Annotated in this window: 55 protein-coding genes (2 of these 55 only partly in view); 22 read left to right on the top strand and 33 right to left on the bottom strand. The window is 63.0% G+C overall.

The annotated features are described in order from the left end of the window. The 5 genes from ACN2XU_RS17110 to ACN2XU_RS17090 form a co-directional block, all read right to left on the bottom strand. Window positions 1–926 carry the 5' portion of an acyl-CoA synthetase gene (locus ACN2XU_RS17110; protein WP_419411670.1) on the bottom strand. Its footprint begins 709 nt before the window's first position, so only the first 926 of its 1,635 coding nucleotides appear in the window; the start codon lies at window positions 924–926; its stop codon lies beyond the left edge, outside the window. Continuing rightward, window positions 926–1,720: an enoyl-CoA hydratase gene (locus ACN2XU_RS17105; protein ID WP_419411669.1), complete on the bottom strand. Its 795-nt coding sequence runs from the start codon at window positions 1,718–1,720 to the stop codon at window positions 926–928. The genes ACN2XU_RS17110 and ACN2XU_RS17105 overlap by 1 nt, the downstream gene beginning before the upstream one ends. Window positions 1,721–1,727: 7 nt before the next feature. Continuing rightward, window positions 1,728–2,177, bottom strand: a complete 450-nt coding sequence (locus ACN2XU_RS17100) for an OsmC family protein (protein ID WP_419411709.1) — start codon at window positions 2,175–2,177, stop codon at window positions 1,728–1,730. After that, a complete protein-coding gene (locus ACN2XU_RS17095; RefSeq protein ID WP_419411668.1) occupies window positions 2,174–3,313 on the bottom strand; it encodes a glycine cleavage T C-terminal barrel domain-containing protein in 1,140 nt (379 codons plus the stop codon). The genes ACN2XU_RS17100 and ACN2XU_RS17095 overlap by 4 nt, the downstream gene beginning before the upstream one ends. Window positions 3,314–3,453: 140 nt before the next feature. Further along, a complete protein-coding gene (locus tag ACN2XU_RS17090) occupies window positions 3,454–4,011 on the bottom strand; it encodes an Lrp/AsnC family transcriptional regulator (RefSeq protein ID WP_419411667.1) in 558 nt (185 codons plus the stop codon). 375 nt (window positions 4,012–4,386) lie between these two features. Here ACN2XU_RS17090 and ACN2XU_RS17085 point away from each other — a divergent pair, with 375 nt between their 5' ends. Both ACN2XU_RS17085 and ACN2XU_RS17080 read left to right on the top strand, forming a co-directional pair. Then, the gene (locus ACN2XU_RS17085) at window positions 4,387–4,620 is read left to right on the top strand and encodes a hypothetical protein (protein WP_419411666.1); all 234 of its coding nucleotides are present in this window, start codon (window positions 4,387–4,389) and stop codon (window positions 4,618–4,620) included. A gap of 11 nt (window positions 4,621–4,631) precedes the next feature. After that, on the top strand, window positions 4,632–5,138 hold the full coding sequence (locus ACN2XU_RS17080) for a DUF3859 domain-containing protein (RefSeq protein WP_419411665.1): 507 nt from the start codon (window positions 4,632–4,634) through the stop codon (window positions 5,136–5,138). Window positions 5,139–5,164: 26 nt separating this feature from the next. On the opposite strand, the gene ACN2XU_RS17075 is transcribed toward ACN2XU_RS17080, so the two are convergent. The 5 genes from ACN2XU_RS17075 to pobA all read right to left on the bottom strand — a co-directional run bounded on the left by ACN2XU_RS17075 (window position 5,165) and on the right by pobA (window position 9,132). Continuing rightward, window positions 5,165–5,998, bottom strand: a complete 834-nt coding sequence (locus ACN2XU_RS17075) for a 3-oxoadipate:acetyl-CoA acetyltransferase (protein ID WP_419411664.1) — start codon at window positions 5,996–5,998, stop codon at window positions 5,165–5,167. Window positions 5,999–6,157: 159 nt separating this feature from the next. Further along, window positions 6,158–6,778, bottom strand: coding sequence for a protocatechuate 3,4-dioxygenase subunit alpha (pcaG, locus tag ACN2XU_RS17070; protein ID WP_419411663.1), 621 nt, complete (start codon window positions 6,776–6,778; stop codon window positions 6,158–6,160). A 3-nt stretch (window positions 6,779–6,781) separates the two neighbouring features. After that, complete coding sequence (gene pcaH / locus ACN2XU_RS17065) at window positions 6,782–7,510, bottom strand: protocatechuate 3,4-dioxygenase subunit beta (RefSeq protein ID WP_419411662.1); 729 nt, start codon at window positions 7,508–7,510, stop codon at window positions 6,782–6,784. A gap of 56 nt (window positions 7,511–7,566) precedes the next feature. After that, complete coding sequence (pcaC, locus tag ACN2XU_RS17060) at window positions 7,567–7,941, bottom strand: 4-carboxymuconolactone decarboxylase (RefSeq protein ID WP_419411661.1); 375 nt, start codon at window positions 7,939–7,941, stop codon at window positions 7,567–7,569. A 21-nt stretch (window positions 7,942–7,962) separates the two neighbouring features. Beyond that, window positions 7,963–9,132: a 4-hydroxybenzoate 3-monooxygenase gene (gene pobA / locus ACN2XU_RS17055; RefSeq protein WP_419411660.1), complete on the bottom strand. Its 1,170-nt coding sequence runs from the start codon at window positions 9,130–9,132 to the stop codon at window positions 7,963–7,965. A 97-nt stretch (window positions 9,133–9,229) separates the two neighbouring features. On the opposite strand from pobA, the gene pcaQ reads away from it, so the two are divergent. The 4 genes from pcaQ (at window position 9,230) to ACN2XU_RS17035 (ending at window position 12,128) form a co-directional block, all read left to right on the top strand. Next, on the top strand, window positions 9,230–10,153 hold the full coding sequence (pcaQ, locus tag ACN2XU_RS17050) for a pca operon transcription factor PcaQ (protein WP_419411659.1): 924 nt from the start codon (window positions 9,230–9,232) through the stop codon (window positions 10,151–10,153). Window positions 10,154–10,331: 178 nt separating this feature from the next. Beyond that, complete coding sequence (locus ACN2XU_RS17045; protein WP_419411658.1) at window positions 10,332–10,832, top strand: type III secretion system chaperone family protein; 501 nt, start codon at window positions 10,332–10,334, stop codon at window positions 10,830–10,832. Window positions 10,833–10,981: 149 nt separating this feature from the next. Continuing rightward, on the top strand, window positions 10,982–11,797 hold the full coding sequence (gene proC, locus ACN2XU_RS17040; RefSeq protein ID WP_419411657.1) for a pyrroline-5-carboxylate reductase: 816 nt from the start codon (window positions 10,982–10,984) through the stop codon (window positions 11,795–11,797). Further along, the gene (locus ACN2XU_RS17035) at window positions 11,790–12,128 is read left to right on the top strand and encodes a tRNA-binding protein (RefSeq protein WP_419411656.1); all 339 of its coding nucleotides are present in this window, start codon (window positions 11,790–11,792) and stop codon (window positions 12,126–12,128) included. Before proC ends, ACN2XU_RS17035 begins: the two co-directional genes overlap by 8 nt. Here the strand turns inward: ACN2XU_RS17035 and ACN2XU_RS17030 are convergent. Then, entirely contained in the window at window positions 12,125–12,379 is a 255-nt protein-coding gene (locus ACN2XU_RS17030; RefSeq protein ID WP_419411655.1) for a hypothetical protein, read from the bottom strand. The two genes, ACN2XU_RS17035 and ACN2XU_RS17030, sit on opposite strands and share 4 nt — an antisense overlap. Window positions 12,380–12,489: 110 nt before the next feature. Between ACN2XU_RS17030 and ACN2XU_RS17025 the strand changes: the two genes are divergently transcribed. Then, window positions 12,490–13,632 (top strand): beta-ketoacyl-ACP synthase III, encoded by a 1,143-nt coding sequence (locus tag ACN2XU_RS17025; RefSeq protein ID WP_419411654.1) that lies wholly within the window; start codon window positions 12,490–12,492, stop codon window positions 13,630–13,632. A gap of 37 nt (window positions 13,633–13,669) precedes the next feature. Here the strand turns inward: ACN2XU_RS17025 and ACN2XU_RS17020 are convergent, their stop codons facing one another. Then, entirely contained in the window at window positions 13,670–15,460 is a 1,791-nt protein-coding gene (locus tag ACN2XU_RS17020) for a DUF1963 domain-containing protein (protein WP_419411653.1), read from the bottom strand. 142 nt (window positions 15,461–15,602) lie between these two features. Then, a complete protein-coding gene (locus ACN2XU_RS17015) occupies window positions 15,603–16,181 on the bottom strand; it encodes a thymidine kinase (RefSeq protein WP_419411652.1) in 579 nt (192 codons plus the stop codon). 292 nt (window positions 16,182–16,473) lie between these two features. On the opposite strand from ACN2XU_RS17015, the gene ACN2XU_RS17010 reads away from it, so the two are divergent. Then, window positions 16,474–16,932 carry a hypothetical protein gene (locus ACN2XU_RS17010; RefSeq protein ID WP_419411651.1) on the top strand — a complete coding sequence of 153 codons (459 nt, stop codon included), beginning with the start codon at window positions 16,474–16,476 and terminating at the stop codon, window positions 16,930–16,932. Between the two features lie 13 nt (window positions 16,933–16,945). Here the strand turns inward: ACN2XU_RS17010 and ACN2XU_RS17005 are convergent, their stop codons facing one another. Next, window positions 16,946–17,809, bottom strand: coding sequence for a glycosyltransferase family 32 protein (locus ACN2XU_RS17005; RefSeq protein WP_419411650.1), 864 nt, complete (start codon window positions 17,807–17,809; stop codon window positions 16,946–16,948). Between the two features lie 95 nt (window positions 17,810–17,904). Between ACN2XU_RS17005 and ACN2XU_RS17000 the strand changes: the two genes are divergently transcribed. Next, window positions 17,905–18,807 carry a hypothetical protein gene (locus ACN2XU_RS17000; RefSeq protein WP_419411649.1) on the top strand — a complete coding sequence of 301 codons (903 nt, stop codon included), beginning with the start codon at window positions 17,905–17,907 and terminating at the stop codon, window positions 18,805–18,807. A gap of 166 nt (window positions 18,808–18,973) precedes the next feature. On the opposite strand, the gene rimO is transcribed toward ACN2XU_RS17000, so the two are convergent. Both rimO and ACN2XU_RS16990 read right to left on the bottom strand, forming a co-directional pair. Continuing rightward, window positions 18,974–20,332, bottom strand: a complete 1,359-nt coding sequence (gene rimO, locus ACN2XU_RS16995) for a 30S ribosomal protein S12 methylthiotransferase RimO (RefSeq protein WP_419411648.1) — start codon at window positions 20,330–20,332, stop codon at window positions 18,974–18,976. A 44-nt stretch (window positions 20,333–20,376) separates the two neighbouring features. Continuing rightward, the gene (locus ACN2XU_RS16990) at window positions 20,377–21,240 is read right to left on the bottom strand and encodes an alpha/beta fold hydrolase (protein WP_419411647.1); all 864 of its coding nucleotides are present in this window, start codon (window positions 21,238–21,240) and stop codon (window positions 20,377–20,379) included. Window positions 21,241–21,357: 117 nt separating this feature from the next. Between ACN2XU_RS16990 and ACN2XU_RS16985 the strand changes: the two genes are divergently transcribed. Beyond that, window positions 21,358–23,286, top strand: a complete 1,929-nt coding sequence (locus ACN2XU_RS16985; protein ID WP_419411646.1) for a hypothetical protein — start codon at window positions 21,358–21,360, stop codon at window positions 23,284–23,286. A 256-nt stretch (window positions 23,287–23,542) separates the two neighbouring features. Here the strand turns inward: ACN2XU_RS16985 and ACN2XU_RS16980 are convergent, their stop codons facing one another. Further along, entirely contained in the window at window positions 23,543–24,145 is a 603-nt protein-coding gene (locus ACN2XU_RS16980; RefSeq protein WP_419411645.1) for a GcrA family cell cycle regulator, read from the bottom strand. A gap of 122 nt (window positions 24,146–24,267) precedes the next feature. Between ACN2XU_RS16980 and ACN2XU_RS16975 the strand changes: the two genes are divergently transcribed. After that, a complete protein-coding gene (locus ACN2XU_RS16975; protein WP_419411644.1) occupies window positions 24,268–25,077 on the top strand; it encodes an ABC transporter permease in 810 nt (269 codons plus the stop codon). Between the two features lie 40 nt (window positions 25,078–25,117). Here ACN2XU_RS16975 and urtE read toward each other — a convergent pair whose 3' ends face one another. The 6 genes from urtE to urtA all read right to left on the bottom strand — a co-directional run bounded on the left by urtE (window position 25,118) and on the right by urtA (window position 31,631). Beyond that, window positions 25,118–25,816, bottom strand: coding sequence for an urea ABC transporter ATP-binding subunit UrtE (gene urtE, locus ACN2XU_RS16970; RefSeq protein WP_419411643.1), 699 nt, complete (start codon window positions 25,814–25,816; stop codon window positions 25,118–25,120). A 1-nt stretch (window position 25,817) separates the two neighbouring features. After that, complete coding sequence (urtD, locus tag ACN2XU_RS16965; protein WP_419411642.1) at window positions 25,818–26,558, bottom strand: urea ABC transporter ATP-binding protein UrtD; 741 nt, start codon at window positions 26,556–26,558, stop codon at window positions 25,818–25,820. Continuing rightward, window positions 26,555–27,823 carry an ABC transporter permease subunit gene (locus ACN2XU_RS16960; RefSeq protein WP_419411708.1) on the bottom strand — a complete coding sequence of 423 codons (1,269 nt, stop codon included), beginning with the start codon at window positions 27,821–27,823 and terminating at the stop codon, window positions 26,555–26,557. The genes urtD and ACN2XU_RS16960 overlap by 4 nt, the downstream gene beginning before the upstream one ends. A gap of 73 nt (window positions 27,824–27,896) precedes the next feature. Beyond that, a complete protein-coding gene (locus ACN2XU_RS16955; protein ID WP_419411641.1) occupies window positions 27,897–28,304 on the bottom strand; it encodes a DUF6636 domain-containing protein in 408 nt (135 codons plus the stop codon). A gap of 53 nt (window positions 28,305–28,357) precedes the next feature. Continuing rightward, on the bottom strand, window positions 28,358–30,283 hold the full coding sequence (gene urtB / locus ACN2XU_RS16950; protein ID WP_419411640.1) for an urea ABC transporter permease subunit UrtB: 1,926 nt from the start codon (window positions 30,281–30,283) through the stop codon (window positions 28,358–28,360). 67 nt (window positions 30,284–30,350) lie between these two features. Beyond that, on the bottom strand, window positions 30,351–31,631 hold the full coding sequence (gene urtA, locus ACN2XU_RS16945; protein WP_419411639.1) for an urea ABC transporter substrate-binding protein: 1,281 nt from the start codon (window positions 31,629–31,631) through the stop codon (window positions 30,351–30,353). Window positions 31,632–32,095: 464 nt separating this feature from the next. On the opposite strand from urtA, the gene dapD reads away from it, so the two are divergent. The 4 genes from dapD (at window position 32,096) to ACN2XU_RS16925 (ending at window position 33,954) form a co-directional block, all read left to right on the top strand. Then, window positions 32,096–32,923: a 2,3,4,5-tetrahydropyridine-2,6-dicarboxylate N-succinyltransferase gene (dapD, locus tag ACN2XU_RS16940; protein ID WP_419411638.1), complete on the top strand. Its 828-nt coding sequence runs from the start codon at window positions 32,096–32,098 to the stop codon at window positions 32,921–32,923. Further along, window positions 32,923–33,261 carry a hypothetical protein gene (locus tag ACN2XU_RS16935; protein ID WP_419411637.1) on the top strand — a complete coding sequence of 113 codons (339 nt, stop codon included), beginning with the start codon at window positions 32,923–32,925 and terminating at the stop codon, window positions 33,259–33,261. The genes dapD and ACN2XU_RS16935 overlap by 1 nt, the downstream gene beginning before the upstream one ends. 3 nt (window positions 33,262–33,264) lie before the next feature. Continuing rightward, entirely contained in the window at window positions 33,265–33,633 is a 369-nt protein-coding gene (locus ACN2XU_RS16930) for a DUF8846 family protein (protein ID WP_419411636.1), read from the top strand. Between the two features lie 75 nt (window positions 33,634–33,708). Further along, window positions 33,709–33,954, top strand: a complete 246-nt coding sequence (locus tag ACN2XU_RS16925) for a GlsB/YeaQ/YmgE family stress response membrane protein (protein WP_419411635.1) — start codon at window positions 33,709–33,711, stop codon at window positions 33,952–33,954. Window positions 33,955–33,966: 12 nt separating this feature from the next. Here ACN2XU_RS16925 and ACN2XU_RS16920 read toward each other — a convergent pair whose 3' ends face one another. Continuing rightward, the gene (locus ACN2XU_RS16920; protein WP_419411634.1) at window positions 33,967–35,040 is read right to left on the bottom strand and encodes a Hint domain-containing protein; all 1,074 of its coding nucleotides are present in this window, start codon (window positions 35,038–35,040) and stop codon (window positions 33,967–33,969) included. A gap of 196 nt (window positions 35,041–35,236) precedes the next feature. Between ACN2XU_RS16920 and dapE the strand changes: the two genes are divergently transcribed. Genes dapE through ACN2XU_RS16905 form a run of 3 tightly spaced genes read left to right on the top strand, consistent with a single transcriptional unit; the run spans window position 35,237 to window position 37,400 of the window. Beyond that, the gene (gene dapE / locus ACN2XU_RS16915; RefSeq protein WP_419411633.1) at window positions 35,237–36,382 is read left to right on the top strand and encodes a succinyl-diaminopimelate desuccinylase; all 1,146 of its coding nucleotides are present in this window, start codon (window positions 35,237–35,239) and stop codon (window positions 36,380–36,382) included. After that, the gene (locus ACN2XU_RS16910; protein ID WP_419411632.1) at window positions 36,379–36,801 is read left to right on the top strand and encodes a GNAT family N-acetyltransferase; all 423 of its coding nucleotides are present in this window, start codon (window positions 36,379–36,381) and stop codon (window positions 36,799–36,801) included. Before dapE ends, ACN2XU_RS16910 begins: the two co-directional genes overlap by 4 nt. A gap of 20 nt (window positions 36,802–36,821) precedes the next feature. Then, the gene (locus ACN2XU_RS16905; RefSeq protein WP_419411707.1) at window positions 36,822–37,400 is read left to right on the top strand and encodes a TIGR04282 family arsenosugar biosynthesis glycosyltransferase; all 579 of its coding nucleotides are present in this window, start codon (window positions 36,822–36,824) and stop codon (window positions 37,398–37,400) included. Between the two features lie 62 nt (window positions 37,401–37,462). On the opposite strand, the gene ACN2XU_RS16900 is transcribed toward ACN2XU_RS16905, so the two are convergent. Next, on the bottom strand, window positions 37,463–38,653 hold the full coding sequence (locus ACN2XU_RS16900; protein ID WP_419411631.1) for a hypothetical protein: 1,191 nt from the start codon (window positions 38,651–38,653) through the stop codon (window positions 37,463–37,465). A 227-nt stretch (window positions 38,654–38,880) separates the two neighbouring features. Between ACN2XU_RS16900 and rnr the strand changes: the two genes are divergently transcribed. After that, window positions 38,881–41,190 (top strand): ribonuclease R, encoded by a 2,310-nt coding sequence (gene rnr, locus ACN2XU_RS16895; protein ID WP_419411630.1) that lies wholly within the window; start codon window positions 38,881–38,883, stop codon window positions 41,188–41,190. Here the strand turns inward: rnr and ACN2XU_RS16890 are convergent. Continuing rightward, the gene (locus tag ACN2XU_RS16890; protein ID WP_419411629.1) at window positions 41,165–41,890 is read right to left on the bottom strand and encodes a glutathione S-transferase family protein; all 726 of its coding nucleotides are present in this window, start codon (window positions 41,888–41,890) and stop codon (window positions 41,165–41,167) included. The genes rnr and ACN2XU_RS16890 overlap by 26 nt on opposite strands. 81 nt (window positions 41,891–41,971) lie before the next feature. Between ACN2XU_RS16890 and ACN2XU_RS16885 the strand changes: the two genes are divergently transcribed. Next, the gene (locus ACN2XU_RS16885) at window positions 41,972–42,676 is read left to right on the top strand and encodes a helix-turn-helix transcriptional regulator (protein WP_419411628.1); all 705 of its coding nucleotides are present in this window, start codon (window positions 41,972–41,974) and stop codon (window positions 42,674–42,676) included. On the opposite strand, the gene ACN2XU_RS16880 is transcribed toward ACN2XU_RS16885, so the two are convergent. The 4 genes from ACN2XU_RS16880 to gpmI form a co-directional block, all read right to left on the bottom strand. After that, entirely contained in the window at window positions 42,671–43,156 is a 486-nt protein-coding gene (locus tag ACN2XU_RS16880) for an RNA pyrophosphohydrolase (protein ID WP_419411627.1), read from the bottom strand. The two genes, ACN2XU_RS16885 and ACN2XU_RS16880, sit on opposite strands and share 6 nt — an antisense overlap. A 64-nt stretch (window positions 43,157–43,220) precedes the next feature. Next, on the bottom strand, window positions 43,221–44,567 hold the full coding sequence (locus tag ACN2XU_RS16875) for a S41 family peptidase (protein WP_419411626.1): 1,347 nt from the start codon (window positions 44,565–44,567) through the stop codon (window positions 43,221–43,223). Between the two features lie 8 nt (window positions 44,568–44,575). Continuing rightward, window positions 44,576–45,697: a murein hydrolase activator EnvC family protein gene (locus ACN2XU_RS16870; RefSeq protein WP_419411625.1), complete on the bottom strand. Its 1,122-nt coding sequence runs from the start codon at window positions 45,695–45,697 to the stop codon at window positions 44,576–44,578. Next, on the bottom strand, window positions 45,694–47,202 hold the full coding sequence (gpmI, locus tag ACN2XU_RS16865; protein WP_419411624.1) for a 2,3-bisphosphoglycerate-independent phosphoglycerate mutase: 1,509 nt from the start codon (window positions 47,200–47,202) through the stop codon (window positions 45,694–45,696). The genes ACN2XU_RS16870 and gpmI overlap by 4 nt, the downstream gene beginning before the upstream one ends. 212 nt (window positions 47,203–47,414) lie before the next feature. Here gpmI and ACN2XU_RS16860 point away from each other — a divergent pair, with 212 nt between their 5' ends. Continuing rightward, complete coding sequence (locus tag ACN2XU_RS16860; RefSeq protein WP_419411623.1) at window positions 47,415–48,140, top strand: MipA/OmpV family protein; 726 nt, start codon at window positions 47,415–47,417, stop codon at window positions 48,138–48,140. A gap of 575 nt (window positions 48,141–48,715) precedes the next feature. On the opposite strand, the gene ACN2XU_RS16855 is transcribed toward ACN2XU_RS16860, so the two are convergent. The 3 genes from ACN2XU_RS16855 to ACN2XU_RS16845 form a co-directional block, all read right to left on the bottom strand. Continuing rightward, window positions 48,716–49,594, bottom strand: a complete 879-nt coding sequence (locus ACN2XU_RS16855; protein WP_419411622.1) for a hypothetical protein — start codon at window positions 49,592–49,594, stop codon at window positions 48,716–48,718. Between the two features lie 331 nt (window positions 49,595–49,925). Continuing rightward, complete coding sequence (gene carB / locus ACN2XU_RS16850; RefSeq protein ID WP_419411621.1) at window positions 49,926–53,258, bottom strand: carbamoyl-phosphate synthase large subunit; 3,333 nt, start codon at window positions 53,256–53,258, stop codon at window positions 49,926–49,928. A 224-nt stretch (window positions 53,259–53,482) separates the two neighbouring features. Then, the gene (locus ACN2XU_RS16845) at window positions 53,483–54,079 is read right to left on the bottom strand and encodes an SDR family oxidoreductase (protein WP_419411620.1); all 597 of its coding nucleotides are present in this window, start codon (window positions 54,077–54,079) and stop codon (window positions 53,483–53,485) included. 261 nt (window positions 54,080–54,340) lie between these two features. On the opposite strand from ACN2XU_RS16845, the gene aspS reads away from it, so the two are divergent. Beyond that, window positions 54,341–54,590 carry the start of an aspartate--tRNA ligase gene (gene aspS, locus ACN2XU_RS16840; RefSeq protein ID WP_419411619.1) on the top strand. It continues 1,532 nt past the right edge of the window, so 250 of the gene's 1,782 nt are visible here — the first part of the coding sequence; it begins with the start codon at window positions 54,341–54,343; its stop codon lies off the right edge, out of view.

Below are 54,590 nucleotides of genomic sequence, written 5' to 3'. Positions count from 1 at the left end.
GGCGGGGCGGCGGCGGTGAAGAACTGGACCGGCTGGTCCAGCGGGCGTTTCACCGCGTCTGGGGCCGAGATCATCAGCGACATGACGATGGGCGCGCCACACAGATGCGTGACGCCCTCATCGGCCAGCGCCGCCCAGATCGGTTCGGCCCGGACTTGGCGCAGGCAGACATGGGTGCCGATGATCGCCGACAGGGTCCACGGGAAACACCAGCCGTTGCAGTGGAACATCGGCAGGGTCCACAGGTAGACCGCGTGTTTCGCCATGCTGGCCGTCAGCGCGTTGCCCTGCGCCAGCAGATAGGCGCCCCGGTGATGGGTCACGACGCCCTTGGGATCGCCCGTGGTGCCGGAGGTATAACTGATCGCGATGGCGTCCCATTCGTCCTGCGGCCTCAGCCACGCGAAATCCGGGTCGCCGGAGGCAAGGAAGTCCTCGTAGTCCGGGGCCTCGTGCGCCATGCGCGGCCCGTCGAATTCCGGGTCGTCATAGACGATGACCTTGGGCCTGGCCGCGCACAGCCTCAGCGCCTCGTGCAAAAGCGGCAGGAACTCGATATCAACGAAGACCAGTTTCGACAGGGCATGGTCCAGTTGGAACGCGATGATCGCCGCATCCAGCCGCGTGTTGATCGCGTGCAGCACCGCGCCGCACATCGGCACTCCGTAATGACATTCCAGCATCGCGGGCGTGTTGGCGAGCAGCGCAGAAACGGTCTCTCCCCTTCCAATCCCTTGCGCCACCAAGGCCGAGGCCAGTTGTCGGGAGCGGCTGTAGAACGCGGCATAGCTGCGCCGCACTGCGCCATGGACGATGGCAGTGTGATCGGGAAAGACCAACGCGGCCCGTTCCAGAAAGCCGATCGGGGTCAGCGGCTGGTAATTCGCCGGGTTGCGGTCAAGGCCGGTGTTATACGGATTGTCCATCAGGCGTCCTGCCATTCGGGCGCGCGCTTTTCGATGAAGGCACCGATGCCTTCTTGGGCGTCGCGGGCCAGCATGTTGTCGACCATCACGCGTGTGGCATGGTCATAGGCCTCGGCCAGCGGCATCTGCGTCTGCGCGTAAAACGCCCGCTTGCCGGTGGCCAAGGTCATCGCGGATTTCGCGGCGATCTTGCGCGCGACCGCCATGACCTCATCGCTCAAGGCCTCGGGCGTGACGCAGCGATTGACCAGCCCGATCTCTGCGGCGCGCGCGGCGGGGGTCATGTCGCCGGTCAGCAGCATTTCCATCGCGTGCTTGTGGGCAACGTTGCGCGACAGAGCCACCATTGGCGTCGAGCAGAACAGACCGATATGAACGCCCGGTGTGCTGAACTGAGCGCTGTCCGCCGCAATCGCCAGATAGCAGCTGGCGACCAATTGGCACCCGGCGGCGGTGGCGATGCCGGTGACTTCGGCGATCACCGGCTTGGGGCAATTGACAATGCCTTGCATGACACCGGAACACTGGGTCAGGACACGGGTGAAATAGGCCCGGCCACGGTCATCCCCCGCACGCCCGGCGGTCATTTCCTTGAGGTCGTGCCCGGCACAAAAGGCCGGGCCATTGGCGGCCAGCACGATCACCCGCACCAGCGGATCGCGTCCAGCCTCGACAAACGCCGTGCCCAGCGCGGTCAGCATCGCCTCGGACAGGGCGTTGCGCCTGCCAGGATCGTTCAGGGTCAGGCGCAGGATGCCGTCGGTGTCCAGTTCGCGCAGGAGGATATCGGTCATGCCAACCTCAGAAGATGTTGATTTCGACGCTGTCCGCCAAAGTGTTGGCGATGAAGCAATAGCGATGCGCGCGGTCCTGCATCTGGGCCAGTGCCACGTCCGTGACGGCAAAGCCGGGGTCGAAGCGCACCACCGGATGCAGGTCGATGCGCGTGACCGACATTTGCCCACGCGGGTTCTTGCCCAAGTGCGCGACGGCGTGGTCGGAATAGCCCGCCACAGGCCAGCCCGCCTTCGCCGCAAGCGCAAGGAAGGTCATCATGTGGCAGCTCGACAGGGCAGAGGCCAATGCCTGCTCGGGGTTGGTATGGCCCGGATCACCGCCCCAGTCGGGGGCGGCGTCCACGTCGATGTCAAAGCGGTTGCCGTAAGACACCCGATGCGCGGCGGAATATTGTCCCGGCATCAGGTCAGAACCGCCCCGATGCCAGTGCAGGTCGATGGCCAGCGACATCAGGCAGCCGCCAGCGATTTCTTCGGATCGAAGAAGGGACGGTCCACCACGGTCGCCGTGGTCGGGCCGGTCGGCAGAACGACTTCAAGCTGCATGCCGATATGTGCGTGCTCGACCGAGACCATCGCCAGCGCGATGTTTCGCTCCAGCCGGGGCGAGTAGACAGCAGACGTCACCTGACCGATCTGCGTGCCATCGCGGTTGATCGGCCAGAAAGTCGTATTCGGCCCACGCAGCGGATCGGAGTCGATGATCAGACCAACCTGCTTGCGCGTGATGCCCTCGTCGCGGATGCGCTTCAGCGCCGCCTTGCCGATGAACTCAACCTCCATGTCGAGGTTGCACAGACGGTCGAGACCCAGCTCGAACGGGTTGGTGTTGATGTCCGCATCGGCGTGATAGGACAGCATGCCGCCCTCGATCCGGCGGATCGACGAGGTGTGGCCGGGCTTCAGGCCGAATTCCATGCCCGCCGCCATGATGCGTTCCCACAGCGCGTCGCCCTGCGACCCGTCGCGCAGATACAGCTCGTAGCCCAGTTCCGACGACCAGCCGGTGCGCGAGACGATCAGCGGGATACCGTCCAGATCGAGTTCGCGCAGCCAGTAGTATTTCAGATCCATGATCTCTTCGCCGAAAAGCGCGGTCATGATCTCGCCCGATTTCGGACCCTGCAATTGCAGCGGCGACACGTCGGGTTCGCAGATATGGACGTCGAGACCCGAATGCACCGCCACCCCTTGCGCCCAAAGCAAGATGTCGCTGTCGGCCAGAGAGATCCAGAAGTGGTTTTCCGCCAGCCGCAGCAGGATCGGATCGTTCAGGATGCCGCCTTGGGCGTTGGTGATCAGGATGTATTTGCACTGACCCACGGCCATCTTGGACAGATCGCGCGGCGTCAGCATCTGAACGAAGTGCGCCGCATCCGGCCCGGTGATCTCCACCTGCCGTTCCACGGCCACGTCACACAGGATCGCGTCGTTCACGAGGTTCCAGAAGTTCTGTTCGGGATCGCCGAAGTCGCGCGGAATATACATGTGATTGTAAACGGAAAAACCTTTTGCTCCCCACCGAACGGTGGCGTCGAAATAGGGGGATTTCCGGATCTGCGTGCCAAAACCAAACTCGTCTGCGTGCATGTCGCTGTGCCCTTGCTGGAACCCGGACTGGCGGCCCGGGACACGGTGAATGATGCGCTTATTTAGTCGGCAAATCTCGAAGAGTGTGGTCTGAAAAACGGGCAGATCGTGGACTGTTCAGGCTGAATTTCTGGCAGGTTTCAGAACGTTCGGTCTTGCGGCACTTTGCCTACGAGGTTGGCGACGTTCGGGCGGGTGGCCTTGATCACCCGTGTCGCGAAATAGGTCATGTATCTTTCGACCGGCAGGTCGGCCTCCAACATGTCCTGCATCAGGTCCTGGAAGGCCGCCACGGTCCGAGAGACCACTTTCATGACGTAGTCCATTCCCCCCCCGGTCGCCACGCACTCCGTAATGGCGTCATGTTGCATCACCCAAGCCTCGAACCGTTCGAAGTCCCTCTTGCGGTGGCTGTTCAGTGATACTGTGACAATGACCTGGGTAAAGTCACACAACCGGTCCAGCGCAATATCCGCATGGTAGCCGCGAATGTATCCCTCGGCCTTGAGCCGATCCAGTCGGGACCAGCACGGCGTGGCAGAGATATTCACTATCTCGGAAAGCCGGGTCTTGCTCAGCTGGCCGTGGCTTTGCACCGCAGCGAGAATACGGATGTCGGTAGCATCGAGACCGAGTTTCTTCACCTGCCTGAACTTTCGTTGTTCAAAATCAATGGGAACGCCGAGCTGCGAAGGCATCGACCCTTTTCCTGTGTAGCGTGTCTCGTCGGCAATGCCATTCGGTTTACGACAAACACAGATCGCAGAGCGGCATGCCGAACACCCGCGGCCCATCGCAAATCTACATGTATTCCCGACTTCCTGCTTTCAGCACACAGGCGACACGGGACGTTTCATGTCACGCTCGCAGCGAACGGCAGGAAAGTCCCGATTGTGTTGAATAAGTCGATGTCCAGACGCGGAGAGGTAGTTCGGCAGACCATCGCCCCGCCACGGAGGCTCTGTCCAAACGCGCTTTTTCAGAGTTCGCTCTTCGAGATTTATGTTCCAAAATTTTGAGGTGAATTTCGGCCCGCAGAGTTTTTCAGTTAAACCTCCCGACAGCAGGCATCCATGGCAATCAGCCTCGAGGAAGTCTTCGGAAACCGGCTGGGTTTCATCGCTCTGTCCAGAACGGCCCTGCGCTCCGCATTGTACTGCGTGCTGTCAAGGGCAGGCTGGCATCGAGGCCCCGGTTTCTATCCGGCACTGGAAATTTGCGAAATTTCCGGACCGAAGTCTTTGAAAGACTTCGGCGCGCCCTTGCCGAAAGTCCGAATGTCACTCCTCTCTATCCGCCCGGCATGATACCCAAAGCCATGATCCGTCTTGCCACCGCCCTGCTCCTCCTCGCCTCCCCCGCCGCCGCCATTGAGCTGGTCGAATTCGGCGTGATCTGCGAGATCACAACCGATGGCCAGCGCCAGGCCCCGCTCACCGAAAGCGGCGTGATCAACAGCATCGACCAATCCCGCGCCTTCGATGTCACCACCACCGGCGTCCCCGCACATCTCGGCCTGAGCTTCGGCCTGCGCATCCTGCTGCCCGAGGGCGAGACGAGCCACGGTACGCGCATGAGCGTCACGCACCCGCCGCTCGGCAAACGCGGCGTGACCACCCAAAGCTGGAGCGCCCCGCTGACGCCGGGCGCGCCCGCGCTCAATCTCTTCACCTTCGAAAAGCCGTACGAGATGGTGCAGGGCACATGGACCTTCGCGGTGATCGACGATCGGGGCAAGCGTCTGGAGCTGAGCTTTGAAGTGCTGCCGCCCGGCTCGGTGCCACAGGTGCAAACCGCCTGTTTCGATCCCGCCCCGATGTCCTGAGGCGCGACAGGCCGTAGGGCGGGGTTTTACCCCGCAGCCCGCAGCCCAAGGATCTCGCGGGCCTGCTGCCAGCTCGCCACCGGACGTTCGTACTTCTCGCAAAGCTCCACCGCCCGCGCGACCAGCGCCGCATTCGACGGGGCCAGCGTGGTCTTGTCCCAGCGCACATTATCCTCCAGCCCGGTGCGGGTGTGCCCGCCGGCGGCGATGGACCACTCGTTAACCTCGACCTGATGCCGCCCGATGCCCGCCGCGCACCACTCCGCCTCCGGAGCAAGCCGCTGCACCGTCTTGATGTAGTAGTCAAACACCTCACGGTCACAGGGCATGGCGTTCTTCACACCCATGACAAACTGCACATACAGCTTGCCGGGGATGCGCCCGTCCCTGTTCATCTCGGCGGCCTTGAAGATATGGCTCAGGTCAAACGCCTCGATCTCCGGCTTCACCTCATAGGTGCGCATTTCGCTGGCCAGCCAATCGACCAGATCCGGCGGGTTCTCGTAAACCCGCGTCGGAAAGTTGTTCGACCCCACCGACAACGACGCCATGTCGGGCGCCAGGGACAGCATCCCGCCCCGCGCCTGCCCCGCGCCGGACCGCCCGCCAGTGGAGAGCTGGATAATCATGCCGGGGCAGTGTTTCTTCAGCCCTTCGACCAAGCGCGCGAACCGCTCCGGATCCGACGTCGGGTTCTCGTTTTCGTCGCGGACATGGGCGTGGCAGATGCTCGCCCCGGCCTCGAAGGCCGCCTGTGTGCTCTCTACCTGCTCCTCGATGGTGACGGGCACCGCCGGATTATCCGCCTTGCGCGGGACGGACCCTGTGATGGCGACGCAGATGATGCAGGGTTTTGACATGGGGGAGGCTCCTTCGGTGTTCGCGCGGACTTTGGCGCTACGGGAGGTCAGGTTCAAGAGGGCAGACCCCGCGCCGGAGACCCCACCCGCGCAATTTTGAGTATTTGAAAAGAGAAGAAACAGGGACGGCGCGCGGCCGCCCCCGCGTGGGCCCGGGGATCAGAGGTCGAAGAACACCGTCTCGTCCTCGCCTTGCAGGCGGATGTCGAAACGGTAGACCGGCTGACCGTCCCGCTCCCTGCGCGTCGCGATCAAGGTGGCGCGGCGCTTTTCCCATTCGATGGACGTGATGACCGGGTCCTTCGCGTTCGCCTCGGCCTCATCCTCGAAGTAGAGCCGGGTGTTCAGGCCGACATTGATGCCGCGCGCCACGATCCACAGGTTGATGTGCGGGGCCTGCATGGTGCCGTTGCGGCCCGGCACGCAACCCGGCTTGATGGTGTCGAACGCCCATTCGCCGGTCTCGAAGTCGGTGATCACCCGGCCGAAACCGCGAAAGCCGTCTTCGACCTCGCCGCTGCTTTCCGGGTGCGCATAGACGCCCGCCGCATTGGCCTGCCACGCCTCCAGCAGCACGTCCTTCACCGGGCTCCCGGTGCCGTCGATGACGAGACCCTCCACGCGGATGCGATCGCCCCCGGCATTCGGTCCGGCGATGTCCTTGCCCAGTTCCTGCTCATAGATATCAAAACCTGCCGCCCCTGGCGCCAGGCCGATGTGGACATAGGGTCCGGCGGTCTGGGACGGTGTTTCCTTGAGGTAGTTCAGAGATTGCACCATGGATCAATTCCCCTCCAGACGGTTTTCGAACAGCGTCGAGCGGCGTCCTCGCAGCACGATATCGAACTTGTAGGCGATGGTATCGAGCGGGATCGTGGCATTCAGATCGAGCGCCGCGACAAGGCTGTCGACCGCCTCCTGCGAGGGGATCGTCTTCACGATGGGGCATTTGGCGATCAGCGGGTCGCCCTCGAAATAGCACTGGGTGATCAGCCGCTGCGCGAAGGCATGGCCAAAGATCGACAAATGGATATGGGCCGGGCGCCAGTTGTTCACCCAGTTCTTCCAAGGATAGGCCCCGGGCTTGACCGTGCGGAAGAAGTAGTAGCCGTTCTCGTCGGTGATCGTCCGCCCGCAGCCGCCGAAATTCGGATCGACCGGCGCCAGGTAGGTGTCCTTCTTGTGGCGGTAGCGCCCGCCCGCGTTGGCCTGCCACGCCTCGACCAGCGTGTGCGGCACCGGACGAGCGTTCTCGTCCAGAACCCGGCCGTGCAGGATGATCCGCTCGCCGATCGCGCTCTCGCCCGGCTTGGCATAGTTGGTGAGCATATCCTTGTCGCGCGGGTCGATATCGCCATGGCCAAAACGCGGACCGGTGATCTCGGAGACGGTATTTTCAAGGCTGATCAGCGAGTAACGCGGCGAGCGCGCCACGGAGGTCTTGTAATCATGCGTGTACGCGGGCGGATGCCACTCGCGGTCTCGTTGGTAATATTCTGCGGGTGTCGACATGTCGTCTCTCCTCCTCGGGTCCGGACCTGTGCGCGTTTCCGGTGTCTGTCTCTGGCTCACGCGTCGAGCTCGGCCCAGGTTTGCTTGGCCAGCTTGATCGCATGATTGGCTTTCGGCACGCCGGCGTAAACCGCAACGTGCTGAAAGGCCTCCATGATGTCCTCCCGGCTCGTCCCCGTGCGGGTGGCGGCACGAACATGCATCGGGATCTCCTCGAAATTGCCGCAGGCCGCCAGCAGCGCCAGCGTCAGCATGGATCGCTCGCGCCGCGAAATGCGGTCGTTGGCCCAAAGGTTGCCCCAGGCGGTCTCGGTGATCATCTCCTGGAACGGGCCATCCAGCGGCGTCTTGGCCGCCTCGGCCCGATCCACATGCGCATCGCCCAGAACCTCGCGGCGGACGGTCATGCCAGTGTCATAACGGGTGGTCATGGTCTTTCCTCCTTCGCGCGCTCAGTACGGCAGCCCGACGTAATTCTCCGCCATCGCGACCTGCGCGGCGTGGTTGCTGCGCAGAAAGTCGATCTCCGCCCTCTGCATCTTCAGATCGAATTCCGACTGATCCGGGAACCGGTGCAGCAGCGAGGTCATCCACCAGCTGAACCGCTCCGCCTTCCACACCCGCGCCAGCGCCTTCTCCGAATAGCGGTCCAGCCCCTCGCTGTCGCCATCAAGATAATGCTGCACCATACCGTGATAGAGGTAATGAATGTCGCTCGCCGCCGTGTTCAGCCCCTTGGCCCCGGTCGGCGGCACGATATGCGCCGCGTCGCCGCACAGGAACAGCCGCCCCCAGCGCATCGGCTCCGTCACGAAGGAGCGCAGCGGCGCAATACTCTTCTCGATGGAGGGACCGGTGATCAGGTTTTCCGCCGCCTCCGTCGGTATCCGCCGTCTCAGCTCTTCCCAGAACGCCGCATCGGTCCAGTCGGACGGGCTTTCCGAGAGTGAACACTGGATATAGTACCGGCTGAGGTTCTCATTCCGCATCGAACACAGCGCAAAGCCGCGCCGCGAACTGGCATAGATCAGCTCCTCATGCACCGGCGGCGTCTCCGACAGGATGCCGAGCCAACCGAACGGATAGATCTTTTCGTACTCGCGGCGCACCGTCAGTGGCATTGCCTGGCGGCTGACCCCATGAAAGCCGTCACAGCCCGCCACGAAATCACAGTCAATCCGCTGCTCCGTACCATCCGCCGAATAGGTCACGAAGGGCGCGTCACTGTCCGCGCCATGGATCTGCACACCCTCGACGTTGAACACGATCTTGCCGTCCATCGCCTCGCGCGCTTCGTACAGATCACGGGTCACCTCGGTCTGGCCGTAAACCGCCACGGTCTTGCCGATCAACGCCTTGAAATTGATGCCGAACTGTTCGTCCTCAAAGGAAATCACCGTCCCGTCGTGGACATAGCTTTCCTTGTCCAACCGATCGCTGACGCCCGCTTCGCGCATCAACGCCATCATGCCCGTCTCAAGAATGCCCGCACGAATGCGGCCCAGGACATAGGCCTTGGTCTTGCGTTCGAGCACAACGGTGTCGATGCCCCTGCGATGCAAAAGCTGGCTGAGCAACAGCCCCGACGGCCCGCCGCCAATGATGCAAACCTGCGTTCTCATCTGATCCCCTCCCAAGTCTTTCCCGGAGTAGACACTGAACCATTGGCCCATGTAAAATGACATTATCACCGATTTGATTAACCATACGGATAACTGAATGCTCGACCGCCGGATCAAGCTGCGCCATATCGAGGCCTTCGCGGCCATTGCCCACCATGGCCAGCTGAAGGCCGCCTGCGATGCGCTGAACCTGTCGCAACCGGCGCTGTCCAAGACCCTGAAGGAACTCGAAGACGTCCTCGGCGCGCGGCTGATGGAGCGCGGGCGGGCGGGCACCGCGCTGACCCCGGAAGGCGAGGTCTTTCTGGAATTCGCCACGCAGGGCCTCGCCGCCCTGCGCCGCGGGGTCGACGGGGTGAGCGCGATCCGCGCCGGCGCGGGCGACCGGCTCAAGGTCGGCACGCTGCCCTCTGTCGCCGCCCGGCTCATGCCCCGCGCCGTGGCGCTGTTTCTGCGCATGGCCCCCGACACGCGGCTGGTGCTGCGCGACGGCGCGCATGGCGCGCTCACCGCCGATCTGCGCAGCGGCGCGCTCGACATGGTTATCGGCCGCATGGGCACGCCGGAAATGATGCAGGGGCTGTCCTTCACCCAACTCTACCAGGAGCGCGTGGTCTGCTGCTGCGATCCGACCCACCCGCTGCTGCAAGGCGCGCCCCCCGCGCCCGAGGCCCTCGCGGGCTGGCCGATCCTCTACCCGCCCGAAGGCGCGGCGATCCGCCCCCTGCTGGACCGCTGGCGGCTGGCCCTCGGCGTGCCGGACTTTCCCCGCAGCATCGCCTGCGTCTCCGGCGCGTTCGGGCGCAACTTCGTTCCCGGATCCGATGCGCTGTGGTTCATCTCCGAAGGGGTGGTGGCGCGGGACGTGACCGAGGGGCGCCTCGCCCTCCTGCCGCTTGATCTGAGCTTGACGAGCGGACCGGTTGGCCTGATGACACGCCCGGAAACCGCCCCCTCGCGCGCGCAGACCCTCTTTGCCCGGTCGCTGGCGCAGGCAATTGACACAATGCCCACATCCTGATGCCGCCGCCGCTCCATCCACAAGTAATTGGGGTTATCCCCAAAATATGACTTTACACATGACTCATTGCCCTTCACCATATTTGGTAAGGGTGCTGGACATGGCCCCAGCCCCTTGATCAGGCAGCTAGTGCTAGGGGCGAATTCGCCGCACGCACGCAATCAAAGAGGTGGCGGTTATGGCCCTGTCCGAGCATTACCTGAACGATGACATTCACCCGATCGACATCGTCGAGCACATCGCATCTCACAATGACTGGGATTTCGACCGCATCGCGGACGATCAGATCGCCATGGCGGTCGAGGGCCAGTGGCGCACCTATTCGATCACCCTTGCCTGGTCGCATTACGATGAAACGCTGCGCCTGATCTGCACCTTCGAATTCGAGCCGCCCGAGGATCGCCTTGCGACACTTTACGAAGGGCTGAACGCGGTGAATGATCAATGCTGGGCCGGGGCGTTCAGCTTCTGGGCCGAACAGCAGCTGATGGTCTACAAATACGGGCTTGTCCTGTCCGGCGGCCAGATCGCCAGCCCCGAGCAGATCGACACGCTGATCTCTGCCGCGGTGCTCTCGGCCGAACGCTATTACCCGGCGTTCCAGTTGATGAGCTGGACCGACCGCAGCGCGGCGGATTCCCTGCAGGTTGCCATCGCGGAAGCCTACGGGCGCGCCTGATCCGAACCGGTCAGGGGGCGCTGCCCCCTCGGCTCTGCGAGCCTCACCCCCGGAGTATTTGGAAAGAGAAGAAGCACAAAGAGCGCCTGCGGCTTGCGGCGCTCTTTGTGTCTGCGTAGCCTGCGCGCAAACTGGAAAGGGTGTTCGATATGCAAACAGGTGCTGTCGCAGACAAAGGTCTGGTGCTGCTGGGATGTGGCAAGATGGGGTCGGCGATGCTTGCCGGATGGCTTGCGCGGGGATTGCCTGCAACCTCGGTCTGGGTGCTCGACCCGCATCCCAGCGATTGGGTGATAACGCAGGGCGTGCATGTGAACGCGGGCGTGCCGGACGCGCCGGCGGTTGTGCTGCTGGCCGTGAAACCGCAGATGATGGGCGACGCGCTGCCTACACTGGCAGCCCTTGGCAATGGCGAGACGCTGTTTGTCTCTGTCGCCGCCGGAACCACGCTGGCCACGCTCGAAGCGGCGCTTGGCGCGCAAACGCCGATTGTCCGCGCCATGCCCAATACCCCCGCCGCCGTGGGCCAGGGGATCACCGCGATTGTCGGCAACCCGCACACCTCGGCGGCGCAGCTCGACCTGACCGAGCATCTGCTGACCGCCATCGGCGCGGTCGTCCGCCTTGAAGGCGAGCAGCAGATGGACGCGGTGACCGGCCTCAGCGGCTCCGGTCCGGCCTATGTCTTTCACATGATCGAATGTATGGCCAAGGCCGGCGAGGCGCAGGGTCTCGCGCCCGCGCTTGCCATGCAACTGGCCAAGGCCACCGTCGCCGGCGCCGGTGCGCTGGCCATGCAGGCGGAGGAAACGCCAAGCCAGCTTCGCGTCAATGTGACCTCGCCGAATGGCACCACGCAGGCCGGGCTGGAGGTGCTGATGCATGAGGACAGCGGCCTGCCGCCCCTGCTCCGCAAGACCGTCGCTGCCGCGGCGCACCGGTCGCGGGAGCTGGCCAATGGCTGAGATCAGCTTTGATGATTTCCTGAAGGTCGACATCCGCGTCGGCACCGTGACCCGCGCCGAGCCGTTTCCGGAGGCCCGCAAACCCGCGATCAGGCTCTGGATCGATTTCGGCCCGGAGCTTGGCGAGAAGAAATCCTCCGCCCAGATCACCGCGCATTACATGCCCGAGGCGCTGATCGGGAAGCAGGTCATGGCCGTGGTCAACTTCCCGCCGCGCCAGATCGGGCCAGTCATGTCCGAAGTGCTCGTCCTCGGGGCCATGGACAGCGATAACGCCGTGGTGCTGATTTCGCCGGATCAGACCGTCCCCAGCGGCGCCAGAATGCACTAGACTTCCGGTGCGTTCGGGCTCGGGATCAGGCTATGGTCTTTCGCGCCTTTTGGCGGATTGTGCAGCGGATCATTGTCCTTGATGTAGCGCGACACCAGCTTCGCTGCCGGCCACCCGGTCAAGGCGCCGATGACCACAGACATCGCGATGGCCTGCCACGTGTACCAACCGAAGGTGAAAAACCCGATCACAAACGCCCCGGCGATGCCGGTGGCACTCATCATCGTGAGGTAGAGAGATAAGCGGTCCATAACGTCCTCCTTTATCCAAAAACGCACAGAAGGCCGCCGAAGTTCCGCAACGCCGCCGGTTGACCTTCCTGCCAAGGTCCGTAAGCGTCCTCAGAACAGGAGGATCCGCCATGTATCAGCCCGCCATCACCGGACACGGGGTCTTCACCCCCACGCAGGTCATCACCAACGATGAACTTGTCGTGGCGTTCAATGCCTATGCCGAGCGCTGGAACGCCGAACACGCCGAAGCCATCGCCGCGGGCGAGGCCGAACCCATGGGCCCCTCAAGCAGCGACTTCATCCTGAATGCCTCCGGCATCGAACAACGCTTTGTCATGGACAAGGATGGCGTGCTCGACCCGGCCCGCATGTATCCGCGTCTGCCCGCGCGTCCCGATGAAGCCCCGGGCATCATGGCCGAAATGGCCCTCGATGCGGCGCAAAAGGCCCTCGCCATGGCCGGGCGCAGCGGCACGGACATTGACCTGATCATCTGTGCCGCCTCCAATCACGAACGCGCCTACCCGGCCATTGCCATCGAGATCCAGCAGCTGCTCGGCGCGGGCGGGTTTGCCTTCGACATGAACGTGGCCTGCTCCTCCGCAACCTTCGGCATCCAGGCCGCCTCCGACATGATCCGCGCGGGCAGCGCCAGGGCGGCGCTGGTGGTATGCCCGGAGATCTGTTCCGGCCACCTCGAATGGCGTGACCGCGATTGCCATTTCATCTTCGGCGATGTGGCAACGGCCGTGCTGATCGAACCATCCGAGGCAGCCAAAGGCCCGCGCTTCGACATCCTCTCCACCCGCTGCGCTACACAGTTTTCCAACAACATCCGCAACAACGACGGCTTCCTGCGCCGCACCCATGACCAGATGGAAGACCGCCGCGACATGCAGTTCATGCAAAACGGGCGCAAGGTCTTCAAGGAAGTGCTGCCCCTCGTCTCCTCCCACATCGCCGCGCACCTGCACGCCGAAGGCTGGGAGGCGGACGATCTCAAACGCCTCTGGCTGCATCAGGCGAACAAGACGATGAACGATTTCATCGGCAGGAAGGTCCTCGGGCGCACACCGGAGCCGGAAGAACAGCCGAACATCCTGCAGGATTACGCCAACACCTCCTCTGCCGGGTCGATCATCGCGTTTTCCAAACATTCCGACGATCTGACCGAGGGCGATCGCGGCGTGATATGCTCCTTCGGGGCCGGCTATTCGGTCGGCTCGGTTCTGATCGAGCGGCGCGCCCGCCCGCCGGCAAATCCGCAATAGACCGGGACGGGAAAGCCGCGCCGTTCGGCCATGACCCTCACGTATCCCAAAACGCCCCATGGCCGTTTTCGGCAAAGGCATTCTCGAACCTGCCCATAGCCAGATCCCGCGGCGCAATCTGCAAGGCCCAGCGCGACACATCCCCGATCTGCCAACCCGTCAGCATGCTTGGGGGCATCAGCAGCAGACAGGGCGCATCCACCGGCAGCCTCTCCTGCGCCGCATCGTCCTCGGCGTTGCCGACAAACAAGGCCTCCCGCGCCGCCTCGGCCTGCCACACCGGAATCAGCCGCTGCAACGTGGCCTCGGGCAACGCCTCGGGATCGGCGCAATAGGTGCGACGGGCCTGCGCCTCATACAGCTTGCGATAGCGCTTGAAGCCCTGGTACTGCAGCAGGCTGATCGGTTTGCGCCCCTCCGCGCGGGCGGCCTCGCTCAGCCAGCCCGCGTTGGTCATCTTGGCAAGGGCGCCGATCACCTTGGCACAATCGCGATCACTGAAATCGGCAACCTCCGCCCGCGCCTCGACCTTGTCCGACAGCCGCCGCACCCGGGCCAGCATCCCGCTCATGGCCTCGGCAACCGCCGCCTTCTCCGGATCGCCCGCCTCGGCATCCGCAAGCGCCCGGCGGATCATCCGCTCCAGGATCGCGTCCACCGCATCCACCAGGGCCACCGTGGTGACCCAATCGAAGGGCAGGAAACCGGGGTCGGTCATGGTCGGCTTTTCCAGAAGCGCGTCAAAGGCCGACCGGCTGCACAGATCGGGACGCCCTGCCCCGTCATCCTCGACCACGCTCAGATACCAGCGCGGCGGCATCAGCGCCTCGGGCCCGATCAGCGCCGAAAGCGCCTCCTCGCCGGACTCGAGCCGGAAGTAGTAATCCGCCTCCTCAGGCGCCTGACGCGTCGTGCCGCGCTCGCGCGTGTGCAGGACCACGACCTCGGTGCTCGGCTCATCTGCCGCGAAAATCACCATCCAGCCTTCACGCGGCCCAAGCCCGCCCCACAGATCTTCGGGCAGGTCGGACAAGGCAATCTGCGCGTAGAAACTCGCTGGCTTGCCGCCAATCTCCGGCCACGCCACGCCCTCAGGCAACATCGGACCGCCGCCGATCCAGCTATCCGTGGGAACCTGCGGGAATTGCGCGACAAGCTTCACACGGCCGGACTGGAACGCCACCGGCGTCTGGGGGTCCAGATCGGCAGCGGAAAAGTCGCGCTCTTCGGGGCGGCCGGCCTCATCCGGCCCGCGCGGCGCATCCGCGGCCGCCGTGCCCGCCTCCGCCATGAAGCGCTCCGCCGCCTTCACCCCGCCAGCCAGCAGTTGCGCAACCAATGCGCTGCGCTGCTCCGGCGGGATCTGCAATTTGGCCGGATCGGTGGGACGGGTCCTGTCCGTGGCGCGCGAGGCGGGCGATGCAGGTTCCATGCGTGGCTGATGCAGCTCGGCGGGCGCCTCCTCCAGCATATCGCTGTAGGCTTGCATCCTCAGATCCGCATCCCGGCGCACCTCCGAGGGATCCCGCGGCGCGTCCTTGCGGCGCTTGAACAGGCCGAGGTTGTGTTTGACGAAGTCCATCGCACCGGAGACGTCCGCCCCGAATTCCGTCATCGGACTGGCCTCGTCCATGACATCGCCGCCGAGGCGTTTACCGATCCACGACAGAGCGCCGCCAATCGCCATCAGAGAAATCGCCGTAAAAGGCTGATCCCAGAAATCCGGAAGCAGGACGACCACATCTTTCCAGATCGCAACGGCCCAGACCGTCCCGAACACGAGCACCCCGGTCCCCACCAGGAATAAAGAGCGCGCTGCATAAATCATCTTTGCCCATCCTCTCACCTTTTGCGTGCAAGAGGCCGGAAAGATGGGGCGAAATCATGGAAGGGACGTGTCGCCAAAAGGGAAAATTAACGAGATTTGAGCCAGCATCGCGCAACCCAAGGGCGCAAATGCCCATCTTCGGTCAGTCTCCGACCGCTTCGCGCCAATGCTTCCGGCACAGGCTGATGTAGGTCTCGTTGCCGCCGATCTGCACCTGCGCCCCATCCTTCAGCACCTGGCCGTCGGGACCCTGGCGGATCACCATCGTCGCCTTCTTTCCGCAATGGCAGATCGTGCGCACCTCGCGCATTTCATCGGCCAGCGCCAAAAGCGCCGCCGAGCCGGGGAACAGCGCCCCCCGGAAATCCACGCGCAGACCATAGGCCATGATCGGCACCCGCAGATCATCCACCACACGCGCCAATTGCCAGACCTGATCCCCGCTCAAGAACTGTGCCTCGTCGATGAAAATACAGGCCACCGGCCCCTCGGCCAGCCGCGCCTCGATCTTGGCAAAGAGATCCTCCTCCGGCGCAAAGGTCGCCGCCGGCCGCCCCAACCCGATCCGCGAGCCGATCTTGCCCTCTCCGGCCCGGTCATCGAAGGCGGCGGTCATCAGATAGGTCTGCATACCGCGTTCGTTATAGTTGTGCGCGGCCTGCAGCAGCAGCGTGCTCTTGCCGGCGTTCATGGTGGAATAATGGAAATGCAGCTTGGCCATGGGCGCTGTTAGCCCGGTCCGCGCCGTCTTGACAAGATGCGAGACAACCGATGACGGCGCGAAGAGCCCTAAGGGGCCCAGGCCCTTCGCGCCGGATCAGGATCGGGTGGCCAAACACGAAAACAAACACGCTGGAACACACAGGAACGGCAAAAAACCGGCCACAATCCCCGTATCCTTTTGCCCTCTTCCGAGAGCCTGATAAGGAATGACATCCCGGCCCTTTACGGGTAATGGGAAAAATAATTGCAGACTCCCCGGTGCATGCAGGCCGGGTCAGACAGGGTGACAGATGAACAATTTGGGACGGTACCTCAAGAAGCACACCGAAGCGCTGGTCAAGGACGTGGGCGTCGAAGCCGCCTGTGAGCTGACAGGCAAATCCAAGGCCACGCTGGGCCGCTATTACTCGGAGCACGCTGAACACGACGAGCGCTATATTCCCGTCGATGCCGTCGCCCGCCTCGAAGAGGCCGCCTCCTACCCGCATGTCACCGCGGCGCTGGCGGAGCTCAAGGGCATCACGCTCAATTTCGACGGCGACCGCCGCAATTCCCGCAGCGAAGGCGGGGTCAATGCGGATGTCATCGCCCTGTCACAGCGCTTTGCCATGCTCATGGCCGAATACCAGCAGAGCATTCAGGACGGCGTCATCACCGCCAACGAAGCCAAACGCCTGCTCAAGGAAACCCTCGCCATTCAAAAGGTGCTGATCGACATCAAGATCCACCTCGAAGAAGAGCAGACCTGAGGCCGCCCCGGCGCTACAGCCCCGCCATCGCAAAGACCTTGTTCAGCAGGGCCTGCGGCGGCGGGGTGTTCAACGCCAGCTTCTGCATCACCGATCCGGCAACCAACGTCTCCACATCCCGCTCCGTCATCTGGGCATAAGACTTCTTCCAGTGGCGCAGCATGAGCGATTTGTAGGACGGCTGCTTGGGCACGGCGGACCACGCCGCCCGCGCCTCCGGGTCGGTCTGAAGCATGTGATCGAACAGGTAATGCGGCCAGAAATACGGATGCACCGGCCGCGCCCCGCCGCCATCCGGGGCCACGGCCCAAACCCGGTCGCGCGGCTCGATCACGCTCTTGGCCTTCAGATCCCGCCCCGACAGCGCCATCCGCGCCGAACTCATCCAACAGGCCAAGTCCCCCTTCAAGCCGCGGTCCAGCTCCCGCCTCGCAACCTGTGGGCGGCGCGTCACGGACCAGTAGCGCCGGATCTGATCCAACCACCGCTCCGTCAACACCGCCCCCGGATCGGAATAGAGAAACCAGTTCTCGATCGAGCGTTTGCGATAAGGATCATGAAAGGCGAAGAACCCCTGCCCCGCCAAGGCCGGCAACCAATCGTCCAATGGCCGGATCGGGATCGTCGCCGCATCGACATAAATCCCGCCATGGGCCGCGATATCATGCACCCGGAAGATATCCGCCTGCCCCTGCAGGGTCACCGGCGGCGCGGCGATCCGCAATGCGTCGAACACCGACCGCGCCTGCGCGGTATCACCGATCGCGATCTCCCAACCGGGGTTCAAGGCCGCCCAGCCATCCCAACACCGCTTGACGAGATCCGGGGCGTGATCCGCGCCCTGCGCCCAGAAAAAACTTATCCGCCTGACCTGCATGGCCCCTGTCCCCACTCGCTGCAGCGCAGCCCCATATTGACCGCAGCCCTGCGCCGGTTACAAGAGAAGGACTTTCTGGCGACAGGAGCCGATCCGTGTTTTCACCCAAGACGCAACTGCGCATCATTTCCGAACTGCGCAAATTCCAGCGCAAGAAACGCCGGTTTTTTCAAAAACTTGCCGATGGCGACACCGCCCCCTCCGACGACATGGACCTCGCCCCGCTTGCGCTCGACGCCGTGCGAAAGCGCATTCCGACACGCCCGGTCTACCCTGATATCGACTCGGAGATGGCGGTCTATTCCACCTTCTGCGGCCCCACCAGCAGCTTTACCTTCGATCACAACAACACCGCCCGCGATTGGCCGCATTACTTCATCTCGAACAACCCCACAGTGCTGAAAATCGTCGCTGATTTCGGCTGGAAGCCGATCCCGCTGGACCTGCCGATCTCGCGCAATCCGGTCGAAAGCGCGCATCAGGCCAAGATCGCCAAGGCCGCGCCGCACCTCTTCCCGGACCTGGAACGGCACCGCTTCCTCGTCTACTCCGACGACAAGCAGCGCATCCGCCACGACGCGCTGCCCGAAATCCGCGACAGGCTGGTCGAACAGGGCGCCGCCATGGCGGTGCACCGCTCGCCGCATATCAAGGACAACGTCCTGTGGGAATTCACCGACTCCCTGTTTCAGGACCGCTACCGCGTGCAATCGCACCGGATGCTGCGCTACATGCTGGGCCGTATGGAGGCGGGCAAACCGCTCGCCGTGGATCGCCTCTTTGCCACGTTTTTCAACCTGCGCGACATGCAGCACCCCGAGGTGCGCCGCCTGAACGAGACATGGTACGAGGACATCCTCGCCTGCGGCATCGACTGCCAGCTGTCCTTTGCCTTCCTCGCGCAGGATGAGCCGAACATCATCGACCTGCCGCCGCGCCCGCGCAAGAAATACCTCGGCAAGAAGATCACCAACGACCCCGGCCCCGGCATGCTTTGATCCCGCTTCGCGGTTTCGCCGCGCTGACGCGCGTCGACAGGCGTGGCTTTGCTGCGCAAAGCCACGCGAGGGGGCTCTGCCCCCCGCCGCAGCGATGCTGCGACTCCCCCCGGGATATTGACACAAAGAAGAAGCCGGGACAGGGGCCTTCGCCGGGGTGACGGCGTTAGCGGAGTTGGCCCCAGAGGTCGTATTCACCGGCCTCGTCCACCTCGACCGAAACGATATCGCCGGGCTTCAGTGCCTCGGCGCCATCGTCGATGAACAGGTTGCCGTCGATCTCCGGCGCATCCGCCTTGGTGCGGCAGGTGGCGATGCCATCCTCGTCAACATCGTCGACGATCACCTCGATCACGCTGCCGACCCTGGCTTCGAGTTTGGCCTCGGAGATTGTCTGAGCCTTTGCCATGAAGCGGTCCCAGCGCTCCTGCTTGACCTCTTCGGGCACATGATCGGGCAGCGCGTTGGAGCGCGCGCCATCGACGTTTTCGTATTTGAAGCAGCCGACACGATCGAGCTGTGCCTCGTCCATCCAGTCGAGCAGATGCTGGAATTCCGCCTCCGTTTCGCCGGGATAGCCGACGATGAAGGTGCTGCGCAGGGTGATGTCCGGGCAGGTGTCGCGCCATGCGGCGATCTCATCAAGCGTGCGCTCTGCCGCCGCGGGCCGGGCCATGCGGCGCAGCGTGTCGGGATGGCTGTGCTGGAACGGAATATCGAGATAGGGCAGGATCTTGCCCTCCGCCATCAGCGGCACCGCCTCGCGCACATGCGGATAGGGGTAGACGTAATGCATCCGCACCCAGGCGCCGAGTTCGCCCAGCTCCTTTGCCAGAGACAGGAAGGGGAACTTCTCGTCGCGGTCCTTCCAGTCGGTGCCATAGGCGCTGGTGTCCTGCGAGATCACCAGAAGCTCCTTCACGCCCGCCTCGACCAGTTTTTCCGCTTCGCGAAGCACCGCCTTCTGCGGGCGCGAGACCAGCCGCCCGCGCATGTCGGGGATGATGCAGAACTTGCACTTGTGGTTGCAGCCTTCAGAAATCTTCAGATAGCTGTAATGGCGCGGTGTCAGGCTCACGCCCCGCGCCGGCAGCAGGTCCACAAACGGATCGGGCGAGGGCGGCACCGCCCCGTGCACCGCGTCCAGCACCTGTTCGTACTGATGCGGACCGGTCACGGCGAGAACCTTGGGATGCGCCCCGGTGATAAACTCCGGCTCCGCGCCCAGGCACCCGGTGACAATCACCCGCCCGTTCTCCTGCAACGCCTCGCCGATCGCCTCAAGGCTCTCCGCCTTGGCACTGTCGAGGAACCCGCAGGTGTTCACGATCACCGCATCCGCGCCGCTGTAATCGGCGCTGATCCCGTACCCTTCAGCCCTCAGCCGCGTCAGGATCCGCTCGCTGTCCACCAAGGCCTTGGGACAGCCGAGCGAGACCATCCCGATAGTCGGCTGACCATCACGGCGGGTCTCTGTAATGCGGGCGCGGGCGAGGTCTGGCCTCAGATCGGGGGGATTCTGCATGGACTGCCTATACGCCACCCGAACGCCCCGGAAAAGACCCCTGCTCAGAGCCGCGCCACAAACCGCAACACCGCCTCCGCGATCTGCCCGGCGGCCGCCGCCTCCATGTGGAAATGATGATCCCCCGCGACCTCTGCCACGCTGTAATCGGCGATCACCGCCTCCGCGATCGCCACCAACGCCCCCAGCTTCGGGCGCTGCCGAATGCCCTGCGTCGCCCAGATGTTCAGCACCGGACAGCGGATCGCCCGCAGCATCGCCTCCACATCCGCCGCCGTCATCTTCACCGCCGAACTGGCGAACATCCGGTTGTCGGCCTGAAGCACATAGCCGTCCCCGTCCGCCACCAACGCCCGCCCCGCAAGGGCCGCAGCCACCACCCCGGAATTGCCCTGCGCCCGCCGCCGCGCGGCATAGGCCTCCACCGAGGCAAACCGCCGCGCGGGCCGCTCCAGCGCCCGGCGCGTGTCCCGCACATAGGCCCCCAGCGTCGTGATGAAATCCGCCTCCACCGGCTCCGGCGCCAGCGAATCGAGCGCGATCAGCCCGCGCACCCGCTCCGGCACCGCCGCCGCCAGCAGCCCCGCGATATTCGCCCCCCGCGAATGCCCCATCAGAACCGCCCGCTCCCAGCCCAGCGCGTCCAGCACCCCCACCAACTGCGGCAGATCATCCCAGATGTTGTAGCTCGCATGGGCCGCCCGATGCCCGCTCAACCCCTGCCCGCTCAGGTCCAGCGCCACCACACGGCAGCCCGCGAGCAGCGGCGCAAGCGTGGCGAAACTCTCCGCGTGATCCATCCAGCCATGCAGCGCCAGCACCGGCACGCCGCCCTCCGGCCCCCACGCCAGCCCCGCATAGCGCAGCCCATCCATGTCGAAATGACACCGCTCCGGCCCGTCCATCATCCGCCCATCCTCCGTTTTGCCATGGGTCTATCGCGGACGCCCCCGGCGCAACACCCCCGCCTTGACCTGCCCCCGCCGCCCCGCCATCCTTGCGCACATCTGTGGGTGAAAGGTGACATGGTCAGACAGGCGAAACCCTACCGCAAATCGTTTGATGAAATGGAGAAGGAGCGCGGCTGGACCCGCGCGGAGCGCCTCCTGTTGGAACTGGCGCAAACCGGCTTCGCTTTCATTTCCGACGAAAAGCCCGAAGCCTGCACCGATGACACCGAAATCCGCGCCGATCTGATCCGCCACATCACCCTCGGCGGCTGCAAACGCTGCCGCGTCCCGGACAAGGGGGTGTTGGTCATGAACGCCTTCATATCCGGCCAACTGGACCTACAGGGATGCGATACACCGCTGAACCTCTGGCTTGACGGCTGCCATTTCGCGCAGACACCAGTCCTGATGGACGCCCGCCTCGGCGCGGTCCTCCTCCCCGGTTGCACCCTGCCCGGCCTCGTCGCCCACCGCCTCCGCGTGGCCCGAAGCGTCCTCCTGAACAAGGGCTTCAAGGCCACCGGTCCCGTCAATCTCTCCGGCGCCCGGATCGACGGCACCCTCGACTGCGACGGCGGAAGCTTCGACGGCAACGGCGGCACCGCCCTCAACGCCAATGCCGTCACCATCGGGGCCGACCTCTTCCTACGCGGCGCCTTCACCGCCAAGGGCGAAGTCAACCTGAGAGGCGCAACGATCACCGGACAGGTTGACTGCGAAGACGGAACCTTCGATGGCAACGGCGGCACCGCCCTCAACGCCAATGCCATCACCATCGGGGCCGACCTCTTCCTACGCAGCGACTTCACCGCCAAGGGGACAGTCAACCTCGTGGGTGCAACGATCACCGGGCAGGTTTCTTGCATCCGTGGCACCTTTGACGGCAACGGCGGGACTGCCCTCAACGCCAATGCCATCACCATCGGAGCCAGCCTTTTCCTGAGCAGCGACTTCACCGCCAAGGGCGAAGTCAACCTGATCCGCGCCGAGATCGCCGGGAACCTGTATAGCTATGACGGCAGTTTCGACGGTGGCTTCCTCTGCGCGGCTGCGCGGATCGGGGCCGGGTTTTTCTGGACAAGAGTCAAAACCATCACCGGCCCGCTCGACCTCACCGACGCGCATGTCGGGCGGCTGCACGATGATCAAGGCAGCTATGCCGGGGCCGATCCGCTGATCCTGAACGGATTTCGCTATGACCGGCTCACCGGGGACTTGACCATTCAGCAGAGGTTGGATTGGTTGGGACGGAAGCAAGACAGGCCCATTGCGGCAAAGCTGTCGCATCAGATCACCATCGACGGCGAAGACTATGACAGCCCGATGCCCTACTATCGGGGCGACTTCGGGACGATTTGCGAGCCTCAGCCATACACACAATTGGCCAAGGTTCTGCGCGAACAAGGCAGGAGTGCCGCCGCCGCGCGCGTTCTGGAGGCGCGGGACAGGTGTGTCTCCCGCGCCATGCTCCGCCGCGCCATGGCGGATATCGACCACAGCCCCGGAGCGGATTGGCGCGGTTTTGTCGGCATCATGACGCGTCTCAAAGACATCCTCTTCGGCCTCGTCTTCGGCTATGGCCACCGCCCCGGACGCGCCTTGCTCTGGGTCGCGCTGATCATCGGCCTAAACTGGGCGCTCTACGCGCAAGTCTGGAACACCGGCCAAATGGCCCCGAACTCCGACATCGTCCTGACCTCGGAAGACTGGACCGACGCGGTCAAAGCCTTCGACGCGGGCCAAGGCCCCCTGCCCCAGATCGCATGGAGCGATAAGGCGAAGGCGGCAAAGGACTACACCACCTTCAGCGCGCCGCTCTACGCCCTCGACCTGTTCATCCCGCTCGACGCCCTGGGGCAGGAGGCCGCATGGTCCCCCTCCCCTGTGCGCGGCCTCTGGGGCAAGATCGGCTTCTGGACCGGTTGGCTGACGCAGCTTTCCGGCTGGGTCATCACTGCCATCGGCGCGGCGGCGGTGGCGGGGCTTGTCGGGCGCAAGGAGTGAAACCGCGCGCCATTAACCAATTCTGACGCAACGTCAGGCGGCGACACTCGCCTTAGGCGGGTGTTTTGTACCAAACTTGGCGAGAATCGTACCAAATGGCCCCGAACCGGTTTTCGCACCGCCGCAGGCGGCCCGGCATTTTGTACCAAACTCGGCGAATTTTGTACCGAACGCTGCCCCCCGGGCCGCACCCCGGACAGCAAAACGGGCCCCGCAGGGCCCGTTAAGCTCACCGTCCGCTGTGCAAACGCGCTGTTTACCGGCGGCGGTCGCGGCGCGAGGACATCGGCTGAAACGCCACGCCCACATGCGCCTCGCAATAGGGTTTGCCCTGCTGCACCGGCAGGCCGCAGAACCAGAAGTCCTCGGTCGCCGGATCGCCCACGGGCCACTTGCACGTGCGCTCTGTCAGCTCCATGAGTGTCAGCTTTTTTGCTTTCTTTTCAATGGCATTGACCTTGGCAAGCGCCTCCGGGCTGATCTCGTTGGCCGAGGGTTGCGGCGGCAGCGGCTGGCCTGCGGGGATGATCTTGTTGCGCGCGCTGATCGGCTGCGGCGCGGGCGCGGCAGAGGTGGTCATCGGCTCGGGCCGGGCCGCCGGCTTTTCCTCTTCCTCTACCTTAACTTCCTGCTTTGGCTTGACTTTCTTTGGTTCGGGCTTGGCCTTGGGCTTCGGCTCCGCCGGGGCCGCCGCCGCAGGCGCCGCGCCGCCCGCGCGGTTGGACAGGCCCAGACGGTGCACCTTGCCGATCACGGCATTTCGGGTGACGCCGCCAAGCTCCTTGGCGATCTGGCTGGCGGACTGGCCTTCGCCCCACATCTTCTTGAGAAGCTCGACGCGTTCATCGGTCCAGGACATGATGGCATTTCCTACTGAAAAAAGCGGCGCCGCCGGGCGGGCCGCCTGTCGTTTCCGGGTCAAGGGCCTATTCTAATCATCACAAGGCAAGTTACAAGGCACCGAATCGGCAAGGAGACGACATGCCTCAGGACTACGAATACGCCCCCGGGACCCGCCGCTTTGGCCGCGTCAACTGGCTCGGCCTCTACACCCTCGCCATGCGCGAGATCTTGCGGTTTGCCAATGTCTGGACACAAACCCTGCTCGCGCCACTGGTTACGGCGGGGCTCTTCATGGTGATCTTTTCCATCGCCATCGGCCCCCGGCGCGGCGATGTGATGGGGGTGCCCTTCACCACCTTCATCGCCCCCGGCATCCTGATGATGACGGTGATTCAGAACGCCTTTGCCAACACGTCCAGCTCGATCGTGATCTCGAAAGTGCAGGGAAATATCGTTGATACGCTGATGCCGCCCCTTTCCGCCGGAGAAATGGTGCTTGGCTATCTGGCGGGGGGAATCGCACGCGGGCTCGTGGTGGCACTGGCCATTCTGATTGCCCTGTGGATCTTCCTCGGGATTGTCCCGGAACATCCGCTTGTGGTGCTGGTTTTCGTGATCCTCGGCGCGGCGTTCCTGTCCTCACTTGGCATGATCGCCGGGATTTTTGCCAATAAATTCGATCAGATGGCGGCGATCACCAACTTTATCGTGACACCCTTGGCCTTCTTGTCGGGCACGTTCTATTCGGTCGAGGCACTGCCGCCCGGCCTTTATCAGATCACCCATGTGAACCCGGTGTTCTACCTCATTGATGGCGCGCGCTGGGGCGTGATCGGGGTGTCGGACAGCGACCCGGTGCTCGGCTTTGCCGTTGCTCTCGGGGCGACCGTGGCGGTCTGTCTCGTAGCGTGGGCAATGTTCAGGACCGGCTATCGTCTCAAGGCATAGCAGATCGTAGGGCGGGGCTGTGCCCCGCCGCCTCGCTCCGTCAGATCGACACGCTTTCCAGAAGCGTCGCGCGATCCTGCTTCGGATTCGGGGAATTGAACGTGACCTGACCCCGGTTTATGACAAAGACCTGATCCGCCAGGCCAACGGCGAAGTCAAAGTATTGTTCTACAAGAATAATCGCGATCTCGCCCTCCTCTCTGAGCACTTCGATCACACGCCCGATCTGCTTGATGATCGAGGGTTGGATTCCTTCCGTCGGCTCGTCCAGAAGCAGCACCTTGGGCTGGGTGATCAGCGCCCGCGCGATGGCAAGCTGTTGCTGCTGCCCGCCCGAGAGATCGCCGCCGCGCCGGTGCAGGAACTCCTTGAGAATCGGGAACAGATCAAAGATCCGATCCGGAATCCGGTGCCCGCCGGCCCCGCCCAGGCAGGCAAACCCGGTCTGCATGTTCTCTTCGACCGTCATCAGCGGAAAAACCTCCCGCCCCTGCGGCACATAGGCGATGCCTGCCTTGGCCGCCGCAAACGCGGTGGGATGGCCAAGGGTCTGGCCGTTCAGCGTGATCGACCCATTTGCAAAAGGATGCCGCCCGGCAATCGCCTTGAGCAATGAGGTCTTGCCCACGCCATTGGTCCCCATGACGCCGGTCACCTTGCCTGGCTCGGCGGTAAGAGAGATGCCGTGGAGGATCTGGCTCTGGCCATACTTCAAGGTAAGATCTTGGATTTCCAACATATCAGCGCCCCAGATAGACGTCGATGACGTCCTTGTTGTTCGTCACATGGTCCAGCGAGCCCTCGGCAAGAACCGACCCCTCGTGCAGCACCGTAACCTTGCAGTTCAGGCGCCGGACGAACTCCATGTCGTGCTCGACCACAACCACCGCGTGCTTCCTGGCCAGTCGGACCAGCAGGTCCGTGGTGTGCTCGCGCTCCGCCGGGGTCATGCCCGCGGCCGGTTCATCGACAAGCAGGAGGCGCGGCTCCTGCGCCAACAGCATACCGATCTCCAGCCATTGCTTCTGTCCGTGAGACAGCTCCCCCGCCAGGCGCGTCAGGTGGTCGGTCAGACCGACCTCTGACGCGATTTCCTCCACCCGCGCCGCGCCGCGCGCACTTTTGCGATAGAGCAGCACGTCGAACGGCCCGCGCGGGTTCTTCAGCGCCATGGCGAGGTTCTCACGCACCGATTGCGCCTCGAACACCGTCGGCTTCTGGAACTTCCGCCCAATCCCGGCGCGGGCAATGTGCGATTCACTCATCTTCAGCAGGGATATGGATTTTTCGCCGAAGATGACGCGGCCTTCATCGGGCCGGGTCTTGCCTGTGATGATGTCCATGAAGGTGGTCTTCCCGGCACCGTTGGGGCCGATGATCGCCCGCATCTCCGGCTCGCCGATCTGGAAGCTGAGGTTGTTGATCGCCTTGAAGCCATCGAACGAGACCGACACACCGGACATTTCGAGAAGCGTGCTCATTGAACCTTCTCCGCGTCTTCAGAGCCTTCCTCGGCCCGTTTCGCACCATCGCTCGGACCGTAGTCGCCCTGCCGATCCGGCGCTCGGCGGATCATGATCAGATCGAACAGCCCGCCGATCCCCTTCGGGGCAAAGAGCGTGACCGCCACAAAGCTGAACCCGAGCAGCACAAGCCACCAGTCGGTCCAGTTGATGACATAGAAGCCAAGGTTGATGTCCGGAGCGCCGCCGCCGGTGAACCAGCTCGACAAGAGCGAGACAAACGCCGCCCCGATGGCCGCACCATACAGCCGTCCGCGCCCGCCGATCGCCACCCAGACAGCGAGATAAATGGAGGCAATGGGCGCAATTTCCGCCGGGTTGATGATCCCGGCTTGCGGGTAGTAGAGCGCGCCCGCAATTCCCGCGACGATGGCGGTGATGGTGAAGACGAAAAGCTTGAAGCTCTCGACGTGGTAACCCAGAAAGCGCACGCGGGCTTCGTCATCGCGGATGCCGCGCACCACGCTGCCCATCTTGCCCGAGGTCACCCAGGCGAAGAGCACATAGCCAAGCCCGAGCGCCAGCGCCGATGCCCAGAAGAATGCAATGGAGAGTGTCGCCTGTGCCGTGTCCTCGAAGCCGGGAATGTTCTGCAGGCCCGACAGACCGTTGTTGCCACGCAGGCCGCTGTCGTTCTGAAAGAGGTATAGCGAGAGCGCCAGCGTCATCGCCTGCGTCAGGATCGAGAGGTAGACGCCCGTGACACGCGACCGGAAGGCCAGCCAGCCAAAGACCAGCGCCAGAAGGCCGGGCACCGCGATGACCATGAGCCCCTGCAGGAACAGGCTGTCCGCGAACGCCCAGACCATCGGGAACTCGGAGCTGCCGACGACACCGAAAATCTGTGTGCCGATGGCGTCCACCACCTCCTGATCCGTTGGTGGGATCGCCGCAGCCGCGAGGCTCTTGGTGACGATGATCTCGGTGCGCGCGTACATCAGCCATTGGCCGATGGCGTAGCCGCCAATGCCGAAAAACGCCATGTGCCCAAGGCTGAGGATACCGCAGTAGCCCCAGACAACGTCCATGGCGATCGCCACGAGACACAGGCACAGCGTCTTGCCGAGGGTCTTGACGAACGAGGTGGAGATCAGGCCCGATCCCGTCGCCTCCGACATCACCGTGACACCTAGGGTGAACAGCGCCAGCGCAAGCAGAAACCACAGAACAGAGGGATTGCTGGCGATGAAGGATTTGCGTTCTGAGGAGCCGCGCGAGACCATGTGGTCGGTTGTCGATGTCATGGTCTCATGCCTCCGGACCGGCCAGCGCGATCCGGCGTGGGCCGGCCTGACGCTACCAGATGTTCTGTTTGCGCCGGGACAGGAAGAACCCGTGCCCCGACGGATTGACGCATTGAAAGCCCGTGCTCTCGGACACGCAGGTGATGTTGCCGAACTTGGCTGTCACGCCGTAGTTCGCGATATCCGAATAGGTCGATTTGCGACCGGACGGACGACCGCAGCGGCTGCTGGAGCCGCCATTCTCGTCGAGGCTGACCTCCAATTCGCGCCCGGCCGGGCAATTCCCTGCCTGCGCGGGTGCCGACCCCGGCTCGCGAGTCACGATGACGCAATCGACAATCGCCCCGCCGTAGAGTGAGCCATTGCAGTAGATGTTGCCCGAGGGCGTGCGAAACCCGAAGCCGTCCGCCCAGGCCGGCAGGGCAAAGAGTATGGAAATGAGGAACGCAAAACTCTTCATGATAAATCTCCATTGAAACGTCTTGGTTCACTCTTCTTCTGTGGCTGGTCATGTCAAGCCTCCGCCGCGCGGCCCTTGAGGGCGACGATACCCTTGGGACGGAACTGGATGAACAGGATGATGAAGAGGATCATGTAGGTCTGCGCCGCCAGCGTATTGGACGGGTTGAGGAACTCGATCCCCTTTTGCAGCGTGCCGATCATCGAGGCGCCCGCGAGGGTGCCCCAGACATTGCCAACACCGCCGACCACCACGGTCATGAAGCTCTGCACGATGTAATCAGCGCCCATTTCCGAGGTGACCTTGGCATAGAGGCCGATGGCGACACCGGCGATCCCGGCGATGCCCGAGCCAAGCCCGAAGGTCAGCATGTTGATGCGGTCGGGATTGATGCCCATGGACGCGGCCATGCCGGGGTTTTGCGTCACGGCGCGCACTTCGAGGCCGAGGCGGGTCTTGTTAAGGATGAACAGGATCAGCCCGAGGAAGATCAGCGCAAGGACGAAGATCGCGATGCGGATGTAGGAGATCGACACGACTTCGTTGATGACCAGCGCCCCATCGAGCCAGCCGGGGGAGGTCAGCGGGCGGGCCTGCGTGCCGAAGATGTTCTTGGCCAGTTGCTGAAGCGCAATGGAGATGCCGAAGGTGGCGAGCAAGGTCTCCAGCGGCCGATGATAGAGCCAGCGGATCACCAGCCGCTCCATCGCCACGCCCGCACCGAAGGTGACGGCAAAGGCCACCGGCAGGGCAACGATGAGCGAAAGTGTGTAATCCGGGATCAGCTGCTGCATGACATAACCGGTGTAGGCCCCCATCATGATGAATTCGCCGTGCGCCATGTTGATCACGCCCATCACGCCGAAGGTGATGGCGAGGCCGATGGCGGCGAGGAAGTAGATCGAGGCGAGCGACATGGCGTCGAGCGCGAGGTCGGCTGTCTGGTTCAGCGCGACGTTGCGTTCGATAGACGCAAGAACGGCTTCCGCCGCGACGGTCACCGCAGCATCGTCTTCGGTGTAGGCCTCGTAGAAGACGTGATCGGCGAGCGAGGCGGCGGCGGCCTCATCCGTCGTCGTCGGCGCGACAAGCCCCTGATCGGCGAGGCGTGTATAGGCTTCGAACCGGCGATCCAGCGTATTCAGATCATGCACCGGAATACCGGCGACAGCGCCACCGTCGATATTGGCGGCCAAGGCCTCCTTTATGGCGGCATTGGAGATGCGCGCTGGCGCGAGGCCGGCGTCGACAAGGCGGCCATAGGCTTCGACTTCGGAGATGTCGTTACCCGGTGACAGAATGCGGGCCACGTTGACATCATCGGGCAGCATAGCAGCAACGCCTGCCTGTGTGGTCAGGATCTGGTTCAGGGTGGCTCGGGCGTCAAGGCTGAGTGTGCCGGAGAGGCTTTGGATCGCGGCCACCCGGTCTTCTGTGGTGCCCGCAAAGCGCGCCTTGAGCATCGCCACAAGCGCCTGTTTGCGCTCCAGAATGGCGGCATCCGGCTCGCCGTTCACCGACGCTTCAAGCGGTTCGATCTGATCGGGGTCGGGCGCGCGCGCAATGGCATCGAGCGCGTCGATGCGGCGTGTGGGATCCGGGTCCGAGAGCTGGAATTGCACAAGCGCGCCGCCGATCACCTTGCGCACACCGCCATTGGGGCGAATTTCGCTCAGGCTGGCATCTGGCAGGTCCACGGTCTCGCCTGTATCCACATCGCGCAGCGGTTTGGCATAGTAGAACAGGCCGGTGGCCTCATCCTGCACGACATCACGGCTTTGCCAGTTCTGAAGGAATTCAGCCACTTGCGGCAGGCCGGAGGCGATCAGGTCATCGATCACAACGCCCACGCTGCGGCGGCCGGGATTGGCCACTTCCTCGGCGTGGGTCTGAAGAATTGTCTGGAGATCCTGCGCCTTGGCCGGAGCGACAAGGCCCATCGCAGCCAGCAGCACGATCGCGAGAAGCGCGCGTATCATTTGGGGTCTTTCCAAAAATGGGTGGGGTGCACAGGATGAGCCCGCGCACCCCGAGGGTCAGCTCAGATCAGTAGTTGGACTTGATCTGAACGCAGGTCTCGGTCTCGGTGTTGTACATGCCACAGCCGAGGTCTTTCCAATCGGACTTCAGAACAGCGGATTCCGGCAGGAAGTCGGTCCATGCATCGCCCGGAACCGGATCGGTCTGAGAGATGATGTCGAACTGGCCGTCAGCGCGGATCTCGCCGATCAGGACCGGCTTGGACAGGTGGTGGTTCGGAAGCATCACGGCGGTGCCGCCGGTCAGGTTCGGGAACTCCTGGCCGTACATGGCGGTCCGAACGGCATCAACGTCGGTGGTGCCAGCGGCTTCAACCGCCTGCGCCCACATGTTGAATCCGATGTAATGCGCTTCCATCGGATCGTTGGTGACGCGCTCTTCGCCCATCTTGGCTTTCCACTTGGCAACCCACGCCTTGTTCGCCTCGGTGTCGGCGGACTGGAAGTAGTTCCACGCGGCAAGGTGGCCGACGAGATTGGAGGTGTCGAGGCCAGAAAGCTCTTCTTCACCCACGGAGAAGGCCACGACCGGGATATCGTCCGCAGAGACGTCCGCGGCGGCGAGTTCCTTGTAGAAACCGATGTTGGCATCGCCGTTGATGGTCGAGATCACGCCAACCTGCTTGCCATCCGCGCCAAGCGCGACAACGTCAGACACGATCGTTGCCCAGTCGGAGTGACCAAAGGGTGTGTAGTTCACGAAGATGTCTTCCTCGGGGATGCCCTTGGACTTCAGATAGGACTCGAGGATGTTGTTCGTGGTGCGCGGGTAGACATAATCGGTGCCAAGCAGCGCGAACTTCTCGACGCCCAACTCTTCGAGGAAGTAATCCACTGCAGGGATCGCCTGCTGGTTCGGCGCGGCCCCGGTGTAGAAGACGTTCTTGGAGGATTCTTCACCCTCGTATTGCACCGGGTAGAACAGCAGGCCGTTCAGCTCTTCGATAACCGGCAGCACGGATTTGCGCGACACCGAGGTCCAGTTGCCGAAGATCACGTCAACGTTGTGCACGGTCAGAAGCTCGCGCGCCTTTTCGGCAAACAGCGGCCAGTCGGAGGCCGGATCAACGACGACCGCTTCGAGTTCACAGCCCAGCAGACCACCAGCGGCGTTCTGGTCTTCGACGAGCATTTCGACGGTGTCTTTGAGCGTGGTTTCCGAAATCGCCATGGTGCCGGAGAGCGAGTGCAGAACGCCGACTTTGATCGGGCAGTCCTGTGCGAGCGCGGAGGTGGCGGACAGCATCAGCGCCGCGGTCGGAAGAGCAGCAAGGAAAGAGGTTTTCATTTTGGCATTAGCCCCTGTTGTTTTGTGCGGCATTCTTGTGCGTCTGGTTCTCTGCGGGCCTGGCCCGCTGTTCCGACGATCACTGCCGCGATCCGTGATTGAACGGGAAATCTCAGTTCAGGTCCCCTCGTGACGCCAGCCATCATCGCGGCCAGCGTCCCGAAGCATTAAGGCCACGAAGCCGCGCCGGATCGCGGGTGTTGACTGGATTCTGACGCGGATTCAGCCGGAATGCACAAATTTCAGACTATTATTTGTCAAATTGATTATTTTATGGGCAATAACTGAGGGTCTCGTGGTGGATTTACCGGCGACACGCTCGTTTTTTCACCGTTTTCGGCCTTCGGGATTCCTTCCTGGGCAGAGAAAGACTGCCCGTCCGGGACGATCCGTTTACAGAACCGCTTTCCAAAGAAAGCCGTTGGCCTGTATACGGCCACAAACGTTTTCTCAGGGAGATCCTCATGTCCAACGCACAGCTCGAAGCCGCCATCGAATCCGCCTGGGAGGCCCGCGACACCATCACCCCCGCCACCACCGGCGAGACGCGCGACGCCATCGAGGATACGCTGAATGCCCTCGACAGCGGCAAGCTGCGCGTTGCGGAAAAGCAGGAGAGCGGCGATTGGCACGTGAACCAGTGGGCCAAGAAGGCCGTGCTGCTGGGCTTTCGTATCAAGGACATGGAAGAGCAGTCCGGTGGCCCGCAGGGCTCCGGCTGGTGGGACAAGGTCGACAGCAAATTCAAGGGCTGGGGCGCACCGCAGTGGAAAGAGGCCGGCTTCCGCGCCGTGCCGAACTGCGTTGTGCGCAAATCCGCGTACATCGCGCCGGGCGTGGTTCTGATGCCCTCCTTCGTGAACCTTGGCGCCTATGTCGACGAGGGCACCATGGTTGACACATGGGCCACGGTCGGCTCCTGCGCGCAGATCGGCAAGGGCGTGCACCTGTCGGGCGGCGTCGGTATCGGCGGCGTGCTCGAACCCATGCAGGCCGGTCCGACCATCATCGAGGACAACTGCTTCATCGGCGCACGCTCCGAAGTTGTCGAAGGCTGCATCATCCGCGAAGGCTCCGTGCTTGGCATGGGCGTCTACATCGGCAAGTCCACGAAGATCGTCGACCGCGAGACCGGCGAAGTGATGTACGGCGAAGTGCCGCCCTACTCCGTGGTTGTCTCCGGCTCCATGCCCTCGAAGAACGGCATCAACCTGTACTGTGCGGTGATCGTCAAACGCGTCGATGAGCAGACCCGCTCCAAGACCGGCATCAACGAACTGCTGCGCGACTGATGCGTGGTCTGGCTGTGATCCTGACCCTGATGGCCCTGCCTGCTTTGGCGGGGCCCTACGATGGTCTCTACCAACCTCAGGGCGCGAATTGGAATTGCCGCGACATCGGACAGGATGGCGGCGCCATTTCCGTGCAAGGCGACACCTTCGAAGGCGTGGAAAGTCGCTGCAAGCTTCAAAATCCGACCGCCGTGCGCGGAATGAACGCCACGCTTTACGATGCGGAATGCAATGGCGAAGGGATGAGCTATGGGTATCGCATGATGCTGATGTCCAGCCCTCCGGGGCTTACCGTGATCAGCGAAGGCTACGCTGCCTATCTTGAACCCTGCGAGTGATCCATGAGCTCCGAGAAAAAGACCCCAGACGCCAACAAGCCCGGAAAAAAGCCCAAGAAGCCAAGCCGCCAGCAGGTCTTTACCTTGCTGGTGGAGGTTGGCCGCAAGGACGGTGATGGTCTTCCGGACAAATCCACTGGTGCGGCGCTGATGTGCTATGCTTCCGGCGTTGACGAGGCCGAGGCGGTCCGCGAAACCGTCGCCATCCTCAAGCAGGCGGATATGGCGCCGCTCGACGTGACCGGCTATGGCACCGCCGAAGAGCGCCGCGCGCAGGGCCATGAAATCGAAGCAGACGAGAAGAGCCTTATGGATCGTGCCCTTGCGGAAAACGCAGTGATCGTCGCCCAGGTGAATCCCTTCTTCGATTAGGCCGCGACCCTCGCCCGGTTTGACGGGAGCCTTTCCTGCGTTAAGCTGAAAGCCTAACGGAAACAGGAGTGGCGCGTGGGACTTGGATTCTTTCTTTCGATCATCATTGGCGGTCTGGCCGGCTGGATCGGCAGCCGCATCATGAAGGCCGACACCGGCCTGCTGCTCAATATCGCGTTGGGCATCATCGGTGCGATCGTCCTGAATTTCGTGCTGGCCCGTGCCGGAATCTACGCGGAACGGGCGGTTCTGCCGCAACTGCTGGTCGGGGCTGCCGGGGCGAGCATGCTGATCTGGGTCACGCGTCAGCTGCGCGGCTGACCACGGCCCGGTTCAAGCCGCCCGTGCTTCGGCGAGTGTGATCGCCTCGAAACTCTCCAGAACCTTCAGCCCGGCGCGCGCATGTTCGGGCATCAGCCCCCGAGGGCAGCCTGCAAGAACACTGCGTTCGACGCAGGCCGCCCGGCGACGCAGGCGCCCGATGTAAAGGCTTTCCAGTTCGGCCCCCGCCGCGATGAGCGGCTCGTGCTTCGGCAACAAAAGCTGATGGTAGCACACGAAACGAGGGCCGGTCTCATGGCGCGCGGCAAATCCGTTGACGAGGCAATGCGCCGGAACCAGAACCGCCTCCCGCCCAAAGATATAAGCAACGTCGGACCCGCCAACCAACAGCCGCTGCTGCGGCGCGACAATGAGATCCCGGGTCAGGCCGAAATACGGCGCGCGCAGGCGGATGGGACGAAAGGCGCCCAGCGCAGGCACCCGGCGGGACACCCGCGCCAGCACGGGAACGACCCCGTGCAATCGCGTCTTGACCGTATCGCCGCATTCCAACCGGGACGCGCGGGAATTGCCGAAAGGCGTAAGCACCTGCACATGATCGGTCAACGCCGGCATCGGGCCGATGGGCTCGATCTCTGTCGACACCGCGACGAACACGACATCATCGTCCATTTCGCGCAGATGCGGCCTGCGGGCGATCGTGTAGACATCCTCGATCGGCAAGGGCGGCGGCGCGGGCGTGAGCTGCACGGTCACCTGATCGCCCTCGGGACGCTCCACGGCGAGCCACCCTTCGCGCTTCTGCGCATCCCAGCTGAAGGTGACCCGCAGCACATCGGCACGGGCATGCCAGGTAGGCTGCAACACGGTGTGAAAGACCTCATTGTCTTGCGTCAGCACGAGTGAGATGCTCCCGCCGGGCACCGCGCGCAGCGAGATGGACCCGGGCGATGGATGATGGCGTTCGTAGTGGAGCAAGGTTTGCGGGCAGTCGTCCGGCGACAAGCGGGTCTCGATCACGATACTGCCGCGCACCATCCGCGCGTCACGCGGTGCGGACCGATTGTTAAAAACTTTTGGACAGACCCAGGACTCGCCGCTCCCAACGGTGGCAATCCAGCTCATGCCGGGGCCTGCATGCGTTGCGTCATGCACGTGTCTCGCTATAAACCTGTCTGCTGCTCGGGCCCCGCCTGGTCGGTGGCGTCCTGATATTGCGGTTTTCATACCACGCCGTCGTCACCAAATCGAGCGCCATGCGCCGTTTGCCAATTCCACTGCGCCGGAGTAGCCCTTGTGTCGAAACAATGGGAGTGCCCAGATGCCCGCCATCGACCCGGTCGACCTGACCGCCCGCCTTGTCCGCTGCCCTTCTGTCACGCCCGAGGAGGGCGGCGCCTTGGTGCTCTTGCAAGCACTTCTGGAAGATGCCGGTTTCGCCTGCAGCCGTGTCGACCGGAACGGAACGCCCAACCTCTTTGCCCGCTGGGGTGAGAAAGCTGCGGCCAAGACCTTCGGCTTCAACGGACACACGGACGTGGTCCCCATCGGCAACCGGGAGGATTGGACATTTGATCCGTTCGGTGCCGAAATCGACAATGGCTTTCTTTATGGGCGTGGCTCCACGGACATGAAGTCCGGCGTTGCCGCCTTTGCCGCGGCGGCGGTGGATTTCGTCCGGGACACGCCCCCCGACGGTGCCGTGATCCTGGCCATCACCGGCGATGAGGAGGGCGACGCCACCGACGGCACCGTGGCCCTGCTTGATTGGATGAACGACGCGGGCGAGAGTATGGACGTCTGCCTGGTCGGAGAACCGACTTCCCCGGATTTCATGGGGCAGATGATGAAGATCGGGCGGCGCGGATCGCTCTCGGCCTGGTTCACCGTCACCGGAAAGCAGGGACATTCCGCCTATCCGCACCGCGCGCTCAACCCGATGCCTGCCATGGCGCGGCTGATGGATCGCCTTGCATCACATACGCTGGACGAGGGCACCGACCATTTCGACGCCTCGACCCTCGCCGTCGTGACGATCGACACCGGCAATCCCGCGACAAACGTGATCCCGGCCGAAACCCGAGCCTGTGTGAACATCCGTTTCAACGATGCCCACACCGGGGCCGCGCTGTCGGACTGGCTGCGCGAGGAGGCCAGGAAGGTCGACGGCGAGTTCGGCACCAAGACACAGGTGAAGATCAAGATTTCCGGCGAGAGCTTTCTGACCCCGCCGGGCGCGCTCTCCGATCTTGTGGGCGCGGCGGTGCAGGCCGAGACGAACCAGACGCCGGAGCTGTCGACAACGGGCGGCACCTCCGATGCGCGTTTCGTGAAGGACCACTGCCCCGTGGTGGAATTCGGCCTTGTGGGCAAGCGCATGCACGCCGTGGACGAGCGGGTGGAGATCGCTCAAATTCATCAACTCAAAGCCATCTATGCCCGGATTCTCAGGAGCTATTTCGCATGACTTTGCAGGTTGAGGAGGCCGAAAACCGGCAGGACTGTTTCGACATTCGCCGCACGGTTTTTATCGAGGAGCAGGGCTTTTCCGAAGAGGACGAGTGGGACGATCTGGATGCTACGTCGATTCACCTGCTGATCTCGGACGGCGGGCGCCCGCTGGCAACGGCGCGGCTCCTCGTTCAGGACGGCGTGGGAAAAATCGGGCGCATTTGCGTTCTGAAGGAAGGCCGCGGCAAAGGTCTTGGCGCGATGCTTGTCAGATATGGGCTTGAGCACTTTCGGGATGACCCGGATGTCACTCTGGTCAAATTGGGCGCACAGGTGCACGCACTCGGGTTTTACGAAAAACTCGGCTTCACAGCCTTTGGGCCAGAGTATCTCGATGGCACGGTTCCCCATCGCGAAATGCGGTGCGCCGTGTGACGCAAGCCACCCTTATCGTCATGCTCAAGGAGCCCCGTCCCGGACGGGTCAAGACGCGGCTCGGTCGCGACATCGGCCATATCCCGGCGGCGTGGTGGTTTCGTCATCAGGTGCGCGGCCTTCTGCGCCGCATCCGCGACCCCCGGTGGAGCGTCGTGCTGGCGGTCGCGCCGGACCACGCAGGGCTGCAGAGCCGCGCCTGGCCGGGCGATCTGATGCGTCTTCCGCAAGGCGCCGGCAACCTCGGAGATCGCATGGCCCGGATGATGCGCAGCGTGCCGCCGGGGCCGGTCTGCGTCATCGGCGCGGACGTTCCATTGATTGACCAGCAGCGGATCCGGGAGGCCTTTCAGGCTCTTGGGGATCACGATGCGGTCTTTGGCCCGGCCGAGGATGGCGGTTTCTGGCTGGTCGGTCTGCACAATGCCCGGAGAGTCCCGTCCGGCCTGTTCGACGGGGTCCGCTGGTCCACCGAGCATGCGTTGGCGGACAGCATGGCGACACTGGGCCGCGCCCGCATCGCAAAGGTTGGATGTCTGCGCGATGTGGATACGGTGGCCGATCTGCCGCGCGGACGCATCGCCGCGACCCGGGCATAGACCGGGGTCGCGACACAGACCCTTCAAACACCATTCGGCCTCAAAGAACGGCCCGGACCGCCTTACTTTGTCTGAAAGGCGATCGGCCACATGAAGTCCAACGGCTTGAACCCCTGCCCGAGATAAACCACCGTTCCGGCACTGTTGGTCATGTTGTACCCCTTGTGCAGCGCGCCGGTCGGCACCGAGAACGGAAAGAAGGTCTCAGTTTCCGGGTTGTAGGACGCCGTGGCGTGACAGCTGTGGCAGCTCGCCTCGAAATGGGTCCAGTACTGCGGTTGCGCGGTGTTGGGCGCTCCGGCAAAATCCTCCATATCGGTATGACCCAGAATAACCGGCACCTCCCCGGAGCCATCCTGCGTAAAGCGGATCTGTGTGCCGTTCGGTGCGTAAGCCTGGAACCCAAATCCAGCCAAGCCCGCCTCATCCAGAATCCTGTCGATCTCTTCGCGGGGCAGCGGCGCGCGTTGAGTGATCAGTGTCTCGCGCACTTTTCGGACGCCAGGATTGTCGTTGAATTCGAAGGTGGTCCAGAACCAGCTTGGATCCTCGGAATAGAAAATATCCTCCACCGGGTTCTTCAGCGACTGCATTTTCACCTGGATGTGCAGCCCGCGCCACCAATAGTCGCCCCCTTTGAAGCGAAAAACCAGCGCCCCCTCCGGCGCGGTCTCGCCCTTCGGCAGTTGCAGCCAGGAGGCCTTCAATTCCACGGACCCAACCGGCATGTCGACCGCATCATTGTCCTTGAAGAACTCTGCCACGTCGATCTTCGTCGTCAGGCCACTATCGACCAGATAATCATAGGAAATCTTGTTGCGCGTCACCTCTTCGTTGGCGCTATCGGGATCGGCCTCGGAGATGCGGCCCGCCTCAAGGTCCTTTTTCTCGGCCGACGGCTCCATCACCGTCCGGGGCACCATCGTGTTGAAATCAAACCGTTTGAGCGTGCCAAAGGTGTCCGGGTCCGTCGGCCACGCCATCCACACCGGCACCTTGCCGCTTTTCGACATGCCGCCACTTGGGTCGTCAATCAACTGGTTCACCCGGGCAAAGAACATCCACGCCAGCCGCTCGCGCTCTTCCAGCGAGCCGTTGAAGGCAACATCGACACAATCGGCGGCGAAGGCGGCGTCGGGCTTGTCGATCCAGCCGGGGCTGTCGCAGGCACTGCCCGCAGCCTGCGCCACGGTGGGAGCGGCAAACGTGGCAATGGTGGCAAACAGGACGAGCAGGTGGGAAAGGCGCGTCATGGTGGAACCTCCGGTCGGGGGGTTGGAGAAAACGGGGTCCCGAACGGGCTACGATCCGGACCCGAGACAGGACATGATTGCGCAAACCATAGCTTCACTCAATCATAGATTGATGTGATCCGTATCACAGGCCCGGACAAACAGCAGGCTGATCCCTGCGACCGCCGCCAGCACGACAGGCCATTGTTCGGCGTGACGGCCCGATTTGGCCGTGGTAGGACAGGGCCATGAGCACACTCCCCAGCAAGGCGGACATCCTCGAATGGATTTCGGCCAACCCGACCCTGACCTCGAAACGCGATCTCGCAAAGGCCTTTGGAATCAAGGGCGCCGCGCGGATTGATCTCAAGCGCCTGCTGAAGGAGCTTGAGGCCGAAGGCCATCTGGCAAAGCGCAAGAAGACGTACCGCGATCCCGATCGCCTGCCGCCGGTCAGCGTCTTGCAGATTCTGGAGCCGAACAGCGACGGCGACCTCTATGCCAAACCCTTGGAATGGCATGGCGAAGGAGTGGAGCCCATCGTCCTCTTCGTGCCACGCGCCTCTGATCCGGCGCTGGCCGAGGGCGATCGTATCCTTGGCCGCCTGCAGGTGGTGCACGAGGAGGATCACAACTACGAAGCCCGGCTGATCCGCCGCATCGGCGCCAACCCGCTCAAGGTCGTCGGAATTTTCCGCAAGGGTGCCGAAGGCGGGCGGATCGTGCCCATCGACAAGGGCGCCGACCGCGAATGGAGCGTCGCTGCCGACGCGACCCACGGCGCAAAGGACGGCGAGCTGGTCGAGGCGGAACAGGCCGGACCGAAGGGCCGCATGGGGCTGCCCCGCGCCCGCATAACCCAACGCCTTGGCGATCCGTCCGAACCCAAGGCGGTCTCGCTCATCGCCATCCATCAACACGGCATCCCGGACGATTTTCCGCCCGAGGTCCTGGCCGAGGCAGACAGCAAGAAGCCCGCGGGTCTCAGCGGCCGCACGGATCTGCGCGATATGCCGCTTGTCACCATCGACCCCCATGACGCCCGCGACCACGATGATGCCGTCTTTGCAGAGCCCGACACCGAAGAGGGCAACCCCGGCGGTCATGTCATCTGGGTCGCCATCGCGGATGTTGCCCATTACGTCACGCCCGGCTCCGACCTCGACCGCGAGGCGAAAAAGCGGGGCAATTCGAGCTATTTTCCCGATCGCGTGGTGCCGATGTTGCCAGACCGGCTGTCCGGGGATCTGTGTTCGCTGCACGAGGGCGTCCCGCGCGCCTGTATCGCGGTGCGCATGCGCATCGACACCGAGGGCAACAAGATCGGCCAGCAATTTATGCGCGGCCTCATGCGCTCGCCCGCTTCGTTGAATTATCAGGAGGTGCAGGCCGCAATCGACGGCCAGCCCAACGACAAGACCGGACCGCTGGTCAGCCCCGTGATCCGTCCATTGTACGCCGCCTATGCCGCGCTGAAAAAGGCGCGCACCGTGCGCCAGCCGCTGGACCTCGATCTGCCGGAGCGCAAGGTGGTGCTGACCGAGGACGGTAAGGTGCAATCCGTCAATTTCACCGAGCGGCTCGACGCCCACAAGCTCATCGAAGAGTTCATGATCCTTGCCAATGTCGCCGCCGCGGAAGTCCTGCTGAAAAAGGATATGGGCCTGCTGTTCCGCGTCCATGAGGAGCCCTCGCAGGACAAACTCGACAATCTGCGGGAGACGGCGCAGGCGGCAGGCCTCAACCTCGCCAAGGGGCAGGTACTCAAGACCGCGCACCTCAACCGGCTCCTGCATCAGGCGGCGGGCACGGACGAAGCGGAACTGATCAACATATCAACGCTGCGCAGCATGACACAGGCGTATTACAGCCCCAAGAATTTCGGGCACTTCGGCCTCGCGCTGATGAACTACGCGCATTTCACGTCACCCATCCGGCGCTATGCCGACCTGATCGTGCACCGCGCCCTGATCCGCGCGCATGGTTGGGGGGATGACGGCCTGACCAATGGCGAGATCGAAAATCTCGAACAGATCGGCCAGCATATTTCCGATACGGAGCGCCGCTCCATGATGGCGGAGCGGGACACCACGGACCGCTACCTTGCCGCCTATCTGTCGGACCGCATCGGTGCCGAATTCACCGGGCGCGTGTCGGGCATCGCCCGCTTTGGCGTGTTCATCAAACTTGACGAGACCGGGGCCGACGGGCTCGTGCCGATTGGCACGCTTGGCCGGGAGTATTTTCAGTTCGACGCCGAAAGCGCCACCCTGATGGGCAGCGACACGGGGCGGATCATCGGGCTGGGAATGCGCGCAAAGGTGCGTCTGGTCGAAGCGGCTCCGATTTCCGGGGGCATCGCGCTCGAACTGCTGGAACTGGACGACGAAGGCTATGAAAGCGTGCCGGGCGGACGTGGGCGCGGCCCACGCCGATATGGCGGAGGTCGCGGCGGCCCGAAGAAAAGGGGCGCTTCGCCGCAACGCAAGGCGGCGAAGGCCAAAAAGAAAGACGCCAAGGTCAAACGCAAGGTCACGCGGCAGCGGAAACAGCGTTGAGCAGCGGCTGGAACAGCGTGCTGCGGCCACGCCGAAGATAGGCCATAAGCGTCGCGTTGTTGCGGATCGCCCTGCAAAGATCGGTTTCCACCGGCAGCGTTTCCAGCGCCGAAAGCACCGGCAGGGCACTGGCATCGACGGCGCCCGGTTGGTCTCCGTTCAGCCAGTCCTGCCCCTCCAGCAGCGCCGTCAGGGCCGCTAGATCCGGCGCGAAATAGGTCATCCGATCCGCTTTGGAACAACGTGTCACGCCATGCCCGTTGAGCCAGCCTTGGATCTGTTCGCGAATGCCATCGGCCACCTCGTCCCGCGCCGCTTCCGGCACAATGCCAAAGAACCGATCCTTGACGATTGGCCACACATCCTCATCAATCCAGCGGTCGTGCACGAGCCCCAAGCGCAGATTCTCCTCAACCATGCGCATGATCGCGTGGGCCTGCGCCCTGCCCCGCGCGTCGAGGCCGGGAAAAAGATCCGCGCCCTGCGCTTCGAGCCAGGCGATGATGCGGTTGCTGTCGGGGATCAACGCATCGCCCGCTTTGAGCACAGGCAGTTTCCCGATCGGAATTGCGCCAAAATCGGGGTCGAAATCCGGTTGCCATGTCTGCCCCGCGAGGGTCAGGCAGATCATCGCCTTGGTGCAAAACGGGCTGGAGCTGGGTTCGTTCTGTTCGGGGCGGAATGTCATAAGTTCAAGCATGGGGGTCTCCTTGTTTCCATACCGCCGTGTTAGGGATGCCTCCTGTCAATTCCTGTCAGCATATGTTTGGATGATGGCGTCATGTCCCGTACCCACCGCCTGTTCCAATTGATGAGCGCCCTGCGCCGCCTGCCCCCGCCCGCCACAGCGCGGCAACTCGCGCTGGAGACTGGCGTGTCCGAACGGACGCTGTACCGGGATATCGACGCTTTGCGCGGGATCGGGGCGGTCATTGATGGGGAGGCGGGCTTTGGATATACGCTGATCGAGGACGCGCACCTGCCGCCGCTCGGCTTTGAGGATGAAGAGCTTGAGGCCTTGGTTCTGGGCCTACGCGAAGTGCGCGCCGTGTCCGACCCGTCCCTTGCGGACGCTGCGGAAACAGCCCTGAACAAACTCAAGGCCCGCCTGCCAGAGCGGCAAGCCCACCGACTACAACACGCTGTCTTGCGCGCCCACCGCTTCCGCGCGCCGCCCGCACCCGGTGTGGATACCCGTGTGCTGCGCCGCGCTTGCTGGGAAGAGATGACGGTGCAATTCTCCTATGCCGATGCCGAAGGCCGCGCCACGGCGCGTGCCGTCAAACCGCTCTCGATCGTCTTTTTCGAAAACACCCATTGCCTGATGGCGTGGTGCTGCCTGCGCGCGGACTTCCGGGCCTTTCGTCTGGACCGCATGAGAGATCTGTCGGTCACGGAAACGTCGTTCCGGCCGCAACGCGTCAGCCTTCTACGCGACTACATGGCGCGGCTGAAAGCCGACTCCGATCGCCGCACGCCATCATAGTTTATCGCGAAACGCCGCGATGACCCGCTCATAGACCGACCGTTTGAACGGAACGATCTGCGCCACAACCTCATCTACGGGCAACCAGCACCATTCGGAAAATTCCTGATGATCGTCGGCGTCGAGCCGCACCTGATCGTCGGTGCCGTGAAAGCGCAGCAGGAACCACTTCTGCTCCTGCCCCTTGTACCGGCCCTTCCAGATCTTCGGCACGATGTCATGCGGCAGATCATAGGCGATCCAGCCGTCTGTCTCCGCCTCGACCGTCACGAGGTCTGGTGTCACGCCGGTCTCTTCGGTCAACTCGCGTAGCGCGGCGTCTCGGGGCGTCTCTCCCTTGTCGATCCCGCCCTGAGGCATTTGCCAGGCGGCAACCTCACTGTCGATCCGCTGACCAACGAACGCATGGCCTTCGGCGTTGACGAGCATCACGCCGACATTGCGGCGGTAGGGAAGTTTCACGATGTCTTCGGGGGTCATGTCACGCGTCCTGACTTGCGAGCGCCGTGAGGGTGAAAGGGCGGGGTTGCCCCCGCCCCTCGCATTACTTGTGATCGCTGGCCAAAGCGGCCATTCCGTGAAGGATATCAATGGCATAGGCCAATTGGTAGTCTTCCTCGCGGAGTTTGGCAGCGGCTTCTGCCTTGGCTTGCTCGGCCTTGATCTGCTCGATCTCATCATCGGTGAGCGAGTCGTTGTCGAGGCTGCCACGCAGGTCCGCCTCGGAGCGGGAGAAGCGGTTTACGGCTGTGCTTTCCTCCTCGTCTTCGCTTTCCGGGCGGCGCGGCGGCTGCTCAACGACGATATCAGGGGAGACGCCCAAGGCCTGAATGGAGCGGCCCGACGGCGTGTAGTAGCGCGCCGTCGTCAGGCGCATCATGCCGTCACCACGGAGCGGCATGACCGTCTGCACCGAGCCTTTGCCGAAGGATTTCGTACCGACCACGATAGCGCGGCGATGATCCTGAAGAGCACCGGCGACAATCTCGGACGCAGAAGCCGAGCCCCCGTTGATCAGAACCACAAGCGGTTTGCCCTCGGCCAGATCACCGGGCATGGCGTTGAAGCGGTCGCCATCCGCCGGGTTGCGGCCACGGGTCGAAACGATTTCGCCTGCATCTAGGAACGCGTCCGACACCTTGATTGCCTGCGTCAGCAGACCACCGGGGTTGTTGCGCAGATCGAGGATGAAGCCGTCGACATTCTCCATGCCGCCCGCTGCTTCGATCTCCTTGGCGATACCATCGGTGAGGTTCGGGAAGGTCTGGTCGTTGAAGGTGGTGACACGCAGAACGACGGTGTTGTTTTCGATCCGGGTGCGCACAGCGGTGAGCTTGATGGTGTCGCGGACGATGGACACATCGAAGGGCTCGTCTTCGCCCTCACGCACGACGGTGATGACAATCTCGGACCCAACCGGCCCGCGCATCATGTCCACCGCATCATCGAGCGTCAGGCCCAGAACGCTTTCGCCATCCACATGGGTGATGAAGTCACCCGCCTCCATACCCGCTTCCATGGCCGGTGTGCCGTCGATCGGGGAGACCACCTTGACGAAGCCATCTTCCTGCGTGACCTCGATCCCGAGGCCGCCAAATTCGCCACGGGTTTGGACCTGCATGTCTTCGGCGTCGTCGGGAGGCAGGTAATTGGAGTGCGGATCAAGCGACGTCAGCATGCCGTTTATCGCCGCTTCGATCAGGTCCGCCTCATCCACCTCTTCGACGTACTGCGCGCGGATGCGCTCAAAGATATCGCCGAACAGGTCGAGCTGCTCATAGACGTTGGCGGGTCGGCTGTCTTCCTGGGCCAGCAGCGGGCCGACGAATTGCGTGGTTGCGACCACGGAGGCCAGCGCGCCGCCACAAGCGGCCATCACGAATTTCTTCATCTTAACTCTTATCCCTTGTCGGTTGCGAACCACGTCAGCGGATCGACAGGCGCATCGCCTTCTCTCATCTCTATATAGAGCGTTTCCGAACGCTCGGCGCCACCCCTTTCACCGATTGGTGACTGGATATCGCCAGTGCGGACGCTTTCCCCGCCCATCAATCCCACTGGCGAGCCAGCGGGCAGGACTTGGCCGATTGCCCCGTAAACCTCTGCAAGACCTGCGATAACCAGCAACAAATCAGCCTGAGGTTCAAGAATGGTTACCAGACCATAATCCAGAAGAGGACCATTGTAGCGGATTGTCGCGGCAGTCGGTGTGGTCACCAGTGCCTTGGGCTGCGTGGCCACCACGATCCCGGGCCGCACCACACCGGCGGCGTCCTGTTCACCGGCGCGGCGCAGGATCACACCGCGAACCGGGAGCGGCAGCGCGCCCTTCTGACCAGCAATGCGCGGCAGGTTCTGCGGCTCTTCGTTTTCCACTATCTGGCTGAGGCCGCTGGCAAATCCCTGCAATGTCTCCGTCGAGGCGATCAGGATTTCCAGCCGGATCGGATCTTCGGTAAAGCGCCGCGGCAGGTCCGTGCGGTCGGCAATGGCCTGGCTCAGCTCGGTGCGCGCGGCCTGTACACCGGAGAGGCCCTCCTTGAGCGTATTCGCAGCGCTCTGTTGCAAGTCGCGCAGCGCCGTGACCTCTTCGAGATCGCGGCGGAGCCGGGCGGCCTGATCGGCAAGACCCGGCGTCACCGCAGCGACAAGCATGCCCGACCGGGCAGTGCCCAGCGGCCCCTGCGGATGCAGCAAGGTCTGCGGCTGCACTTGGCCACCAAGCGCGCTGAGCACGCCAAGCAGTTGGGAAACCTCGCCTTCCTGAGCGGCGAGTTTGCGACCCAGCTCCGTCTCCCGGATCGCTGCGGCGCGCAGACCCTGGCGCATGGCCGCAAGCCCATCTTCATAGGCGCGCACCGTCTGCGTCAGCGCCGCGACACGGTCCCGGGCGCTCTCCGCCCTGTCGAGTTGAATCGATGCGGCTTCCAGCGCATCCGCTGCCGTCTTCGCAGCTTCCCCCGCGCTCTGCGCGAGGACAGGGCCGGACAGCAGGGTCAGAAGCAGTGCGAGACGGATCACTGGATCAGGCTTTCCCCAGTCATTTCATCCGGTTGCGGCAAGCCCATCAGCTGGAGCAGGGTCGGCGCCACATCCGCAAGACGCCCATCCCTGAGGCGCGCGCTCTCCGGACCGCCGTAAAGGATCACGGGGACCAAGTTCGTTGTGTGCGCCGTGTGGGGCCCGCCGGTGTGGGGATCGACCATGGTTTCACAGTTACCGTGATCCGCAATGATCAAAAGCGCGCCACCGGTTTCCTCAAGTTTGGCAACGACTTTACCAAGCCCGTCGTCAACAGCCTCACACGCGGCGATGGCCGCGTCCAGATCGCCGGTATGCCCAACCATGTCCGGGTTGGCATAGTTGACCACAATCAAATCATAGCCATGGTCAATGGCTTGCACGAAATGCTCAGTGACCTCTTCGGCACTCATCTCCGGCTGCATGTCATATGTGGCGACCTTCGGCGATTTTGGCATAAACCGATCTTCACCCGCCTCCGGGCTTTCCTTGCCGCCGTTCAGGAAAAAGGTCACATGCGGATATTTCTCGGTCTCCGCGAGGCGGAATTGGCTAAGCCCTTGCTTTGCAACCCATTCGCCAATCGTATTGACGATCTCCCGTTTGGGATAGGCAGTTTGCATATAGACGCTGTGGCTGTCGGAATACTCGACCATACCGAGAAGGGCAGAGAGCTTTTTCTGGTCTCGGTCGAAACCCTCGAACTTCGGGTCCCCAATGGCGGCGAGAATCTCGCGAGCCCGGTCCGCGCGAAAATTTGTAAAGAACAGGCCATCCCCGTCCTGCATTCCATCGTAGCCTTTCATGATGAACGGAACGATAAATTCATCATTCTTTCCATCGGCATAGCTCTCGTCTACCCCCGTCAGCGCATCGGTTTTCGCGCTGCCTTTCGCCTCGGCCACGGCACGGTAGGATTGCTCGACGCGTTCCCAGCGGTTGTCCCGATCCATGGCGTAGTACCGCCCTGAAACCGTTGCGATTCTTGCGTTCTTCGGGAGTTTGGAGGCAAAGTCCTCGATCTGATCGCGTGCGGACTTCGGGGCTACGTCGCGGCCGTCCGTGATAACGTGCACAAGCACCTCAAGCCCCTGATCGGAGAGCATTTTCGCCGCAGCAAGCACATGGTTCGAATGACTGTGAACGCCGCCATTGGACGTCAGGCCCATCAGATGCGCACGTCCACCCGCGGCCTTAACAGTGTCGCAAAACTCCAGTATCGCTTTGTTTTCAAAGAAAGAGCCGTCCTCGATGGCGAGGTCGATCTGACCAAGGTCCATCGCCACCACGCGACCGGCGCCAATATTGGTGTGCCCGACCTCGGAGTTGCCCATTTGCCCGCTCGGCAGGCCAACATCGGGGCCGAAAGTGACTAGCGTCGCATGCGGACAACTCGCCATAAGCCTATCAATTGTCGGCGTTTTTGCCAGGTAAGGCGCGTTGGCGATGGTGTCGTCGGACAGACCCCAACCGTCGAGAATGGTGAGGATGACAGGTTTGCTCATGCGCTCGGCCTCCTTGGCTTTGGCAGCGGTTTAACAGAGCGCGCGAACGATGTGGAGAGGCCGAAGCACTTTCCAGGTGTTCGCAAACAGGCAGTTTGGGCCATACCCGATCAGAGCTGAAATGCTGCGACAGTAATCCGTTTTCCCCTGTCGAGTGGCGCGGGGCGTGCTAGTTCAATGCCGAAACCCGTTGCCAACCCCGGAGCTTCCGCATGCGTCTTCTTCTTCCCGCTCTCATCCTTTGTGCCGCCAGCCCAGTCTACGCTCAGGATCGCGCGCTGGCTTTCGAACTCGGACTCGGTGTGCGGGGGGGGGTGGTTTATGAGGGGGCGGATAGCTATGAGGCGGGGCCGACCGGGACGGGGAGCGTTAACACTTTTCGGATGCTCGGGCTGAATATCGAGCGGGGCGATGGTCTGGGCTTTGGGTTCGGCCCGTCATTTCGCTACCTCGCAGCGCGCACCGCGGATGATCACCCCAGGCTTACCGGCATCGAAGATGTTGATTCCGCTTTGGAAATCGGCGGTCGCATTTCCTACCGTTGGGAGAATGCCGAAGTCTGGGGCGCCGTGCGCAAGGGCGTGACGGGGCATGAGGGCATCGTTGGGGATCTGGGTTCGGACGTGATCTGGGAGGTTGCACGGGACACGGAGCTGCGCGTCGGGCCGCGTATGACCTTTGCCAACGAAGAATACATGACCACCTATTTCGGCGTGCCGGCCGGCGCATCGCTGGCGGCCTATTCGCCGGGCGGCGGCCTGTACAAGTCCGGCATCGAGATGACAATTCGTCATGATTACAATGACGTATGGGCCGTCGAAGGCGCGCTTGGCTGGACCCGGCTGGTCGGGGATGCGGGCGACTCGCCGGTCGTCGAGAACCGCGACAGCGGCACGATCAGCCTGATGGTGATCCGCAAGTTCGATTGGTCCTGGTAAGGTTAATTCGGCTTTTTCGCCGAGCGTTAAGGCAGCGTACGGAGGGGTTCCAGACCGTACGCTGCTGCGGACATACCAGATGCAGTGGGGCCCCTCGGTCCAGACCGCAACGTTTATCCTTTTGTTAACCCCTCTCCGGGGGACGTTAACCACAGTTTGGTACGATTCTCGCCGAGTTTGGTACAAAACTCAGTTTGCAAACCAGGGTTTGCAGGTTTGCTGCGTTGCGTGGGCAGGTTTGTTGTTAACCCGCCTCCGGAAAAGGCTTCGCCCGCCCCTTTGGCCCCGACCTCCAATCAGGCTTTCACAGGATGTTGATCGCGCGGGCCTCTGTCCTCGTGCCGCAAGACTAAAGCGCGCCCTTTTCGGGGCCAGACCTTTGCATTTCGTGTTGTATCTCATGGAAGATATGCCTGCGGGCGTGATGCAATGTCCAACAAGGCTTCCCAAAGAAATCTTAGGCTGACTTATGCACTGGAGGTCGGCTCCGCGGACAAAGCGGAGGTTGGCGGTTTTCGTCTTAGTGTCCGCTTTGATCGACCGTTCAAGACACCCAAAATAGGTCGAGCATCTGATTAGCGCGCGTCATGATCGAAGTCACGCCAAGGCATAGGGCCGGCGGCAGCGTCGAGTTCGGCGACAATTCGCGTCGCGGCCTCGTGTAGCTTTGAGCTGTCTGATCGCCCAAAATACCCTCGATCAACGATCCTTGCGGGGCGAGCAATTTCCTTTGAAACGTATCTCTCCCATTCATTACGTCGACCCTCATAGATTTCAGCGTGGATCGCCGAAGCGATTTTTCTTAGCAATGGTGCTTCCGCGAGATTATCATATTTGTCTTCAAGTAGGTCGGACGCGCCTTCAAGCTCGGTAAAGCCGCCCTGACCCTGTGCGTCCACGCATCGGGTGTAGAGCAAATCCTCAGTCTCCGGGCAAAGACCGTGCTTCTGAACGATCATTGAGATCGTCTCGCTTTGGTTTACCTCGTGATCCATATCCCAGAGTCGCAGGAACTGGGTGTAAACGGGCACAAAAGCAAGGTCTTGGATCGCGCACACAGCCGCACCAAATTCGCCCAGCTGCGAAGTATCACACTCCCAAAGGCTCTCGCTCCAAGATTGCAGCTTCTCCGACCGCTTGATGAGTGCCGTAACGGCGTCAAACCAAACCATGGCATCCTTGCGCAAGCCGGAGTCGGCGGCGATTGCTGCCCAGAAGCCCACTCCGTCTTCTTGCCACGGATCAAACATTCCTTGGTCCGGCCGCCAATTGCCTGTCGGGTCCAAACCAAAGTAGTTGATGTTTCGTTCTTTAAGAAGCTCTTCGATTTGACCCAGCAATGCAATCATTTCAGCCAACGCTGCACGCAATCCCTGCTGGGTGGTGGTATCGTGGCCGTTTACGGAATACACAACCTGGCCGTACCTTTGGTCTGATAAAAATTGAGATGCCATATGTCGTCCTGGTGGTTGAAATCGTTGGCATACTACGATGAAACTTGTCCTAAATTTGACTAGCGAAAAATTCTATCTGTCAACAGCAGCGCATTGATGCGATCGCGCCATTTCTGCCATTGGTGCAAGGCGCAGCATCGGTCACTGCGGGCTCGAAACGGACATTGCACTCAGAGCCCTTCGCGCTCATCTGCACCACGAAATGCAAAGGGCTGGTTTTCGGGGCGGGGCTTTTTCTTTTCTTACGAGATTTGCGGCCAGGGCTTCGCCCGTGATTTTCCCGAGACGTCCACTGGACGTCCCGCCCGCGCCGAGGCGCGGGTGAGGAAAATCACCCCTGCAACGACTTCACGACCAGTTCGCCCTCTTCGCGCGCCTTGATGGCGAGGGCTGCGGCGTGGGCGCCGGCGGCTGTCGTGAAGTAGGGGATTTTGTCGTACAAAGCGACGGAGCGGATTTCGCGGCTGTCCTCCACGGCGGCGTTGCCTTCGGTGGTGTTGAGGACAAGCTGAATGCCGCCGTCCTTCATCAGGTCGACCACGTTGGGACGGCCTTCGTAGACCTTTTTCACGGTCTCGCAGGAAATGCCGTGTTCGCCGAGGAATTTTGCCGTGCCGCCGGTGGCGATGACGGTAAAGCCGAGATCGGAGAGGACCTGTGCCGCCTCGACCATCTGTGGCGTCTTGTCGTCGTCCTTGATCGAGACAAACACCACGCCCTCGGACGGCAGGTTGTTGCCCGCGCCGAGCTGCGCCTTGAGGAAGGCGCGGGGGAAGCTGCGGTCCCAGCCCATGACTTCACCGGTCGAGCGCATTTCCGGCCCGAGGATGGTGTCGACGCCGGGGAAGCGGGCGAAGGGCAGCACCGCCTCCTTGACCGAGAACCACGGCATGTTGGGGTCCGCGAGGGTCATGGGGTCGGCCATCGGCACATCGGTGTCATAGTCCGTGGCCTCCGCATGGGCGGCGCGCAGCGGGAAGTCGCTGAGCTTTTCCCCGGCCATGAGGCGGGCGGCGATGGAGGCGATGGCGCTGTCGGTGGCCTTGGCCACGAAGGGCACGGTGCGCGAGGCGCGCGGGTTGACCTCGATGAGGTAGATTTCATCGTCCTTGATGGCGAACTGCACGTTCATCAGGCCGACGACATTCAGGGCCTTGGCGAGGGCGACGGTCTGGACCTTGATACGGTCGAGAACATCGGCGCCGAGCGAATAGGGCGGCAGCGAGCAGGCGCTGTCGCCGGAGTGCACGCCCGCCTCTTCGATGTGCTGCATGATGCCCGCGACGTGCACATCGGTGCCATCGCAGAGCGCGTCCACGTCAAGTTCGACCGCGCCGGAGAGGTAGCTGTCGAGCAGCACGGGGCTGTCGCCGGAGACCACGACGGCCTCGTTGATGTAGCGGCGCAGGTGGTCCATGTCGCGCACGATTTCCATGGCGCGGCCGCCGAGCACGTAAGACGGGCGGATGACCAGAGGGAAGCCGATGTCTTCGGCGATGGCGAGGGCCTGTTCGTCGGTGGAGGCGATGCCATTCTTCGGCTGCTTCAGGGACAGTTTGTTGACGAGGGCCTGGAAGCGTTCGCGGTCTTCGGCGAGGTCGATGGCGTCAGGCGTGGTGCCGAGGATCGGGATGCCTTCGGCCTCCAGCGCATTGGCGAGTTTGAGCGGGGTCTGGCCGCCGAACTGGACGATGACGCCGTGCAGCGTGCCGTTCTGCTGTTCCTTGGTCAGGATTTCCATGACGTGTTCGAAGGTCAGCGGCTCGAAGTAGAGGCGATCCGAGGTGTCATAGTCGGTGGAGACCGTCTCGGGGTTGCAGTTGATCATGATGGTTTCATAGCCCTGATCGCTGAGCGCGAAACAGGCATGACAGCAGCAGTAATCGAACTCGATGCCCTGGCCGATGCGGTTCGGGCCACCGCCAAGGACCACGACCTTCTTGCGGTCGGAGGGGCGGGCCTCGCACTCGACCTCGCCCATCATCGGGGTTTCGTAGGTGGAGTACATGTAGGGGGTCTGAGCCTCGAACTCGGCGGCGCAGGTGTCGATGCGCTTGAAGACGGCGGTGACGTTCAGATCGAGACGGGCAGCGCGGACGGCCTGTTCGGTGGTGCCGGTGAGGTTGGCGAGGCGGGCGTCGGTGAAGCCCATCATCTTGAGATCGCGCAGGCCGGCTTCGTCGGTCGGCAGGCCGTTTTCGCGGACGGTGTTCTCGGCCTCGACGATTTCGCGGATGCGGGCAAGGAACCACGGGTCGAACATGGTGGTGGCGTGGATTTCGTCGTCGGTGAGCCCGTGGCGCATGGCCTGGGCGATGGTGCGCATCCGGTCCGGGGTCTGCTGGGAGATCGCCTTGATGACGGCGGATTTCTCCGGCGCGCCCTCGATGGTGACTTCGTCAAAGCCGGTCAGGCCGCTCTCCATGGAGGCAAGGGCCTTTTGCAGGGATTCGTGGATGGTGCGGCCGATGGCCATGGCCTCGCCCACGGATTTCATCGCGGTGGTCAGATGCGGCTGGGAGCCGGGGAATTTCTCGAAGGCGAATTTGGGGATCTTGGTGACGACATAGTCGATGGTCGGCTCGAAAGAGGCCGGGGTCACCTTGGTGATGTCGTTGTCGAGCTCGTCGAGGGTGTAGCCGACGGCGAGCTTGGCAGCGATCTTGGCGATCGGGAAGCCGGTTGCCTTCGAAGCGAGCGCGGAGGAGCGGGAGACGCGCGGATTCATCTCGATCACGACCATGCGGCCGTTGTCCGGGTTCACCGCCCATTGCACGTTGGAGCCGCCGGTCTCGACGCCGATCTCGCGCAGCACGGCGATCGAGGCGGAGCGCATCATCTGGTACTCTTTGTCCGTCAGGGTCAGCGCCGGGGCGACGGTGATGCTGTCGCCGGTGTGCACGCCCATGGGATCGACGTTTTCGATGGCGCAGACGATGATGGCGTTGTCCGCCTTGTCGCGGACGACCTCCATTTCGTATTCTTTCCAGCCGAGCAGCGATTCATCGACGAGGATCTGGCCCACCGGGGAGGCATCCATGCCGGAGCGGCAATAGTGGATGTAATCCTCTCGGTTGTAGGCCACGCCGCCGCCGGTCCCGCCGAGGGTGAAGGCGGGGCGGATGATCGCGGGCAGGCCGACGTATTCCAGCGTTTCGAGCGCAATCGCGACACCCGCTTCGAGGTCGAACTTGCCTTTGGCGTTCTTGGGGGCGGTGACGATGGTGGCCTTGGGGTTTTCGAGGCCGATGCGGTCCATGGCCTCGCGGAACAGCTTGCGGTCCTCGGCCATCTCGATGGCCTCACGCTTGGCCCCGATCATCTCGACGCCGAATTTCTCCAGCACGCCCATCTCTTCAAGCGCGAGCGAGGTGTTCAGACCGGTCTGCCCGCCCATGGTCGGCAGGAGCGCGTCGGGGCGTTCCTTTTCGATGATCTTGGCGACGACCTCGGGGGTGATCGGCTCGATGTAGGTGGCGTCGGCAAGGCCCGGATCGGTCATGATCGTCGCCGGGTTGGAGTTGACCAGAATGACGCGGTAGCCCTCTTCGCGCAGCGCCTTGCAGGCCTGTGCGCCGGAGTAGTCGAATTCGCAGGCCTGCCCGATGACAATAGGCCCCGCGCCGATGATCATGATGGACTTGATGTCGGTACGTTTGGGCATGGGCTGACCTCTTGGCAAAACGGCAGGGGGCATGGGGCCGGTGACTCGGCGCCGACCCGCAAATTGTCGTGGGTTATAGACATGCGCCGGGTGGGTTCAACCCCTGTAACGCCGTTTCTGCCTGGCCCTTTGGGACGCCACGTCGCAGGGCCGGGCGCAGACACGAAAAAGCCCCCGACCGGCAGGCGGACGGGGGCGACGTGGCTGACTTTGTATCGGCCGGATCAGAGCGATTGCATCAGTTGTGTTTGCCCGGACCACTCCGGGTTCGTGACCGCATCGGCCAGAAGATACGCGACATCGCCGCGCGCGGCCTCACCGCCGGTGTCCACGTCATCGCCGAAGCGAATGTGGCGGCGGCCATCGTCATCGGTCAGCGCCACGGGGCGCAGGATTGCATAATCGAGACCGGAGGCCTTGAGGTGCTCGTCGGCGTCATGCTTGGCCTTGAGGTAATGCTCCATGTCGCCGGTTCCTTCGGGACTGCCCGCGCCGACGCTGGACAGCATGACGAAACGCGACACGCCGGACTTTTTCGACAGGTCCACCAACGCCCTGGCACCGTGCAGGTCGACCTTGTCGGTCATCTCGGGCCCCGTGCTGCTGCCGGAGCCGGCGGCGAAGATCACCGCATCGGTGCCCTCGGCCACGTCCTGCGGCAAATCGGTGAGATCGCCGTGACGCAGCTCGATGTTTGAGGGCAAGTGGCTGGTGTCGGAGCCTTCGCGCACGAGCGCGATGGGGGTGTGATTGCGGTCCTGCAGCGCGCGCACCACGCGGCGACCGGTTTTTCCTGTGGCTCCAGCGACGAGAATACGCATGGGAGGTCTCCTTTTCTGGATATGTCGGGCCTGATCGGGATCAGGGGCGGGGCGCGGTTCGCCCCGGTTTGACAGATCAACCCCCCGGACGGCATTGCGTTCCCCCGCCATGATCACGAAAAATCAACCAAACCGGGCCTATTCGGGGTATCGAGGGCCTCCGGAACGCGCCAAAGCGGCAGTCCCGGCTTGACTTCCGCGTGTCAGGCAGGTGTATCCCGCCTGACCCATTCCTTACGGCCTTTGACAAAGGATCCCGATATGCACGCCTATCGCAGCCACACCTGCGCCGATCTGACCAAGGACAACGTGGGCGACACCGTTCGCCTGTCTGGCTGGGTGCACCGCATCCGCGACCATGGCGGTATCCTCTTCATCGACCTGCGCGACCATTACGGCGTGACGCAGGTTCTGTGTGACCCGGACAGCCCCGTCTTCTCCGCCATGGAGAAGGTGCGCAGCGAATGGTGTATCCGCATCGACGGCGACGTGAAGGCGCGCGATCCCGAGT

Source organism: Pacificoceanicola niger (genome assembly GCF_048553275.1).
Classification (GTDB): Bacteria; Pseudomonadota; Alphaproteobacteria; order Rhodobacterales; family Rhodobacteraceae; genus Pacificoceanicola.
The sequence above is the reverse complement of the archived record's forward strand: the minus strand, read 5'-3'. Positions and strand labels throughout refer to the sequence as shown.

What these genes read in the sequence shown, in the direction of transcription:
- ACN2XU_RS17105 (WP_419411669.1), bottom strand. Translation starts at nt 1,720, where the DNA reads ATGACCGATATCCTCCTGCGCGAACTGGACACCGACGGCATCCTGCGC.
- ACN2XU_RS17095 (WP_419411668.1), bottom strand. Translation starts at nt 3,313, where the DNA reads ATGCACGCAGACGAGTTTGGTTTTGGCACGCAGATCCGGAAATCCCCC.
- ACN2XU_RS17090 (WP_419411667.1), bottom strand. Translation starts at nt 4,011, where the DNA reads ATGCCTTCGCAGCTCGGCGTTCCCATTGATTTTGAACAACGAAAGTTC.
- ACN2XU_RS17085 (WP_419411666.1), top strand. Translation starts at nt 4,387, where the DNA reads ATGGCAATCAGCCTCGAGGAAGTCTTCGGAAACCGGCTGGGTTTCATC.
- ACN2XU_RS17080 (WP_419411665.1), top strand. Translation starts at nt 4,632, where the DNA reads ATGATCCGTCTTGCCACCGCCCTGCTCCTCCTCGCCTCCCCCGCCGCC.
- ACN2XU_RS17075 (WP_419411664.1), bottom strand. Translation starts at nt 5,998, where the DNA reads ATGTCAAAACCCTGCATCATCTGCGTCGCCATCACAGGGTCCGTCCCG.
- pcaG (WP_419411663.1), bottom strand. Translation starts at nt 6,778, where the DNA reads ATGGTGCAATCTCTGAACTACCTCAAGGAAACACCGTCCCAGACCGCC.
- pcaH (WP_419411662.1), bottom strand. Translation starts at nt 7,510, where the DNA reads ATGTCGACACCCGCAGAATATTACCAACGAGACCGCGAGTGGCATCCG.
- pcaC (WP_419411661.1), bottom strand. Translation starts at nt 7,941, where the DNA reads ATGACCACCCGTTATGACACTGGCATGACCGTCCGCCGCGAGGTTCTG.
- pobA (WP_419411660.1), bottom strand. Translation starts at nt 9,132, where the DNA reads ATGAGAACGCAGGTTTGCATCATTGGCGGCGGGCCGTCGGGGCTGTTG.
- pcaQ (WP_419411659.1), top strand. Translation starts at nt 9,230, where the DNA reads ATGCTCGACCGCCGGATCAAGCTGCGCCATATCGAGGCCTTCGCGGCC.
- ACN2XU_RS17045 (WP_419411658.1), top strand. Translation starts at nt 10,332, where the DNA reads ATGGCCCTGTCCGAGCATTACCTGAACGATGACATTCACCCGATCGAC.
- proC (WP_419411657.1), top strand. Translation starts at nt 10,982, where the DNA reads ATGCAAACAGGTGCTGTCGCAGACAAAGGTCTGGTGCTGCTGGGATGT.
- ACN2XU_RS17035 (WP_419411656.1), top strand. Translation starts at nt 11,790, where the DNA reads ATGGCTGAGATCAGCTTTGATGATTTCCTGAAGGTCGACATCCGCGTC.
- ACN2XU_RS17030 (WP_419411655.1), bottom strand. Translation starts at nt 12,379, where the DNA reads ATGGACCGCTTATCTCTCTACCTCACGATGATGAGTGCCACCGGCATC.
- ACN2XU_RS17025 (WP_419411654.1), top strand. Translation starts at nt 12,490, where the DNA reads ATGTATCAGCCCGCCATCACCGGACACGGGGTCTTCACCCCCACGCAG.
- ACN2XU_RS17020 (WP_419411653.1), bottom strand. Translation starts at nt 15,460, where the DNA reads ATGATTTATGCAGCGCGCTCTTTATTCCTGGTGGGGACCGGGGTGCTC.
- ACN2XU_RS17015 (WP_419411652.1), bottom strand. Translation starts at nt 16,181, where the DNA reads ATGGCCAAGCTGCATTTCCATTATTCCACCATGAACGCCGGCAAGAGC.
- ACN2XU_RS17010 (WP_419411651.1), top strand. Translation starts at nt 16,474, where the DNA reads ATGAACAATTTGGGACGGTACCTCAAGAAGCACACCGAAGCGCTGGTC.
- ACN2XU_RS17005 (WP_419411650.1), bottom strand. Translation starts at nt 17,809, where the DNA reads ATGCAGGTCAGGCGGATAAGTTTTTTCTGGGCGCAGGGCGCGGATCAC.
- rimO (WP_419411648.1), bottom strand. Translation starts at nt 20,332, where the DNA reads ATGCAGAATCCCCCCGATCTGAGGCCAGACCTCGCCCGCGCCCGCATT.
- ACN2XU_RS16990 (WP_419411647.1), bottom strand. Translation starts at nt 21,240, where the DNA reads ATGATGGACGGGCCGGAGCGGTGTCATTTCGACATGGATGGGCTGCGC.
- ACN2XU_RS16985 (WP_419411646.1), top strand. Translation starts at nt 21,358, where the DNA reads ATGGTCAGACAGGCGAAACCCTACCGCAAATCGTTTGATGAAATGGAG.
- ACN2XU_RS16980 (WP_419411645.1), bottom strand. Translation starts at nt 24,145, where the DNA reads ATGTCCTGGACCGATGAACGCGTCGAGCTTCTCAAGAAGATGTGGGGC.
- ACN2XU_RS16975 (WP_419411644.1), top strand. Translation starts at nt 24,268, where the DNA reads ATGCCTCAGGACTACGAATACGCCCCCGGGACCCGCCGCTTTGGCCGC.
- urtE (WP_419411643.1), bottom strand. Translation starts at nt 25,816, where the DNA reads ATGTTGGAAATCCAAGATCTTACCTTGAAGTATGGCCAGAGCCAGATC.
- urtD (WP_419411642.1), bottom strand. Translation starts at nt 26,558, where the DNA reads ATGAGCACGCTTCTCGAAATGTCCGGTGTGTCGGTCTCGTTCGATGGC.
- ACN2XU_RS16960 (WP_419411708.1), bottom strand. Translation starts at nt 27,823, where the DNA reads ATGGTCTCGCGCGGCTCCTCAGAACGCAAATCCTTCATCGCCAGCAAT.
- ACN2XU_RS16955 (WP_419411641.1), bottom strand. Translation starts at nt 28,304, where the DNA reads ATGAAGAGTTTTGCGTTCCTCATTTCCATACTCTTTGCCCTGCCGGCC.
- urtB (WP_419411640.1), bottom strand. Translation starts at nt 30,283, where the DNA reads ATGATACGCGCGCTTCTCGCGATCGTGCTGCTGGCTGCGATGGGCCTT.
- urtA (WP_419411639.1), bottom strand. Translation starts at nt 31,631, where the DNA reads ATGAAAACCTCTTTCCTTGCTGCTCTTCCGACCGCGGCGCTGATGCTG.
- dapD (WP_419411638.1), top strand. Translation starts at nt 32,096, where the DNA reads ATGTCCAACGCACAGCTCGAAGCCGCCATCGAATCCGCCTGGGAGGCC.
- ACN2XU_RS16935 (WP_419411637.1), top strand. Translation starts at nt 32,923, where the DNA reads ATGCGTGGTCTGGCTGTGATCCTGACCCTGATGGCCCTGCCTGCTTTG.
- ACN2XU_RS16930 (WP_419411636.1), top strand. Translation starts at nt 33,265, where the DNA reads ATGAGCTCCGAGAAAAAGACCCCAGACGCCAACAAGCCCGGAAAAAAG.
- ACN2XU_RS16920 (WP_419411634.1), bottom strand. Translation starts at nt 35,040, where the DNA reads ATGAGCTGGATTGCCACCGTTGGGAGCGGCGAGTCCTGGGTCTGTCCA.
- dapE (WP_419411633.1), top strand. Translation starts at nt 35,237, where the DNA reads ATGCCCGCCATCGACCCGGTCGACCTGACCGCCCGCCTTGTCCGCTGC.
- ACN2XU_RS16910 (WP_419411632.1), top strand. Translation starts at nt 36,379, where the DNA reads ATGACTTTGCAGGTTGAGGAGGCCGAAAACCGGCAGGACTGTTTCGAC.
- ACN2XU_RS16905 (WP_419411707.1), top strand. Translation starts at nt 36,822, where the DNA reads ATGCTCAAGGAGCCCCGTCCCGGACGGGTCAAGACGCGGCTCGGTCGC.
- ACN2XU_RS16900 (WP_419411631.1), bottom strand. Translation starts at nt 38,653, where the DNA reads ATGACGCGCCTTTCCCACCTGCTCGTCCTGTTTGCCACCATTGCCACG.
- rnr (WP_419411630.1), top strand. Translation starts at nt 38,881, where the DNA reads ATGAGCACACTCCCCAGCAAGGCGGACATCCTCGAATGGATTTCGGCC.
- ACN2XU_RS16890 (WP_419411629.1), bottom strand. Translation starts at nt 41,890, where the DNA reads ATGCTTGAACTTATGACATTCCGCCCCGAACAGAACGAACCCAGCTCC.
- ACN2XU_RS16885 (WP_419411628.1), top strand. Translation starts at nt 41,972, where the DNA reads ATGTCCCGTACCCACCGCCTGTTCCAATTGATGAGCGCCCTGCGCCGC.
- ACN2XU_RS16880 (WP_419411627.1), bottom strand. Translation starts at nt 43,156, where the DNA reads ATGACCCCCGAAGACATCGTGAAACTTCCCTACCGCCGCAATGTCGGC.
- ACN2XU_RS16875 (WP_419411626.1), bottom strand. Translation starts at nt 44,567, where the DNA reads ATGAAGAAATTCGTGATGGCCGCTTGTGGCGGCGCGCTGGCCTCCGTG.
- gpmI (WP_419411624.1), bottom strand. Translation starts at nt 47,202, where the DNA reads ATGAGCAAACCTGTCATCCTCACCATTCTCGACGGTTGGGGTCTGTCC.
- ACN2XU_RS16860 (WP_419411623.1), top strand. Translation starts at nt 47,415, where the DNA reads ATGCGTCTTCTTCTTCCCGCTCTCATCCTTTGTGCCGCCAGCCCAGTC.
- ACN2XU_RS16855 (WP_419411622.1), bottom strand. Translation starts at nt 49,594, where the DNA reads ATGGCATCTCAATTTTTATCAGACCAAAGGTACGGCCAGGTTGTGTAT.
- carB (WP_419411621.1), bottom strand. Translation starts at nt 53,258, where the DNA reads ATGCCCAAACGTACCGACATCAAGTCCATCATGATCATCGGCGCGGGG.
- ACN2XU_RS16845 (WP_419411620.1), bottom strand. Translation starts at nt 54,079, where the DNA reads ATGCGTATTCTCGTCGCTGGAGCCACAGGAAAAACCGGTCGCCGCGTG.